This is a genomic window from Streptomyces sp. NPDC043812, assembly GCF_056436245.1.
In genome coordinates this window covers 57006-114676 of the sequence record NZ_JBWKCY010000011.1, presented here as the reverse complement: position 1 = coordinate 114676, position 57671 = coordinate 57006, and the positions used below count along the sequence as shown (strand labels likewise).

The window sequence follows — 57671 nt, the reverse complement described above, 5'->3', positions numbered from 1 at the left end:
ACGCGCGTGAGCAGTACCGGGACCTGCTGCTGCGTCACTCTGCTCTGCGCCTGTCCGCGGATGATCCCGAGGTGGCGGACGCGGAACGGCTGTCCCGGCTGGCGGGCCGGCTGATCGAAGACTTCGACGACTACGCGGGTGCGTTCCCGGCGGGTGACCCCACCCCGTCGTGGCGCCGGTTCGAGTCGGGCATGGACGAACTGCGCGACGGCGTCGAGGAGTGGGCGCTGAACGCGCGCCGCCGGGTGCAGGAGCGGCGGGCGGTGGGGGTACCGCCGTCACGGCCGGAGGACGGCTGAGCGGTTGTGGCTGTCCGGGTGGGTGCGATGGATCGGCTCTCACGCGGGAGGGTGAGCCTGGCGGCTCGGGGCCCGAACGGGGGTGTGGTGTGCGTAGCGTTGATCGGGTGGGGGTTGGTGGGGTGCGAGGCGGTACGGGGTGCTGGTGTACGCGGGAGCCGGCCGGTTGTACGCGGGGTGGGGCGTGACCGGGGGTAGGGCGGTGGCATTGGGTGTGGGCGCGGGTGCGCGGGAGGTGGTGTGCGGATGACGGTGGACGACGAGCAGCAGCAGGCGGAGCAGGGGCCCGGGTCGGGCATCTTGCATGTGTTCGGGCGGCAGTTGAAGCGGTTTCGGGAGTGCACGGAGTACGACCGGGCGGCGTTACACGCCGGGCTTGCAGGCCCATTCACCTTGATGGAAAGCAAGGATGGGCGGAGGATTGCTTACGCAGAGGTGCAGAGCGACAGTCGCCTGTACACAGACCGGAACAGAGTCAGGCAGTTGGAAGCCACGTACGGAGTCATCCGCGCACAGGCTCTGACTCCAACGGAGTCGCTGGCCCTGGTTGAAAGGTTGTTGGGAGACAGATGAGCGGGCGGAGTATGCAGGCGGACTTGGCGTGGTTCAAGAGCAGCTACAGCGCTGGTGACGGCGGTGATTGCGTCGAGGTCGCGGCGCGCCCCGACTCAGTGCACGTTCGGGACTCGAAGGACATCACGGTGCCGATGCTGACCTTGCAGCCGCAGGCGTGGACTGCCTTCGTCGGCTTCGCGGCTGTGAGCGGTGGCCTGTAGGTACATGGTCGGCTGGCGTGGGGCGGTTCCCGACAGCTTGGGAACCGCCCCACGGTGTTTACGTCAGATGTCCGCCGTGGCCGGCTCCGGCGGCGATCTCCGCGTCGAGCCGCGCCTGGAAATGCGCGTGCGCGGCCCGCATCTTCGACTCGGCCGTCGAGGACGACTCCGACGATTACGCCGACGACATCCCGGACTCCTTCGAGTCCCTGCTCCACGCCTGCAAGGCGGGTTCCCTGCGCGAGCTGCCGCTTCGCTGGCACTACCGCAGCCGCCACGAGAACCTGATCACCTTCAGCAACCGTGCGTTCTACCAGAACGGGATGGTCACATTCCCCGGAGCCCTCGATGAAGGTAACGACGTCGGCGTGGCCTTCCTCAAGTCCGACGGCGTCTACGACAGGGGAGGCCGTCGGGACAATCGGACCGAGGCCGAATTCGTGGCACAGCGCGTCCTCCATCACTTCGACACGCGGCCAGGCCGCACGCTCGGTGTCGTCGCGCTTTCCCAGGCCCAGGCATCCGCCATCGACCAGGCGGTGCAGCAGGCGAGGCTCATGCGTCCTGATCTCGACCACTGCTTCACCGAGGATCGCCTGGACGGCTTCTTCGTCAAGAACCTCGAATCCGTGCAAGGTGACGAGCGCGACGTGATGATCATGTCCGTAGGCTACGGGCCCGACGAACACGGCAAGCTCGGCCTGAACTTCGGCCCTGTCAACAAGTCCGGCGGCTGGCGACGCCTCAACGTCGCGGTCACCCGCGCCCGCTACCGCATGGAGGTCGTCGCCTCGTTCCGTGGCACGAGCCTTGCCGACAGCACCAACGAGAGCGTCCAGCACCTCAAGCGCTACCTGGAGTACGCCGAGAACGGCCCCGCCGTCCTCGCCCGCGACGTCGTCCAGACCGATGCCGAGCCCGACAGCCCCTTCGAGGAGTCCGTGCTGGAGGTCCTGCGCGGGTGGGGTTACACGGTGCAGCCCCAATTAGGGGTCGCCGGATACCGCATTGACATCGGCCTTCGTCACCCGGAGATGCCGGGAGCCTACGCGCTCGGCATCGAGTGCGACGGTGCGATGTACCACTCGTCCAAGACCGCGCGGGACCGGGACCGACTGCGTGAACAGGTCCTCGGCGGTCTCGGCTGGCGGCTGTACCGAATCTGGGGCACCGATTGGTACCGCGGCCGGGTCGGGGCCGAACTGCGCCTGCGCGAGGCGGTCGAGCAGGCTGTGGCCCAAGGGCCGCTCGCTGCTGCGCCCGCAGTGCATCGTGCCTCGTCTTCGGTGGACGGGCTGTCGCCGACGGCGCCGAGCTCTGCGGTGAGCGCGGCAGGTTCGGAGCACCGCGTGTCTGTTCTGGCCGTTCCCGTCCCGCGCCAGGAGCTTCCCGAGACCCGCGTCGAATACGAGCGGGTGCCAGTCGACACGGACGTCGAGCGCGAATGGAGTGCCGAATACCGGACTGCTTCGGTCGAAGTTGCCCCGCGCCACGAACTCCATACGCCCGAGGCGAGGCCGGCACTGCGCAAGGTGCTGGCCGAGATCATCGCGGCGGAAGGGCCGATCCATGAGGATCTGTTGGTACAGCGCACCCGAGAAGCGTGGGGGGTGGGCCGGGCCGGAAGCCGTATTCGGGACAACGTCCGAGAGGTGGCGCAGGCCCTGGAGCGGTCGGGGTCGATCTCTGCTGACGGTTCCTACTTCGACTCCGCTCAAAGGGGCGCGCTCAAGGGGGACACACCCCGGAAGGTGATGCATATCGCCCCGGCCGAGCGGTACTTGGCTCTGTGCGAGCTGGCTGCCGAGTGCCCGGGGATGTCCGAGGAAGAGTTGATCAAACAGGCCTGCGACTTCTTCGGCTGGCGGCGCGTGGGCAAGGACATCCGTGACTGCCTGGCGGCCGATATTGAGGAGCTCTACCTGCTCGGCAGACTGGAAGGGGGGCCGGGGCGGGTCGGCGCGGTGCGCTGACCGGGACGGTTACGGCCCCATGAGCCCGCCGATCCACCGTTGCGTGGGCGACCAAGCCGGCGCAACGCTCCGCGCGTAGGCAAGAGAGCCCGCGGAAGTCCACATGATCAGTTGGCCGCTCCCTGTTACGTTCGTTGGGCGCGGAGCGGCTCCCCAGTGTGCTTCTTTCTCACTTCTTCTTACGAATCAGCGTGCTAACTTCCCCGCCCCGCGCAATGTCCCGGAGCTCTCGTGACCAGGCCGGAAACGCCCACGCGTGGGCGCTGACCAGTGCCCCCAGCGCCGGCCGCCGTGGAGCGGGCCAGCAGGGCGAACGCCTCGGGGGTGAAGCCAGTGTCCAGCCGACGCGGACGTGCCACGGTCAGTCAGGAAGTCTGTCGCTTCGAGGTGTGCCAGGAGCCGCCGCGCGAGGCGTGCGTCGCGCGGGGTCGACCGCATCGTGAACCTGTGCGCGGTGACTGTGCGTGAACGAGTCTCGCGGATGTCGCGGTTGCTGGTTTCGTACGCTCAACACTGCTGGCGCAAAAGCACTTTGACCAGCACAGTCGCCTGGACTCCAGGCTGGTGTACGCGGGCACGCGGAGTGTGTTGGGAGCACGGCCGCGCAGTGCGTTTGAGGATCGCGGGGTGTTCGTCCGGGCGTGTCATGCGGTGAAACCCGTTGGCAGTTGGGAGTCGGCCCCGCATAGCGTCGGCCGCATGGCTGACGACTGCTTCGGGATTCCGCGGCTCGCCGCGATCTACGACCCACTCGACCCCGATCGCAGCGATCTCGACGCGTACGTGCGCATGGCTGAGGAGCTCGGAGCGCGACGGGTGCTCGACATCGGGTGCGGGACAGGTGTGTTCGCACTCCTGCTGGCCGACCGCGGGATCGAGGTCATCGGCGTCGATCCCGCCCGGGCTTCCCTCGATGTGGCCCGTGGCAAGCAGGGCAGCGAGCGGGTGCGCTGGATCTGCGGCGATGCGGCGACGCTCCCACCTCTGCAGGTCGACCTCGCGACAATGACGGCGAACGTCGCCCAGGCCATCGTCGATCCGCAGGCGTGGCAGGAGACCTTGCTCGGGGCCTGTTCGGCACTGCGGCCCGGCGGACACCTGGTGTTCGAGACCCGGGATCCGGCCAGGCGCGGCTGGGAGGAGTGGAACCGCGAGGACTCGTACGGCGTGCGGGAGATCCCGGACGTCGGCGCGGTGGAGAGCTGGGTCGAGCTGATCGAGGTGAGCGGCCCGCTGGTGACGTTCCGCTGGACCTACGTGTTCGCGGCGGACGGCCAGGTGCTGGCGTCGGATTCGACGCTCCGATTCCGCGAACGGGAAGAGATCGAGGCGGACCTGGCCGCACATGGTTACGTGGTGAAGGACGTTCGCGATGCACCGGACCGTCCGGGCCGGGAGTTCGTCTTCCTCGCCAAGCGCCCGGAGGCGTAGGCAGGAGCCTGGGACGCCGACAGCCATGCGGTCGGCGCCTTGATCAGGGTGCGGTCCCACTGGTTGGGACGGGGACGGGACGGGGTCGACGGCGTCTGCACGGGGCAGCGCTGTTCGGCACGCCGGACGATCCCTGGCATGTGGTCGCGTCCCCGGAGCGCTGGGCCGGTTGCCGGTAGGCGATCGTCGGACCACCCCGTGCGGGGCGGGTGCCGGCGGCCGTCCCCTCTGGTGGGTTCGCGTAGTCGCATGGCGATCCGACCGGTCCGTGACACAGGCTCGGGGCTGCTGTCGCGCCACAGGATCGCGGACTTGAATGCCGGTCCGACCGGACTGGGTGTACGCGATCCGCCACGTCCGCCCGATCGACCAGAGAGGGCGGCCCGGCTCGAAGGCATCGGCGCCGGCCCCTCGCGTGTTACCAACCGGTAAGGAATGATGGGGGACAACCATCCACGCGCTCGGGGCGGAGCAGGCAGTGACGACTTTCGAGGACCGGGCCACGGTGCACGCCTTCCGGGACGACGCCCTCGGCGAGCACGACGCCGTCGGGCTCGCCGAAGCGATCCGGCGGGGCGAGGTCGGCGCCGGCGAGGTCGCCCGGGACGCGGCGGCGCGGGTCAGGGCGGTGGAGGCGCGGCTCAACGCCGTTCAGGTGCATGTCGACGCTCCGGCGTACGGCTCCGGGGCGGGCGGCGCCTTCGCCGGGGTGCCGACCTTCGTCAAGGACAACACCGACTACCTGGGGCTGCCCACCGGGCACGGCAGCGCCGCGTTCGCGCCGAGGGCAGCGCGGCGGCATGCGCCGTTCGCCCGGCAGTTCCTGAGCACCGGCGTCACCGTGCTGGGCAAGACCCGGCTGCCCGAGTTCGGGTTCAGCCCGACCACGGAGTACGAGGACGCCGAGCCCGTCCGCAACCCGTGGCACACCGGCTACTCGTCGGGCGGTTCGTCGGGCGGCAGCGCAGCGCTCGTCGCGGCCGGAGCGGTGCCGATCGCGCACGCCAACGACGGTGGTGGCTCGATCCGGATCCCCGCCGCCTGCTGCGGACTCGTCGGGCTGAAGCCGACCCGTGGCCGGGTCGTGGCGAACGCGCAGGGCCGCCAACTGCCGCTCGACATCGTCTCCGACGGCGTGGTGAGCCGATCCGTGCGGGACACCGCCGCCTTCCTCGCCGCTGCTGAGACGCACTGGCGCAACCCGAAGCTGCCGCCCCTCGGCCTGGTCGAAGGCCCCTCGGAGCGACGGCTGCGCATCGGCGTCCTGCTGGACTCGCCGAACGGCGTCCGCTCCGACGCCGCCACCCGGGCGGCTGTCACGCAGACGGTGGCAACGCTCGAACGGCTCGGCCACACCGTGGAGCCGGTGGAGTTGACGATCGATCCCCGCTTCACCGAGGACTTCCTCACCTACTGGGGCATGTTGTCGTTCCTGATCGGCGTCACGGGGCGGACGCTCGGAGCGGAGTTCGACCGGCGCCGCATGGACGGCCTCAGCCGGGGACTGCGCGAGGCGTACGTGAAGAGCTGGCAGCGCACTCCGGGAGTGCTGCGGAGGCTGAAGCGTACGCGGGAGGCGTACGCGGCGGCGTTCCGCGGGCTCGACCTGATCCTTTCCCCCGTGCTCGCCCACACCACGCCGCAGATCGGCCACCTCAGCCCGGCCGTCCCCTACCCGACGCTGATCGAGCGGATCCTCGCGTACGTCGCGTTCACGCCGGTCAACAACGTCGTCGGGACGCCGTCGATCTCGGTGCCCGCCGCGCAGGCGACCGAGGACGGGCTGCCCATCGGCGTCATGTTCTCCGGCCGCCCCGGCGACGAACGCACCCTGCTGGAGGTCGCGTTCGCGCTGGAGGCCGACCGTCCCTTCCGGCGTATCCAGGACCTCTGACACCGGGAGAGTTCTCCGCGCCGTGGATAGGGGACGGGAGAGCCGGCGCGGTGCGCCGACCGGGACGGTGCCGGTCCTACGAGCCCGCCGACGCACCGTTGCGCGGGTGTACCGAGCCGACGCACCGTTCCGCGCGTAGCCAAGAGGGTGCCAAGGGAGGAGCCCGCTGAAAACCATATGATCAGCCGGCCCGTCCCCTGTTACGTTCGTTGTGCGCGGGGCGGCTCCCGAGTGTGCTTCCTTCTCACCTTCTTCTGATGAAACAGCGTGCTCACTTCCCGCCCCGCGCATCACCCGGTCGTTCGTCCCGGGAGGGGGAGAACAATCATGTCCGGCACCGCGGCCACGAGCCGTACCCATCCCGACGCCGCCCACTCGCGCAGCCTCGATGCTGTGCTTCTGTCGCGCCGCGGAAGCGTGTACCTGCCTGCCGCCGGGCCCGTGTCCGAGCCGGCCGGTGAGCGTGGCGCGGCTCTGATCGAAGCCGACCTCGCCGACCGTGGCTACCTGGTCGCCCCGCCGCTGCGTGCCGCGTTCGCCGCACTCGATGCCGGCGCGATGGGCGCCGTTGGCCGCGCCCTGCTCTCCGACATCGACCGTGCCCTCGGCGCCGACCGGCCGCACGAGCCTCTGCTGCGTGACTTCCCCGACAGCACTCCGCACGACACCTACGGGCACTATGTCGAGCGGGTGCTCAGCGTGCTCTTCCAGCGCCCCGAGCAGCCGTGCGTCCTCTGCGGCACCGTGGACTCCGTCGTGCCCGTGTCGCCGTGTGCCCACCTGGTGTGCGGCACATGCTTCGACGGCGCCGACTTCTCTGCGTGCCCGGTGTGCGAGCGGCGCATCGACCCCTCCGACCCCTTTCTGCGCCCCCAGCGTCCGCGTCGGCAGCTGTTCCGCCGCGCCGCGTCCCCCGAGCGCCTGCGGCTGCTGTCGTACGGCGGCGACTTCACGGGCCGTCAGGCGGACGCCGCCCGCGAACTCGCCGCACTGCTTGCCCGCACCGGCGCGCTCAGCCCTCAGGATGCCGACGACCTCGACGCCCTGCTCGCCGCCCGGCCCCACGACGACCTGGACCGTCTGCCGGACAGTGTGCCGGGCCGGGAGACGAAGGCGCGCCTGGTCTCGTGGCTGCTCGCGGACGACGCGGGCCTTCCGGCAGCACTGCCCGTCGCGGCCGGACTCGTCGACACGGCCACCGATGTGCTGCGCGTCCTCGCGCTGCGCTCCGGCGGCGACGCCGGGCTGGTCGCGATCCCGCGCTTCGCCCCTGTGTCCCGGCCGCTCCGCCGTGCCCTGCTGTCGCTCGTCGACGCACTCGACCCGGCCCAGGCCGCCCAGGACATGTGCCGCTATCGGCGGGCGTGGATCCACGCGGCCGAGCGACTGCACCCCTTCGAGCACGCGGACCGGTACCCGCGCGCGGCGCTCGCCTTCGCCGCGCTGCGCGGCACCCGCCTCGGTGACGACGCCCTGTCCGCCGCACTGCGCAAGGCCGCGGTGAACGTGGACGGCATCGACGTCAGTGGTGCGGCCGTCACCGCTCACAGCTGGAGCGGCCAGGTCGAGGCCGCGCTCACAGCCGGCGATGTCGCGGGCGCGCTCGTGCTGCTGGAGCGCCGGCCCGGCGAACTCGTGCGCCGCCTCGACCACTTGCTGCGCCTCGCCGGTGAGCACGCCGACGCGGTCGTCACCGCGCTGGAACGCACGATCGGCCGCGTGGCACCGGCTGTGCTGCTGTCCGCGCTCGGCGCCGTCCGCACCCGCTCCCGGGAGCGCGCGGTCCGCGTGTTCTTCCCCAAGGGGGCGGCGGCGAAGACCCACATGGCCGACGACGACCGGGCGGCGCTGCCGGAGACCGTCGTGCGTTCGGTCGTCGACGTCCTCACGGCGGAAGTGCTGCGCCGGGCAGGCCGGGCGGCCCCCGTGGAGGTCGCCGTGGTGGACTCCGCGCTGGACGGTGTCGTCGCCCCGTTCACCGAACGGACCGCGTCCCGGGCCCTGGTGACCCTGCCGCGCGGCAGTGAACTCGCCCTGCCGGACGGCAGAACGCTGCGCCTGTTCCTGCACTGGATGGAGAGCCCCACCTCCGGACGGACCGACCTCGACCTGTCGGCCGCCATGTTCGACGCGGACTGGGGGCGGCTGGGGGAGTGCGCGTACACCAGCCTGCGATACGCGGGCTCGGCCGCCGTGCACTCCGGGGACCTCCAGGACGCGCCGCCGCCGCTCGGTGCGAGCGAGTTCGTCGACCTCGACCTGGAACGGCTCGCCGCCACAGGGGTGCGCTACGTCGTCGCGGTCGTCTACTCCTACAACAATGTGCCGTTCGGTGATCTGGCGGAGGCCTTCGCCGGTCTGATGGTGCGGGACGCCCCTGGGAACGCCGGGCCGGTGTTCGACCCGCGCTCCGTCGAGCAGCGCTTCGACCTCACGGGCAGCAGCCGCGCCAGTGTGCCGTTGATCATCGACGTGCGGGACCGCACCATGCGCTGGCTCGACGTCGTCAAGGGCGTCACCGGCACGCACCACGCCGTATGGAGCGACGCGCACGGCCTGGCCACACTCGGCCACCGGCTCACCGACCTGTTCGCCTCGGGCGCGCGCGTCGGACTGGGCGAGCTCGCACTGTGGCAGGCAGCGGCCCGGGCCGCCACGGTTGTCGTGCGCCACACGGACGGTTCGCGGAGCACGTACAGGCGGCGGGACGGCGAGGGCGTGACCGCGTTCGCGGCCCGGATCGGCTCGCCCGACACCGAGACGGACGGCCGCGTGGCGACTCCTGGGCTTGCCTACCTGCTGCGGGGCGACCTCGAACTGCCCGACGGGAGTGAGGTGTTCGCCTTGTACCCGCTCGGTCTCGACGCATCGCGGGTACGGCTGCTCGCGGCGTCGGACACGGTCACGGCACTGGCGCCGTGATGTCCGCTCCGTCCGCCGACGGAGCGGACATCAGGCGCCTGTGACGCCGTCGATGCTCTCGCGCAGGAGATCCGCATGCCCGTTGTGGCGCGCGTACTCCTCGATCATGTGGATCAGGATCCAGCGGAGCGAGACCGTCTCGCTGCCCACCACGGCCGCATTCTCGGGGGCCAGCCTGCCAGGGGCGTCGAGGGGGGCTTCGGCGGTCAGTTCGCGGGCCCGCTCGATCTCCGACCGCCAGACCTTCAGCGCGTCGTCGATCCCTCGCCCGGGGACCAGCCCGTAACCGAACTGCTGGTCCTCCCCGTACACGAGCGGCACATCCAGCGCGGCGAACACCCTCTGGAACCAGTTCCGTTCCACCTCGGCCATGTGCTGGACCAGACCGAGAAGTGTCAACGACGAGGCCGGCACGGACGCCTGACGCAGCCGACTGTCGTCGAGCTCCGCGCACTTGAGAGCGAGCGTCGCGCGGTGGAAGTCCAGCCAGCTGTCCAGCATGGCGCGTTCATCGGCGTGGGGAGGCGGGACGGGCCGGCCGTCCGGTGTCGTCGTCATGCTCGACACCCTTCCCCGGGCCACGGACACGGACACACGGGGTCGGGCGGGAGCGGCTCGGCCGAGGAACCGGGGCAGGGCCGTGTCCCAGCACACGGGACCCGCGTCCTTCAGCAGCCCAGGGCGCCGGTCCCAGGGTCCGCAGGCGGTGCCGTCCGGGTGGCGGGTCGAGCCGTCGGCCCCGGCCACGTCTGCGGCGTGCGGACATGGCGCGGGTGATCCGGGCCGGCCCCTGCACCGTCGCGACCTGGGAGTACGCGGAGCCGTGGTCGTACGGTGGCCGCAGCAGTGGTGATCTTTCGGCCATCTTGCGGTGCTCGCGCCACCGTGATTGAAGCGTCAATCACGGAATTGGTGCAGACCACTCGACGCCGCGGGCTGCGGCGGCGCCGCGCTCCCCGATCGTCGGCTTTCGGTCACCACCATGGCAAGGACTCGTCGCCCGCCGAAGTCCCGGATATGGTCCCGCCGTTGAAGGCCCGAAGGGCCCGAGCTCCGCGTGAGCTCGTCATCGACCGTACGGGGGGCGAGGGGCACGACTGTTGCGCACACCGCCCGGTACCACCCGGGCCCGCGACAACCTTGCCTCCTCCGGCCCGGACGTATCACGGCGCTCCTCGGAGTCCAAGGTGAGCCACCTCCTCCGTCGTGCACTCTCCGGGAGATTCCATGAACTGTCGAAGACGCCTGTCCACGCTGGCCGCCGGTGTGCTCGCCACCGCCGTCGCCGCCGGCCTCATGCAGGCCCCGGCGGCCGCCTCGGCCCGGCCCGAGCCCCCGCCCGCAAAGGGTGTCGACGTGCCGCGTGACCGTTCGTCCGTGCCGTCCGGACAGCGGGACGCCGTGCTCGGCGAAGGGTGGCGGAGCTCGAAGGACCTGGCCTGGACGACGACGTCGGACGCCCAGGGCTTCCACATCCTGACGGCGAGCGAGAGCACCGGATACGCGTGGAGGACCACGGCCTCGCTGGCGGAGCCGGGCTTCGACGCCGACGCGTGGATAGGCAACGCGTGCGTCACGGCATCCGGGAAGCATGCCGTCGCCGTGTACGCGCCCCGGACGTTCACCAACAACCCCGAGCTGATGGCGCGCGGAGGGTTCACCGCGGTCGTCGACCTGACGTCGGGGAGTGTCCGCAAGCTCGATGTGACCGCCTCGCTCTCGTACTACAACCCGGGCTGCGGCGCGGGCGAGACAGCCGTGCTGACCCAGTCGGCGGGCGAGGACAAGAAGCACACGCGACTGATCACCGTGGACGCGGCCACCGGCAGGCTCGGTTCACCCGTGGTGACGCGCGGCCAGGTCACGTCCGCCGTGACGACGGAGCGCGGCGTCGTCGCTGCCTTCGGTTCGCAACTCGTGTCCGTCGACGACGCCGGTGCCAAGACCGTCCTCACCAAGACGTCGGGCACTCCGTACCGGATCACGCCGGACGCCGACGGCGGCGTCGTGTTCCTCGACCGCCAGGCACGCAAGAACAAGAAGACCGAGGCCGTCACCCAGGTCAAGCGCCTGACGGGGCGCGGCAAGCCCGCTGTCATCGGCCGGGGAAAGCTGTCCGCGGTCGGTCTGACACGTGCGACCGGCAAGGTGTTCCTCACCGGTGACGTCAGCGCGGACAAGCAGCTGCCGCGCGGTGTGGCACGGCTGGAGGGCTCGTCGAAGGACGCGATCGTCTCCACCGTCGGCAAGGCCGTCGTCGAACGCACCGTGTGGGCCGACGGCGTCGGTTCCCCGGACTACCTCCACCGCAACGAGGCCACCGAGGCCAGGCCGGTGAGCATCAGGACCACCGTCAAGGAAACCGGCAAGCACGCCGACTTCGTCGTGAAGCCGCTGGCGTCCACGTCCCGGGAGTGGGAGGAGGGCCGGACGCCCTCCCCGCGACTGACCGGGAAGAGCCCGGCCACCAAGCCCGGCAAGGCCCGCGCGTCGTCCGCCGCCTCCACGGCAGGGGCCGCGCACGTGTCCGCCGCCTCCACTGCGGCGGTCGCGGCGGCAGGCTCTCCGACAGAGGTGATCGAATCGGAGCGCACCTGCTCCGTGCCGCGCAACGACCCGCGCAACCAGGCCATGCAGCCCAAGCCACGGCAGGTCGAGTGGGCGGTCGACCAGACGGTCACCGGCTCCCTCAACACGCACATCTCGCGGCCGGCGAACTGGAAGAACCTCGGCATGCCCGCCTACAGCCCGCAGTCGCTGTTCCTGAATCCGGCGCTGGAAGGCGGCGGGCGGGTGCCCGCACAGATCCTGCTGGGCATCACGGCCCAGGAGTCGAACATGTGGCAGGCGGCGCGGAGTGCCGTCCCCGGTGTGACGGGCAACCCGCTGATCGGCAACTACTACGGGATCGACCTCTACGACGGCAACACCGCCAACGACTGGGACGTGAACTTCGCCGAGGCGGACTGCGGTTACGGCATCGCGCAGGTCACGGACCACATGCGGATGGCCGGCCGCGAGGACGGTCACGGCGGTGCGGCGTGGGACTACCAGAAGCAGCGTGCGGTCGCACTGGACTACACCGCCAACATCGCCGCGGGTCTGCAGATCCTGGTCGAGAAGTGGAATCAGACCAAGCGGGCCGGTGTCGTGGCGCACGACGGCGACCCGAAGCGGCTCGAGAACTGGTTCTTCGCCCTGTGGGCGTACAACTCCGGTTTCTACGAGAACGTCAACGGCAATGAACCGTGGGGTGTCGGCTGGGCCAACAATCCCGCCAACCCCGAGTGGGACGCAGGGCGTACCCCCTTCATGGAGGACCGGCTCGGCAACGAGGACGCCTCCGCGGCCGCGCGCCCGCAGCACTGGCCGTACCCCGAGAAGGTGCTCGGTTTCGCCGCGCACCCGCCGGCGTTCATCGAGTCGCCGGGCACCATGGTGGCGGCGTTCCGCGCCGCCTGGTGGAACGGCACCGACGGCGACGCGACGATCACCGGCAGCGCCAAGCAGAACCGTGCGCGCGTCAAGCCGCCGGAGGACCTGTTCTGCGGGCCGTACAACGAGTGCGACCCGGCGAAGATCTCCGACGATGCTTCCAACGACAGCAGCACCAGCGGGCCGTGCGGGCGCAGCGACTTCCACTGCTGGTGGCACCAGTCCGTCACATGGAAGGACGACTGCTCCTACTCGTGCGGCAACGAGTTCATGCGCTTCAACAGCTCGTACCCCGAGGAGGCCGATGGCACGGCCTACCCGCCGGTCTGCACCACGACCGGACTTCCTGCCGGAGCACGGATCGTGGACGACGTCCCCGGGGGCACACCCGTCGTGCGGCCGGGCTGCTCCAACTCGGGCTGGACGAACCAGGGATCGTTCTCCTTCGACTTCGGCCCCGGAGAAGCGGGTGCGGGAGGCGGCACGGTGTGGCCCGGCAAGGTGGACACCCATCAGATGGGTGCGGGGTTCGGCAGCCACTTCTACATGGGGAGCACCCGCAGCGGTGCCAAGGGGAGCCGCCTCGAGGCCACCGGCACCTGGCGGCTGAACTCCGCCCTCGGGAAGTGGGGCCGGGTCATCGTGCACATCCCCGATCACGGGGACACGACCCAGCAGGCGCACTACAAGATCTACTCGGGTTCGACCTTGGTGGGTGAGCGGTACATTCCGACCCGCCATCGGAAGAACACCTGGGTCAACCTGGGCGTCTTCGACTTCACGGGTACCGGCATTCCCGGCGTCTCGCTGTCCACCGTCACGGAGGAGGGCAACGGGGACGACAGGATCGCCTGGGACGCGGTGGCCTTCGTGCCGCTGGCCGCAAAGCCCAAGGAGTTCGTCGCCGTGCTGGGGGACTCGTACGCCTCCGGCGAGGGTGCCGGTTCCTACACCACGGTGAGCAACAACAACTACGGCGAGAGCACGTGGAATGCCTGTCGCCGCAGCAACAGCGCGTGGGCCCGCAAGGCGACCCTGCCCGGCTTCGGATCCACCATGGGTGCGCTGGCCGACAGCAACGACCCGAGCATGGACTTCCAGTTCGTGGCCTGCTCCGGGGCCAATTCATGGCAGTTGTCCGGTCAGCCCAACGAGTGGGGGTACGACGGGAACTTCCACGAGATACCTCAGAACCGGTCGGGTGTCCTCGACGACAACACCACAAAGGTCCTGCTCACCATCGGGGGCAACGACGCCAAGTTCCCCGCGGTCCTCCAGGCCTGCGTCACCACCGGATGCCCTGCCGAGGAGGAGATGCAGCAGGACATCGACGATGCCATGGCCGCTGTGAGAGGGACCATCACGGACATCGCTTTCAAGGCGAGCAATGCCAAGATCGTCCTTCTCGGCTATCCGCAACTGTTCAACGAGAGCGACGCCTTCTGCGTGAGCGGCGTGGGCGGACCCGGCATGATCCGTCTGAACGCGATGGCCCGCTACATGAAGGACAAGCAGTCCGCCATGGTGGCCGGTCTGCAGCAGAGCGGTGTGCGGGTGGTCTTCGAGTCGCCCGACGCGGACTTCGAGGGTCGGCGGGCATGCGACGATCCCGAAGGAATCCACAAGCTCGTGGTCGGGCAGCAGGGCGAGGGGGACTTCGACTGCCCCGGATCGTCGTTCTGCAGCAGCCGCGAGAGCTACCATCCGAGCACCGTCGGTACGACGGCCTACGCCGAAGCCCTCGTTCGCGCGCTGAACAAGCCGTGACCGGGGCTCCTTCCCCGACGAAGGGTGCGGATGTCTAGCCGTCAAGGCGGCACGAGCGCGCCGTGGGCGAAAGCCCTCGGTGCGCTCGTCGGCGCGCTGTTGCTGGGCGTGGTCACGCTGTTCGTCGTCCAGCAGATCACCCAATCACGTCGAGAGGCTGCGGCGTTCCGTGAGACCGAGGAGTACGCCGAACGTCATGCCGAGGCGATGACGGAGCAGTCGGCGACGCGGCTCAAGGACCGTCGTGCCGTGGAAAGCGTCCTGGAGCAGGCCGAAGCCACGGGCGGCGGGGGTGTTTCCCTGCTCTTCGCGTTCGTCAGAGAGGAGTCGACGGCGACCGAGGTCGTGCAGTTCACACAGCCGTACGAAGGCGCAGCCATGCTGATGGCCCCTGCCCTGAGCACGGCCGACCGCTGCTTCACCATTGTGTACGAGGCCGTTGGCACTCCCTCGGTGACCGCGGACGTGACGGCACACGGCAAGGACGTGTCCTGCCTCCGGGTCGCGGAAGAGCTCGGCGGTTAGGCCCTGTCCGCCCGGACATGAGCTGGACGGCCGCGCTCCCGGCCCGGCAGCCATGCCGCCGCCCCCGGTGCTGTGCGGTACCGGGGGCGGCGGGGGTGCCGTGGAGCAGCGTGCAGGCTCAGCCGATCAGTTGCTCGTACGCCGGCAGCGTCAGGAAGTCCTCGTAGTTCTCGTCCAGCGCCACCTTCAACAGCAGGTCGTGTGCCTGCTGCCAGTTGCCCGACGCGAACGCCTCCTCGCCCACTTCCTCGCGGATCGCGGCCAGTTCCTCCGCCGCGACCTTCTTCGCCAGCTCGGGCGTGGCCCGCTCGCCGTTCTCGAAGACCACGCCCGCGTTGATCCACTGCCAGATCTGGGAGCGGGAGATCTCCGCCGTCGCCGCGTCCTCCATCAGGTTGAAGATGGCGACCGCGCCCAGGCCCCGCAGCCACGCCTCGATGTAGCGGATGCCGACCTGGACGGCGCTCACCAGGCCCTGGTAGGTGGGCTGCGCGTCAAGGGAGTCGATGGCGATCAGGTCGCCCGCGGCCACCGCGACGTCCTCGCGCAGGCGCTCCTTCTGGTTCGGCCGGTCGCCCAGCACCGCGTCGAACGATGCCATCGCGATCGGGACCAGGTCCGGGTGCGCCACCCAGGAGCCGTCGAAGCCGTCGCCCGCTTCCCGGTCCTTGTCGGCCTTCACCTTCTCGAAGGCCACCTTGTTCACCTCGGCGTCGCGGCGCGAGGGGATGAACGCCGCCATGCCGCCGATCGCGTGGGCGCCGCGCTTGTGGCAGGTGCGGACCAGCAGTTCCGTGTACGCCCGCATGAACGGGGCCGTCATCGTGACCGCGTTGCGGTCCGGGAGGACGAACTTCTCGCCGCCGTCGCGGAAGTTCTTCACGATGGAGAACAGGTAGTCCCAGCGGCCGGCGTTCAGGCCCGAGGCGTGGTCGCGCAGCTCGTAGAGGATCTCCTCCATCTCGTACGCGGCGGTGATCGTCTCGATCAGGACGGTCGCGCGGACCGTGCCCTGCGGGACGCCGACGTGGTCCTGGGCGAAGACGAAGATGTCGTTCCACAGGCGGGCCTCGAGGTGGGACTCCGTCTTCGGGAGGTAGAAGTACGGGCCCTTGCCGAGATCCAGCAGTCGCTGTGCGTTGTGGAAGAAGTACAGGCCGAAGTCGACCAGGGCGCCGGGGACGGGCTTCCCGTCCACGGTCAGATGGCGTTCGGCGAGGTGCCAGCCGCGCGGGCGCATCACGACGGTCGCGAGCTCCTCGACGGGGCGCAGGGCGTACGACTTGCCCGACTTCGGGTCGGTGAAGTCGATGCGGCGTTCGTAGGCGTCGATCAGATTGAGCTGGCCGAGGACGACGTTCTCCCAGGTGGGGGCCGATGCGTCCTCGAAGTCGGCGAGCCAGACCTTCGCGCCCGAGTTGAGCGCGTTGATGGTCATCTTGCGGTCGGTGGGTCCGGTGATCTCCACACGGCGGTCGTTGAGGGCCGCGGGTGCCGGGGCGACCTTCCAGGAGTCGTCCGCGCGGATCGCGGCGGTCTCCGGGAGGAAGTCCAGCGTGGAGGTGCGGGCGATCTCGGCGCGGCGCTCGCCGCGGCGGGCGAGCAGCTCGTCACGCCGGGGCGTGAACCGCCGGTGCAGCTCGGCCACGAAGGCGAGCGCCGCGTCGGTCAGGACCTCTTCCTGCCGGGGCAGGGGCTCGGCTTCGACGATGGCCAGCGGGGACGGCGCTGGTGCGGACATGAGCTGTCACTTCCTTCAGCGAGCTTCACATGCTTCACGGGCAAATCGCACCCCGATGGCTCCGTGCGGCCGCCGGGACGCCCCTTGAACGGCACTCAGTGCCAAGGCTCCGAGGTACGGCCGAAGGCGCCACCGGATCCTCCGGGCGCTTCTGAACAGTGGATAGTAGTTATCGCATGGTGGAAGTTCAATGGTTTGTTGATATCGAGATTCTCCGGGTCGACAGAACGTGGCGCTCAGTGCCACGCCGTTCACCGAAGGTGTCGTAGATCCCCGGGTGTGTCGATGTCGTAGTCCTCGGCCACGTCCCCGCACTCGACGAGCGTGATCGCTTCCTCGTGCGCCTTCAGATACGCGCGCGCCCCGCGGTCCCCCGCCGCGGTCGCCGCCACGTCCGCCCAGCGGTCGGCCCCGAACAGGGCCGGATGCCCGCGCCTGCCGTCGTACGCCGCCGTCACCAGCGAGGCGCGCGAACGGCACGCCGCCCGTACCCGCGCCACCGCCTGCGCGCCGATGCCCGGCTGATCCACCAGCAGCACCAGGGCCGCGTCCGCGCCGGACGCGGCCAGGGACGCAAGCCCCACCCGCAGGGACGAGCCCATCCCCGTCTCCCACTCCGGGTTGTCGGTCACCTCACAGCCCGTCAGATCCGCCTCCTCGCGTACGAGAGAGGCCGACGCGCCCAGCACCACATGGACCGGTCCGCAGCCGCCGTCGCGCAACGTCCGCGCCGCGTACTCGACCAACGGGCGCCCGTGGTGGGGCAGCAGGGCCTTCGGGCGGCCGCCGAGCCGGCGCCCGCCGCCCGCGGCGAGCAACAGGCCCGCCACGACCGGCTCGTCGTCCGGGGCCGTGGGACGGGGTGATGGCATGGGGACTCCTTCGTTCATTTCGGGCACGATGCGCGGAGGCTGCAACCGCACGGGCTGTCACGGCCGTCCGACGTGGAGAGCACCGGGCGACCTTGGATAAGGTGCTCCTCCAATACTGAGGTTTGCCATGGGGGATCGAGAGTCGATGAGTGGGCGCGCACACCAGGGAACGGTTTTCCAGCCGCTGGGCGAGGACGACCCCAAGAACGTCGCCGGATACAAGCTCGCCGCCCGCCTCGGGGCCGGCGGCATGGGCAAGGTGTATCTGTCGTACACCCCCGGCGGCCGTGCGGTCGCCATCAAGGTGATCCGGCCCGACTTCGGCCAGGACGCGGAGTTCCGCCGCCGGTTCGCGCAGGAGGTGCAGGCGGCGCAGCGCGTGCAGGGTCTGTTCACGGCACCCGTCATCGACGCGGACGCCGAGGCCGAGCAGCCCTGGCTCGCCACCGCCTATGTGCCCGGCCCCTCCCTCGCCGACGCCGTGGCACAGCACGGCAAGCTGCCGGTGGAGACCGTGCTGCTGCTGGTCGCCGGTATCGCCGAGGCGCTGCAGATCATCCACGGCGCGGGCATCGTCCACCGCGACCTCAAGCCGGCCAACGTCCTGCTCGCCGCCGACGGGCCGCGCGTCATCGACTTCGGTATCGCCCGCGCCGCCGACGCCACCTCGCTCACCAGCAGCGGTGTCACCATCGGTACGCCGTCGTTCATGGCGCCCGAGCAGGCGGCCGGCAGCCATGTCACCGCGGCCACCGACATCTTCGCGCTCGGCCAGATCACGGCCTACGCCGCCACCGGGAAGGCGGCGTTCGGCGAGGGCACCTCACACGGCGTGCTCTACCGGATCGTGCACGAGGAGCCCGACCTCACCGAACTCCCGGAGGAACTGCGCGAGCTGGTGACCCGGTGCATGGTGAAGGAGCCGGAGAACCGGCCGTCCGTCGCCGACATCCTCGCCATCTGCCAGGCCGCCAACGGAGGAACGGTGCTGCGCCGGCCGGAGGAGTGGCTGCCGAGCGTCGTCGCCGCGGAGATCACCACCCGCAAGGCGGCGCCCGCGCCGCCCGCGACCCCGCCGGGCGGCCAGGCCCCCGTCGCCGCGCAGGCTCCCGCCCCCACCCACATGCCCACCGCGCACGCGGCGCCCTCGACCCCGCCGCCCGGATTCGGTCCGGCACCGCAGCCGCCCACGCAGCCGCAGGGGCAGACTCCTGCGCAACAGCCGTACACCGCGCCGCAGACGGGGCAGTCGTACGGCTACCCGCAGATCGCTGCCCAGGCGCCGGCGGCATACGGCTATCCGCAGACGGCCGCGCACGCGCAGCACGCCGGTCCGGCTCCGTACGGCACCGGTCCCGTGGCGCCCGTCGCGCCCGCCGCCCCGAAGAAGAAGACGGCCCGCAACCTCGCGATCGCCGTCGCCGCAACCCTCGTGATCGGCGCCGCGGCCGGCGGCGGGATGTACCTCGCCCTGTCCGGCGAAGACAAGGGCAAGGACAACCAGAGCCAGGGCCAGGACAAGAGCGGCTCCGACAAGCAGGGTTCGACCCCGAACGCGGACAGCACGCCCTCGGGTGACGGCGGCGACAGCGTGGACACGCCGCCCGACGAGGAAGCGCCCGACCCGACGCCCAAGGTGTACACCGGGCTCAATGTGGTGGGCAGCTATCACCTGACCCTCGACACCGAACCCCTCGCGCCGGTCGACGACGACACGCCCTCCGACATCTACTACAGCGACATCAGCGAGCACATCCGCACGGAGAACGGCCGGATGGTCCTGCTGCGCCCGGGCCAGACCGGTGACCTGGACACCTGCCGGACCGAGACACGCTACGCCACCACCGTGGAGCTGAAGGTCCTCTCCAAGGGAGCGAGGATCTGTGTGCTGACCGACGCCGGTCATGTCGGTGTGGCGACCTATCAGGGGAAGTCGCCGGAGACCGACCCCAGCCAGTTCATCACTCTCGACGTCACCGTGTGGCGCAATGCCATGGATCCCGCGCCTTCGTCCTAATCCCGTCCGCACGGTGGCGCACCGCGGGCCGGATGGCGTTTACTGGCGCGCACCCCGCGGTGGGTCCTCCCACCGCGGTGCGTCGGGCGGCACAAGGACGTGCGAGGGGCTGGGCTTTGTTGCGGAGCGTGGGGCAGACGCGGGTGACAGGGAGCGGCGAGGATCCGAGAGCGGCGGAGTTACGTGCTGCCGTCGCGCGGCTCCGTCGTGAACTGGCCGGACATCCTGTGGAGTTCAGCGACCGGGGGATCGCCGAGGACGAACTGGCGGTGCTGGCGGCGATGATCGCCGGGGGAGACCCGGAGATTCCGCGGATGCGGCGTTCCCTGCTGCTGATCGCGGGAGCGATCGGCTCGGTCAGCGCGCTGTCCCCCGCCCTGATGCAGGTGCGCACCGCGGTGGACCTCTTCGGCGACGCCCCGCCGAGGCGACCCGTCTGACGGCGCTGTCGAGTGACGGCCACTCAGAAATCCGGCCGGATAACGAACATCGGGTGATCCCAGTCGGACAAGAACTGGTCAAATACTTGTGAGGTAATTGTTGGCACTCCGTCAAATCTGATCCTGCGGTGGCACGCTCAAGAGCGATCACCCCCCACAGGACAAGTGATGGAGATCGTATGACCCCCCACAGCAACACCCGACGCGGCGCTGCCCTCGCGGCCGTCGCCGCCATGGTCGTCGTCGGCGTACAGGCCGGCACGGCAGGCGCTTCGTCGCCGGACCGCGCGGACGACCCCACCACCGCGCCCGCCTCCCCGAACCAGCGTGCGGCGGCCATCAAGTCGGCCCAGGCGAAGGCCGGTTCGGCGGCCGAGGCGCTCGGCCTCGGCGACAACGAGAAGCTCGTCGTCCGCGATGTCATCAAGGACGCCGACGGCACCGTGCACACCCGTTACGAACGCACCTTTGCCTCGCTGCCCGTCATCGGCGGCGACCTCGTCACGCACAAGGCCGCGAACGGCACACTCAAGAGCGTCGACAAGGCGAACGACCACCGCATATCCGTCGCGAGCACCGACGCGAAGCGCAAGGCCGCGGCCGGCGCGCGCAAGGTGATCTGGGCGGGCAGCGGCAAGCCCGTCCTGGCCTTCGAGAAGGTCACCAAGGGTGTGCAGAAGGACGGCACGCCCAGCGAACTGCACGTCGTCACCGACGCGAACACCGGCAAGGAGCTCGTCCGGTACGAAGGCATCGAGACCGGCACCGGCACCAGCCAGTACAGCGGTGAGGTCCCCCTCACCACCACCAAGAACGGCGCCGTCTTCGAACTGAACGACGGCGACCGCGGCGGCCACAAGACCTACGACCTGAACCAGGGCCAGAGCGGCACCGGGAAGCTGCTCACCGACGAGGACGACAAGTGGGGCAGCGGCTCCAACGACAACCGGCAGACCGCCGGTGTCGACGCCCACTACGGTGCCGCGGCGACCTGGGACTTCTACAAGAACGAGCTCGGCCGCAACGGCATCGCCGGTGACGGCAAGGCCGCCTACTCCCGGGTCCACTACGGCGACGCGTACGTCAACGCCTTCTGGGACGACGACTGCTTCTGCATGACGTACGGCGACGGCGAGGGCAACAAGAAGTCGCTCACCGAGATCGACGTCGCCGGCCACGAGATGACGCACGGCCTCACCTCCCACACCGCCGGCCTGATCTACAGCGGTGAGTCCGGCGGCCTCAACGAGGCGACCAGCGACATCCTCGGCACCTCCGTCGAGTTCTTCGCGAACAACAAGGAGGACGTCGGCGACTACCTCATCGGCGAAGAGATCGACATCAACGGCGACGGCACGCCCCTGCGTTACATGGACAAGCCGAGCAAGGACGGCAGCTCCCTGGACGCATGGAAGGAGGGCGCCGGAAACGTCGACGTCCACCACTCGTCCGGCATCGCCAACCACTTCTTCTACCTGCTGGCCGAGGGCAGCGGCAAGAAGACGATCAACGGTGTCGAGTACGACTCCCCGACCTCGGACGGCTCCACCGTCACCGGGATCGGCCGGGAGAAGGCGTACAAGATCTGGTACAAGGCGCTCAGCGCCTACATGACGTCGACGACCGACTACAAGGCAGCACGTGAGGCCACGCTGAAGGCGGTCGGCGACCTGTACGGCGCCGACGGCGCGGAGGCGAAGACCGTCGCCGCCGCCTGGTCCGCGGTGAATGTGAAGTAACAGCCGGAGGCGGGTGCCGGGGAGCGACCGACTCCCCGGCACCCGCTCGGCGTCCCCTGATCCGACATCCCGTCACCGAGGAAATCCGTCCAGCCCGTTGACAACGATGTCAGAAGCATGGTCGAGTCTCCGCGCCGGTCGAAGAACAGGAGAGGGACGCCCCATGCATCAGTTGTTCCGGAGAGTACGGGCACGCACGTCGCGGGCCGTCGTCGTCCCGCTGGCGGCGGCGCTGGTCTGGGGCGGCCTGCTCGCCCCCGCGCCCGCCGCACAGGCAGCAGCACCGGTCGCCGACGACCCCACCGCCCTCGTGAACCCGTTCGTCGGCACACAGAACTTCGGCAACACCTTCCCCGGCGCGAGCGCGCCCTTCGGCATGGTCCAGGTCAGCCCGGACACGGGCGGCCAGGGCGGCTACGACTATCAGCAGGACCGGATACACGGCTTCAGCCAGACCCACCTCTCAGGCGTCGGCTGTTCCGTCGCAGGAGAGCTGCCGCTGATGCCGACCACCGGAGCCGTCGACAGCGTCGACCCCGCGACGTACCGCTCCGCCTACTCCCACGACGACGAGCAGGCCGAACCCGGCTACTACCGCGTGGGCCTGACGTCGTACGGCATAGACGCGGAGCTGACCGCGACACCCCGCACCGGCTGGCAGCGCTACACGTTCCCCGCCACCGGCGAGGCCAACGTGCTGTTCAACACCGGCAAGGCGAACCAGCGGGTGTACGACTCCGAGGTGCACGTCGTCGGCGACCGGACCGTCGAGGGCCGGGTGGAGGCCGGCAACTTCTGCGCGGGCAAGGACCGGCACACCGTCCACTTCACCGCCACCTTCGACCGGCCGTTCGCCTCGCACGGCACCTGGCGCGGGGACACCCGTACTCCAGGCGGCCGGGACGCGGCGGGTGAGGGCGGCAACGGCGCCTGGGTGACATTCGACGCGGCCTCCGACCGGGACGTGGTCGTGAAGGTCGGCCTGTCGTACACCGGCATCGAGGGCGCCCGGAAGAACCTCGCGGCGGAGACGGCGGACTCCTACGACTTCGACGCCACCCGCGCCGCCCTGCACCGGACGTGGCAGCGCCAGCTCGGCAGCGTCGAGGTCGGCGGCGGCACTGCGGACCGCCAGCGTGCCTTCTACACCGCGCTCTACCACGCCCAGTTGCACCCGAACATCGCCGGCGACGTGGACGGCAGCTACGCGGGATTCGACGGCAGGACGCACACCGCGTCCGGTTTCACGCCGTACCAGAACCTCTCCCTCTGGGACACCTACCGGCCGCAGAACCAGCTTCTCCAGCTGCTGCAGCCGAAGGTGGCACGTGATGTGGCCCTGTCCGTCGTCGCCGCCGGACGGGACGGCGGATGGCTGCCGCGCTGGGCACTCGCCAACAGCGAGACCAACATCATGACCGGCGACCCGGTGACCCCGTTCCTCGTCGAGGCATGGTCCAAGGGGCTGCTCGCGGGCCACGAGGAGGAGGCGTACGCGCTGCTGCGGAAGAACGCGACCAGCACTCCGCCGGCGGACTCGCCCTACAACGGCCGCTCGGGTGTGGAGTTCTACAAGGAGCGCGGCTATCTCCCCTCCGGTCTCGAACCCGGCGAGGACTGCGCCGACAAGGGCGGCGACAACGACTGCAAGCACCCCGCGTCCGCGACCCTCGAATACGCGGCGGCCGACGCGTCCCTCGCGCTGATGGCCGGTGCGCTCGGCCGTCACGCCGACGCCCGGATGTTCGCGGCACGCGGCCAGTGGTACCGGAATCTGTGGGATCCGGCGATCGGCCAGTTCCGTCCGCGTACGGCCGAGGGGACGTGGCTGACCCCGTACGACCCCGTGGAGGCGGCGCACCAGTTCCACGAGGGCGGCGCCTACCAGTACCAGTGGCTGGTGCCACAGGACCCGGCGGGGCTCGTCGCACTGATGGGTGGCAGGAAGGCGACCGAGAAGCGTCTCGACGCGTTCTTCGTCCACGACAAACTGCTCACCGACCCGGCGGGCACGGCGCGCAAGGACTGGATCTCGGCGCCGTACGACTACTACGGCAAGCCCACCTACAACCCGAACAACGAGCCCGATCTGCACGCCCCGTACATGTATCTGTGGGCGGGGGCACCCGCGAAGACGGCTACCGTCGTGCGGGCGGCGATGACCCTGTTCACCAACGGCCCCGACGGGATGACGGGCAACGACGACCTCGGCACCATGTCCGCCTGGTACGTCTTCTCCTCGCTCGGTCTCTACCCGACCATGAGCGGCGGCGACTTCCTCGCCGTCTCCAGCCCCCAGTTCTCCTCGGCGGTCGTCAGGATCGGGGCGTACGGGAAGAAGCAGGGCGGCACGCTGACCATCGAGGCGCCCGGCGCGAGCGACACCGTGCGGTACATCCGCGGTGCCGAGTTCGACGGACGTGATCTGCGCAGGACCTGGCTGGACTGGGACGCGGTCGCCCACGGCGGCACGCTCACCCACGAGTTGGGCGACGAGCCGTCCGCCTGGGGCACCGGCAAGGACGCCGAGCCGCCGTCGGTGAACCGCACCGCCGCCGACGGCCGCCGCCATCTGGACGCCTCGCTGTCGGCCGGGTCCGATGTCGTCCCGGCGGGCGCGACGGCGCAGACCGCGCATCTCGCGCTGGACGTCCTCGGCCAGTCGCCGGGTGACCTGCGGGTGTCGGTGAAGGTGACCCCGCCCAAGGGATGGCAGGTGAAGCAGCCGTCCGCGGTCGCGCTGAAGTCCCGACGCCTTCCGGTGCAGCGCACGGTGCCGCTCACGGTGACCGTGCCCGCGGGGACGCCCACCGGCTCGTACGCGGTACGGGTCGAGGCCACGGCCGAGGGCGCGGGGAAGGTGGTGCGCGAGGCCACCGTCGAGGTGCGGGAGGCGGCCGAGTGCGCCACGCGGACGGGCACCCAGTGCGCCGTGGACCTCGCGAAGGCCGCGAACCATGACGGGACGGCGACGGTGACGGCGCCCGGCGAGGGCAACTTCGACGGCTCCGGATGGAGTTACGACGCCGGCCTGCTGCCGAAGCAGGGACCGGTCGACTGGGGCGGCGTGACCTACCAGGCGCCCGACGCGTCCGGCACGGCGGACAACTTCACCGAGGCACGCGGCCAGTCCCTGCTGCTGCCGTCCGGCACGCACTCCACGCTGCGCGTGGTGGGCGCCTCGCACAACGGCCCCGTGACGACCACGCTCACCGTCCGCTACACCGACGGCACCAGTTCCGCGCTGCCGGTCACCTTCGGTGACTGGGCCGGGTCCGCCCCGGCCGGCGCCGCCGTCGTGCTGGACATGGACCACCGGATCCGGCAGGGCCAGGGGACGGACGGCCCCGCGGTGCGGCTGTTCGGCATGACTGCCGAGCTGGACGGTACGAAGACGGTGCGCTCGATCGGTCTGCCGGACGACGCGCGGGTGGAGGTGTACGCGCTGACGCTGGCGTGAGCGTCAGCGGTTCGCAGGAAGGGCCGGGAACCGCATGCGCGGTTCCCGGCCCTTCCTGCGTGGGTGGTGTCAGCTTCCCGACGTGCCTGTGTTCGCGAGAGCCGTCGACAGTTCGCCGGCGACCTCCTGGAGGATCGGCACGATCTTGTCCGTGGCCGCCTCGGTGACGCGGCCGGCGGGGCCGGAGATCGAGATCGCCGCTGCGGTGGGGGAGTTGGGGACGGAGACAGCGAGGCAGCGCACACCGATCTCCTGTTCGTTGTCGTCCACCGCGTAGCCCGCGCGGCGGACCTTCTCGAGCGCCTCCAGGAAGCCCTCGGGTGTCGTGATCGTCTTCTCCGTCGCGGCCGGCATGCCGGTCCGGGCCAGCAGTGCCCGTACCTCGTCCGCCGGCGTGTAGGCGAGCAGTGCCTTGCCCACGCCCGTGGAGTGCGGCAGCACGCGCCGGCCGACCTCGGTGAACATGCGCATGGAGTGCTTGGACGGCACCTGCGCCACGTAGACGATCTCGTCGCCGTCCAGGAGTGCCATGTTCGCCGTCTCGCCGGTCTCCTCGACCAGGCGGGCGAGGTAGGGGCGGGCCCAGGTGCCGAGCAGCCGGGACGCGGATTCGCCCAGACGGATCAGGCGGGGGCCGAGCGCATAGCGGCGGTTGGCCTGCTGGCGCACATAGCCGCAGGCCACCAGCGTCCGCATCAGCCGGTGGATAGTCGGCAGCGGCAGCCCGCTGCTCGCGGACAGCTCGCTCAGCCCGACCTCGCCCCCGGCGTCGGCCATGCGTTCCAGCAGGTCGAAGGCGCGCTCCAGGGACTGCACGCCACCGCTGGAGGCGGGCTTGGCGGCGTCGGTGGTGCTGGCGTTGGACGTCGGCACGTCGGCGGTCCTTTCGGGCAGGCAGGGCAAGGCAGCAGCCTACCGGGCGTGTGCACCGGGGCATCGCTCCCGGCGAGGCGTCTTGGCCGGTCAGGGCCCGTTTGTCCGGGGTTTCACGGTCGTGGGGCGGGGACTCGTTGGGGGAAGCGACCCATGTGGTAGTGAAATTCTACTTCCACTTTGTGGAAACATCCAAGCAGGCCGCCGGCTCCGGCGGGGTCTTGACGGGCAACGATCGGAAGTGAAGACTTCTTCAACAGTTCGTTGAATTTCTGTTCGTGGAAGTGATCCGCGCAAGCGAGGGGAGCTGGTGTCCGACGTGGACGAGGACGTGATCGTGGGCGGGGAGGTCGCGGTGGACCTGGTACTGAGGTCGACCCGTGTCGTCACCCCGCAGGGGACGCGCGCCGCGACAGTCGCCGTGGGCGGCGGAAGGATCGCGGCCGTCGGGCCGTACGACGCCGAGGTCCCGGCCGGAGCGCGGCTGGAGGACCTCGGCGACGACGTCCTGCTCCCCGGACTCGTCGACACGCACGTCCATGTGAACGACCCCGGCCGCACCGAGTGGGAGGGCTTTTGGACCGCCACCCGCGCCGCGGCGGCCGGCGGCATCACCACCCTGCTCGACATGCCGCTCAACTCCCTCCCGCCCACCACCACGGTCGACCATCTGCGCACCAAGCAGGCCGTGGCCCGGCCCAAGGCGCACATCGACACCGGCTTCTGGGGCGGCGCGATCCCCTCCAACGTCAAGGATCTGCGCCCGCTGCACGACGCGGGCGTCTTCGGCTTCAAGTGCTTCCTCTCGCCGTCGGGCGTCGAGGAGTTCCCGGAGCTCGACCAGGAGCAGCTCGCCCGCTCCATGGCCGAGATCGCCGGGTTCGGCGGGCTGCTGATCGTCCACGCCGAGGACCCGCACCACCTGGCGTCGGCCCCCCAGCAGGCCGGCCCCAAGTACGCCGACTTCCTCGCCTCCCGGCCGCGCGACGCGGAGAACACCGCCATCGAGGGCCTGATCGCCCACGCCGAACGGCTGGCGGCGCGGGTGCACGTCCTGCATCTGTCGTCCAGCGACGCGCTGCCGCTGATCGCCGACGCGAAGCGGCGGGGCGTGGCCGTCACCGTCGAGTCCTGTCCCCATTTCCTCACGCTCACCGCGGAAGAAGTCCCGGACGGCGCCACCGAGTTCAAGTGCTGCCCGCCGATCCGGGAGGCGGCCAACCAGGACCTGCTGTGGCAGGGCCTCGCCGACGGCACCATCGACTGCATCGTCTCCGACCACTCCCCGTGCACCACCGACCTCAAGACCCCGGACTTCGCCTCCGCCTGGGGCGGTATCTCCTCGCTCCAGCTGGGCCTCCCCGCGATCTGGACCGAGGCCCGCAAGCGCGGCCACACCCTCGACGACGTCGTCCGCTGGATGTCCACGGCCCCCGCGAACCTCGCGGGCCTCGGCCGCAAGGGCGCCATCGAGGCGGGCCGTGACGCCGACTTCGCGGTCCTCGCCCCGGACGAGACCTTCACCGTCGACCCCGCCGAGCTGCATCACCGCAACCAGGTGACCGCCTACGCGGGCAAGACGCTGCACGGCGTCGTCAGATCGACGTGGCTGCGCGGCGAGCGGATCGTGGAGAACGGCAACCTGGCCGAGCCGACGGGCCGGCTGCTCGAAAGGAACAACTGAACCGTGTCTGCATCCTCCATCCCTTCCTTCACCGGTGACGCCCGCCCCTACGGCGGCGGCGACCCGTACGCGGACTACCGCACCGCCGACTTCCCGTTCACGCAGTACGCCGATCTCGCCGACCGCCGCCTCGGCGCGGGCGTCATCGCCGCCAACGACGAGTTCTTCGCCGAGCGCGAGAACCTGCTGAAGCCCGAACCCGCCGAGTTCGACCCGGAGCACTTCGGCCACAAGGGCAAGATCATGGACGGTTGGGAGACCCGCCGCCGCCGCGGTGTCTCGGCCGAGCAGCCGCACCCCACCGACGAGGACCACGACTGGGCGCTCGTACGCCTCGGCGCGCCCGGCGTCGTACGCGGCATCGTCGTCGACACCGCCCACTTCCGTGGCAACTACCCGCAGGCCGTGTCCGTCGAGGGCACCTCCGTCGCCGGATCCCCCTCGCCCGAGGAGCTGCTCTCCGGCGACGTGAAGTGGACGGTGCTCGTCCCGCGCACGGCCGTCGGCGGCCACGCCGCGAACGGCTTCGCGGTCGACACCGAGCAGCGCTTCACCCACCTCCGCGTCAACCAGCACCCCGACGGCGGCATCGCCCGCCTGCGCGTGTACGGAGAGGTCGCCCCCGACCCGCGGTGGCTCGCCGCGCTCGGCACCTTCGACCTTGTCGCGCTGGAGAACGGGGGACAGGTCGAGGACGCCTCCGACCGCTTCTACTCCCCGGCCACCAACACCGTGCAGCCCGGCCGCTCCCGCAAGATGGACGACGGCTGGGAGACCCGCCGCCGCCGCGACAAGGGCAACGACTGGATCCGCTACCAGCTCGTCGCGCAGTCCGAGATCCGCGCCGTCGAGATCGACACCGCCTACCTCAAGGGCAACAGCGCCGGGTGGGCGGCCCTGTCGGTGCGCGACGGCGAGGACGGCGAATGGCGCGAGGTGCTGCCGCGCACGCGTCTGCAGCCCGACACCAATCACCGCTTCGTGCTCGACGCCCCCGCGGTCGGCACGCATGTCCGCATCGACATCTACCCGGACGGCGGCATCTCGCGGCTGCGGCTGTTCGGCTCCCTGACCGAGCAGGGCGCGGGCCGGCTCACGGCACGCCACCAGGAACTCGGCGGCTGACGGGCCGTCGTCGAACGGGGAGGCACGACACCCTCCCTCCCGCGCGGGGCGCACCGGCCGACAGCAACGGTGCGCCCCACGCGCATGTCTCAGGCGGCGTGACCGCCGTCCACGGAGAACTCGGCGCCCGTGACGTAGGCGGCTTCGTCGCTCGCCAGATAGGCGACCATCGACGCGATCTCGTCCGGACCGGCGAAGCGGCCCAGCGCCGTGTCCGCCTTCTGCGGCTCCGCGTACGGGCCGTCCGCCGGGTTCATGTCCGTGTCGACCGGGCCGGGGTGGACGATGTTCGCCGTGATGCCGCGCGCGCCCAACTCCTTTGCCAGGGCTTTCGTCAGGCCGATGAGTGCCGACTTGCTCGTCGCGTAAAGGGTGCCGCCGGGGCCCGGCACCCGCTGCGTCATGCACGTGCCGATCGTGATGATCCGCGAGCCGCGTCCCATCCGCGCGGCGGCTGCCTGCGACGCGAGGAAGGCACCCCGTACGTTCACGCCGAGCGCCCGGTCGACATCGGCGACCGTGAAACTCTCCAGCGGCCCGAGGACGCCGACCCCCACGTTGTTGACGAGGACATCGAGCCCGCCCAGTGCGTCCACGGTGCGGGTCACCGCGTCGGCGGCCTCGGCCGGGTCGGCCGCGTCGGCACGCAGGGCCACCCCGCGCCGGCCCGCCGCCTCGATCCGCCGTACGACCTCCGCGGCCGCCTCCTTCCCCGCCACATAGGTGATCGCCACATCGGCGCCGTCGTGTGCCAGTCGCACCGCGGTCGCCGCGCCGATCCCGCGGCTGCCGCCGGTCACCAGAGCCACTTTGCCGTTCATCGGAGCCTCCGCCATCTCGTGAGTGGTTGCGTCTTCAATGACAGCGGGACGGGGAAGCGGATGCTGGCGGTGATCGGACGTGACGCTCGGCGCACCGATGAGTTCGGGGCGAAGGTGGAGTCAGAGCTGTGACATCCGATCGCAACGCGTGCACATGATGGAAGGCGCACCCCATGGCGAAGCTCAGCCTCACCCAGTTCCTGTCCCTCGACGGCGTCTACCAGGCGCCCGGCGGTCCGCAGGAGGACACCAGCGGAGGATTCGACCTCGGCGGCTGGTCCGTGCCGTACGGCGACGAGGACTTCGGGCGCTTCATGGACGAGGTCTTCCGCAGGCCCACCGCGTTCCTTCTGGGGCGCCGCACCTACGAGATCTTCGCCGGCTACTGGCCGAAGCAGACCGACCCCGCCGACCCCGTCGCCTCCAAGCTCAACGCCCTGCCGAAGTACGTGGCGTCGAGGACCCTCGACAAGGCCGACTGGAACGGCAGCACGATCATCGGCGGCGACGACCTGGTCAAGGAGGTCACCGAGCTGAAGGAGCGCACGGACGGCGAGATCCAGATGCACGGCAGCGGCGGCCTCGCCCGGACGCTGCTGGCGCACGACCTCATCGACACGCTCCACCTGATCACGTTCCCGGTGGTCCTCGGCAAGGGCATGCGCCTGTTCGACGGTGCGACGCCGACCGCGTTCAAGCTCACCGAAGCGAGGACCACCGGCACGGGCGCCGCCATCCACAGCTACGAACTCGCCGGCCGGCCCGAGTACGGCAGCTACGGCGACTGAGTTCCGTCCGGCGGATCGGTCCGCGGCACGGGGCTCGGGGCTCGCGGCTCGCGGCTCGGGAGAGAAACGTGTAGCTCACACGCGTTCTTCCCGGTACGGTGATCGCCCCCGTGTGCGAGCCGTCGAAGTCTCCACCAGCCCGTCGTCGTTGGAGACCAGGTGTCGTCGATCGCCGTACCCGCTCCCGCTGTCGCCCCACGCCGCGCATGGCTCACCGACCTGCCCGTGCTGCTCGTCGCCGTCGTGTGGGGCGCGAGCTATCTCGCCGCGAAGGGCATCACCACCGCGCACACCGTCGTCGCCGTGCTCGTCCTGCGCTTCGCGCTCGTCCTGCCGGTGCTCGTCGCCGTCGGCCACCGCAGGTTGCGCGCCCTGACCGTGGCGCAGTGGCGCGGAGCAGGGCTGCTCGGGCTCGTCCTGAGCGGGATCTTCCTGCTCGAGACGTACGGCGTCGTCCACACCTCCGCGACCAACGCCGGGCTCATCATCAGCCTCACCATGATCTTCACTCCGCTCGCCGAAGCGGCGGTGACCCGGCAGCGGCCTTCCCGGGCCTTCGTCGGCGCCGCCGCCCTCTCGGTCGCCGGAGTCGTTCTGCTGACCCAGGGCGGGGGTCTCACCACCCCCTCCCTCGGCGATCTGCTGATGCTGCTCGCCGCCTTCGCCCGTACCGCCCATATGCTGGCCATGGCACGCATGAAGGGCGTGCGCGGAGCGGACTCGCTGTCGCTGACGACCGTCCAACTGGGAGGCGCGGTCGTGGTGTTCGCCGCCCTCGCCGCCGTGCCCGGAGGCGGTGCGTCGCCCTGGGGCGTGGCCGTCGGCTTCGGCCCGCGGGAGTGGGCCGGGCTGCTGTTCCTCTCCGTGTTCTGCACGTTGTTCGCGTTCTTCGTGCAGATGTGGGCCGTCCGCCGCAGTTCGCCGTCCCGGGTCGGTCTGCTGCTCGGCACCGAGCCGCTGTGGGCGGCCGCTGCCGGCATCGCCATCGGCGGCGAACACCTCGCGGCCGCGGGCCTGGTGGGCGCGGGCCTCGTCCTCGCGGGCACCGCATGGGGGCGCCGCGCCGCCGACCGGGCCGACTGCTAGGTTCGACGGCCATGCGATCCCTCACCTACGACATGGAGTTCCGCCTCCGCGCCAAGCGAACTCAGACCTGGGGCTTCGGACTGCTGTCCGTGGCAGCCCTGTTGTGGGTGTGGTTCGCCGTGCTGCTGCTCCTGCCGTACACGCTCGAAGGCCGGTACGGGGACGGCACGGAGTGTGAAGCCCGGCTGTTCACGGAGTGGGGGACGTCCAACGAGGGCGGGGAGGGCATGACCTGCGCGTCGGAGCGCGACTGGCCCGAACTCCTCGCAGTGCTCGGCCTGTCGGTGCCCGTCGCGGTCGTCGGTACGGCCCTCTACACCAGCGGAAGCATCAGCAACCGGCTGAGCGAGCACGCCGCCGAGGTCGCCCGTCTCGACGCGGCGGCCGGCCGCGAACGCGGCTAGGCACTGTCCGGGCACCTCGCGCTAACGCTTTTCCTGCCGGTCCGCCGCCACCATCAGCACCACGCCCGTCACCGCCAGCACGATGCTCGCGTACATCTCGTAGCCGTCGAGGAAGTCCAGGCGCCGCACGATGCCCCACGGTTTGAACCAGCCGGTGAGTTCGTGCACCACGCCCGACACGCCCCAGACGAACAGCAGGAAGCCGGCGACCTCGCAGATCTTCTTCATGCCGGAAGCCTCGCGCGCCCCCGCACGCCGCCACATCGGCCGACGGCACACCGGTGCCCGCCGAAAGTCTGAGTCTGCGTGACTTCGGTAGCCGATACGGCCCAGCGGCACCGCCACGGCCCTGAGCTGCGTAGCTTTGCCGACATGACGCGTACGGAGTACCCATGGCTGCTTCCGTCGGCCATGGCCGACCCCCTCGATCCCGAACCGCAGGGCGACGGACGCCGGCCGAGGCCGCGCCGCACAGCGCGCGACTGGGTCGTCGACACCCTGTTTTTCGTACTCGCCGCGGGCATCGGGCTGGTCGCAGCGGAGACGAGCGAGCAGGCCGGCAACTCCGATGCCGTCCTCTTCGCCGACCAGGTCGTGGGTGCCGTGGCCTGCATCGCACTGTGGGCGCGCCGTCGCGCGCCGGTCGCTCTCGCCGTCGTTCTGCTGATCGTCAGCACCGTCGCCCCCGTTGCCGGCGGGGCGATGATCATCAGCCTGTTCAGCGTCGCCGTGCACCGGCCGTTCCGGCCCGTCGCCCTCGTCGGCATGCTCGCCGTGGTCAGTGTCGTCGTCCAGCCGGCCGTGCGTCCCGAGCCGGACATCTCGTTCCTGGCCTCGTTGATCACCGGCCTGGTCCTGGTGCTGCTGTTGCTCGGCTGGGGCATGCTGGTGCGCGCCCGCAGACAGCTCGTCGTGGCGCTGCGCGAACGCGCCCGCCGCGCGGAGGCCGAGGCCGCGCTGCGCGCCGAGCAGGCGCAGCGGCTCGCCCGTGAGGCCATCGCCCGCGAGATGCACGACGTGCTCGCGCATCGGCTCACGCTGTTGTCCGTGCACGCGGGCGCACTCGAGTTCCGGCCCGACGCGCCCCCGGCCGAGGTCGCCAGGGCGGCCGGTGTGATCCGCGACAGCGCCCATGAGGCGCTCCAGGACCTGCGCGAGATCATCGGCGTACTCCGGGCGCCCGGCGAGACCGAGGGCCCCGACCGTCCGCAGCCCACGCTGACGACGCTCGACGCGCTCGTCGCCGAGTCCCGGGAAGCGGGCATGAAAGTGGCGTTCGACAGCACGATCACCGATCCGGGCGCCGCGCCTGCCGCCACCGGCCGCACGGTCTACCGGATCGCCCAGGAGGGACTGACCAATGCCCGCAAGCACGCGCCGGGCACCGAGGTGACGGTCACCGTGCGCGGCGGCCCGGGCGACGGACTCACCGTGGAGGTCCTCAACCCGCCCCCGTCCGGCGAGTTCGAGAAGGTCCCCGGCTCGGGCCAGGGCCTGATCGGGCTCACGGAGCGGGCCACCCTGGCCGGCGGCCGCCTCGAGCACGGAACGACGGGCAACGGCGGCTTCTGCGTGGCGGCCTGGCTACCGTGGCCCTCATGACCATCCGACTGCTCGTCGTCGACGACGACCCCCTCGTGCGCGCCGGCCTCTCCTTCATGCTCGGCGGCGCAGGCGACATCGAGATCGTGGGCGAGGGGGCGGACGGCGCGGAAGTCGCGGCGCTCGTCGAACGCCATGCACCCGACGTCGTCCTCATGGACATCCGCATGCCGGTCGTGGACGGTCTCACCGCGACCGAGGAGCTGCGTGCGCGGACCGGGGCACCCGAAGTCGTCGTCCTGACCACCTTCCACGCCGACGAACAGGTGCTGCGCGCGCTGCGCGCCGGAGCGGCCGGATTCGTCCTGAAGGACACCCCGCCCGCGGAGATCGTGGAGGCGGTGCGCCGCGTGGCCGCGGGTGATCCCGTTCTGTCGCCGGCCGTCACCCGGCAGTTGATGGCGCGTGTCGCGGACAGCGGCCCGGACACACGGCGTTCGGCGGCCGCGCAGCGGCTGGGGACACTCGCCGAGCGGGAACGGGAGGTCGCCGTCGCCGTGGGCCGGGGCCGTTCCAACGCCGAGATCGCGTCGACCCTCTACATGAGCGTGCCGACGGTCAAGACCCACGTCTCCCGGATCCTGGCGAAACTGGGTCTCAACAACCGTGTCCAGATCGCGCTGTTGGCCCACGACGCCGGACTGCTCGATGAGGAAGCACCGCCGAAGGCCCCGTAGGCTGGGACGATGACGATCGTCGATCTGGCCGACTTCGGCAGCGACTTCACGGCCGACCCCCATCCGCACTACGCGCGGCTGCGTGAGGCCGGGCCCGTCCACCAGGTGCGCGGGGCGGACGGCGGCTGCTTCTGGCTGATCGTCGGCCACACCGAGGCACGGGCGGCGCTCGCCGATCCCCGGCTGTCCAAGTCGCCGAGCACGGTCGGTGCGATGATGCTCGACGAACAGGTCATCGGCCCGAACCTGCTGGTGCTCGATCCGCCAGACCACACCCGGCTGCGCCGGCTCGTCGCGCGGGAGTTCACCGGCCGCCGGGTCGAGGCGCTGCGGCCGAGGATCCAGCGGATCACCGACGACCTGCTGGACGAGATGCTCCGGGCGGGCCGTGGCGATCTGGTGGACGCGTTCGCGTTCCCGCTGCCGATCATCGTCATCTGCGAGCTGCTGGGCATCCCGTCCGCCGACCGCGACGCATTCCGCAAGTGGTCCAACGAGATCGTCGCGCCGACCGCTCCCGCGGCCGAGGCGGACGCGGTCCACCAGCTGTGCGCCTACCTCGACGAGCTCATCGAGGACAAACGGTGTGCGGGACCCGCGGACGACCTGCTGTCCGCCCTGCTGCAGACACGGGCCGACGACGACGATTGCCTGTCCGCCTCCGAACTGCGTGCACTCGCCTACCTCCTGCTCATCGCCGGGCACGAGACGACGGTCAACCTGATCTCCAACGGCGTGCGCGCCCTGCTCACGCACCCCGACCAACTGGCCGCGCTGCGCGCCGACTTCGGACTGCTCGACGGGGCGATCGAGGAAATGCTGCGCTACGAGGGCCCGGTCGAGAACGCGACCGTACGCTTCAGCGTCGCTCCCGTCCCCTGCGGAGACGCCGTCATCCCGCCCGGTGAGACGGTCCTCGTCGGCCTGGCGGCGGGTGACCGCGACCCGGCCCGCTACCCGGAGCCGGACCGCTTCGACATCCGCCGCGACACCCGCGGCCATCTCGCCTTCGGCCACGGCATCCACTTCTGCCTGGGCGCCCCGCTGGCCCGCATGGAGGCCCGCATCGCGATCCGCACCCTCCTGGAGCGCTGCCCCGGCCTGTCCCTCGATGCCCCCGAGTCCGGCTACGACTGGCTCCCTGGCCTCCTCATCCGCGGCGTCCGCCACCTCCCGGTGCGCTGGTAGCCCAGCGATGGCGGAGCGTGCGCGCTATGTGGTGCTGCGCAACGGTGCCTGGCAGCAGTACTACGGGCGCTGGGGCGCGCTCTCCTTCGGCCTCGACGTACTGGAGGGGCCGGACGCCTTCTGCCGGGTGGCCGAGGCGCAGGAGCCGGCCGGGCAGTCGGACTGGATGGACGACGTGCAGTGCGAGGCCGCCGCGGTCGTCGACCACGACACCCGCACACTGCTGCTGTTCACGTGGCACCTGGAGAGCTGGGACCAACGGCGGAGCATGCTCGACGCGTTGGCCGTGACCTGGCCCGGATGGCAGGTGGGATGGGCGTACGACGGGCTCGAGGACGTGGTCGCGTATGTGGGTGTGCAGCGGGAGAGCGTACGCAGCGAACTCGCCGTGAAGGGCGGTCATCTGCCGTTCTCGCCGGCCGACATGGATGAGGAGGAGTTCACGCTCGCGGTCAGCGTGACCTTCCGGAACGGTACGCACGTCCATCTCGTGGCGGGCGAGAACGTGTCGGACGTGCTGGGGCACGGTCCGGGCGTCGTGCGTCAGTTGCTGCCGGCCACGCGCGTGTCCGGGCGCGTGCCCCGGACCCCGTACGGAGGTGTCCACATCGACGTGCCGGCACGCCGGTTCGCGGCATGGACCCGCGGGAACTTCGTCGGCGGCGCGGCGCACGGCCGTCCGCCCGGCTGGCACGGCTGGGACTGGACCTGCTGGTACGACGACCTCGGCAGCCACGAGCGGGTGAGCGGCGGGGTGCTCGTCTTCCCCGAAGCCGATCCGGCCGCCGGGGCCCGTGTGTGGATCGAGCAGCTCGACGAACGCCTCGACAGCCCGCGGCGAAGCGCGCTCCGCCGCGTTCTCACCGCGCAGGAAGCATCACACGACGAAGTGGGAGGAACGCCGTGACTACCGAAGCCATCGTCGATCTCGCCGCGCTCGGGGAGGACTTCACCCGCGATCCCTATCCGGTCTACGCCGAGTTGCGTGCCCGTGGCCCCGTGCACCATGTGCGGCTGCCCGAAGGGCACAACGCCTGGCTGATCGTCGGCTACGAGCACGGGCGGGCCGCGCTCGCCGACGCCTCGTTGTCCAAGGAGTGGCGCAACGTCTCTCCCGATCTCGGCATTTCCCAGCTGTCCTCCGGGATCACCATGCTCACCGCGGACCCGCCGCTGCACAGCCGGTTGCGCAAGCTCGTGGCCCGCGAGTTCACCATGCGGCGGGTGGAACTGCTGACGCCGCGCGTGCAGCAGATCACCGACGAGCTGCTGGACCGCATGATTTCGGCCGGTTGTGGTGACCTGGTCGACGCTCTTGCCTTTCCGCTGCCGATATCCGTCATCGGCGAGCTCCTCGGCGTGCCGTTCCTCGCACAGGATTCCTTCCGCACGTGGTCCAACACCGCTCTCGCGTCGAGGGAGCGGGGCGAGAGGGAGGCCGCCGCCGCTCAGCTGACGCAGTATCTGATCCAGCTGCTCGCCGAGAAGCGCGAGCGGCCGGGCGACGACCTGATGAGCGCCCTGATCCACGCCACGGACGGTGGGGGCGACGGCGACCGGCTCACCGGCGACGAGCTGATCGGCATGGCCTGGCTGCTGCTGGTGGCCGGGCACGAGACCACCGTCAACCTGATCTCCAACGGCGTCCTCGCCCTGCTCACCCGCCCCGACCAACTGGCGGCACTGCGCGCCGACTTCGGCCTCCTCGACGGCGCCGTGGAGGAGATGCTGCGCTACGACGGTCCCGTTGAGACCCCCACGTACCGTTTCACCGTCGAGCCCTACGAGGTCGGTGGCACGGTCATCCCCGGCGGTGGGCAGCTCGTACTCGTGGCAATCGCCGACGCCGACCGGGATCCTGCCCGTTTCCCCGACCCCGACCGCTTCGACATCCGCCGCGACGCCCGCGGTCATCTGGCCTTCGGCCACGGCATCCACTACTGCCTGGGCGCCCCGCTGGCCCGCCTGGAGGCCCGTATCGCGATCCGGACGCTGCTGGAACGCTGCCCGGACCTGACGCTCGATGCGCATCCCGCCGCGCTGCCGTGGCGCGGCGGAATGCTGATCAGGGGCCCCGAGAGGCTTCCGGTGAAGTGGTGATGCTGCCGGGCGTGCCGGGCTCCTCAGTCCGCCGGGATCTCCTCCAGCCGTACCGGCCGGTGCTCCCTGCGTGAGAGCTCGCACGCCTCGGCGACCCGCAGCGCCGTCAGGGCCTCCCATCCGTCGCACGGGTTCTCCGCTTCGCCGGCCACGAGGCGGATGAACGTGTCCAGCTCCGCCTCGTACGCCGGGGCGAAGCGCTCCAGGAAGCCGGGCCACGGATTGTCCACCGGCGGCAGGCCCTTGGGCTCGGTGGAGCTGATCGGCGTACGGTCGTCCAGCCCCACGGCCACCTGGTCGAGCTCGCCGGCCAGTTCCATCCGCACGTCGTACCCGGCGCCGTTGCAGCGCGTCGCGGTCGCCGTGGCCAGCGTCCCGTCGTCCAGGGTGAGCAGTGCGGCCGCCGTGTCGACGTCGCCCGCGTCGCGGAACATCGAGGGCCCCGCGTCCGAACCGGTCGCGTACACCTCGACGATCTCGCGGCCCGTCACCCAGCGCAGGATGTCGAAGTCGTGCACGAGGCAGTCGCGGTAGAGGCCGCCCGACAGCGGCAGATAGTCCGCGGGCGGCGGCGCCGGGTCCGAGGTGATGGCGCGCACGGTGTGCAGCCGGCCCAGACGGCCGGAGCGCACCAGTTCGCGCGCCGCCGTGTACCCGGCGTCGAAGCGGCGCATGAAGCCGAGCTGCAGCTCGGTGCCCGCCTGTTCCACCGCGCGCAGGGCGCCGAGCGTGCCCGCGAGGTCCAGGGCGATCGGCTTCTCGCAGAACGCGGGGAGCCCGGCCCGCGCGGCGCGGGAGATCAGATCCGCGTGCGCGGCGGTCGCCGAGGCGATCACCACCGCGTCGACGCCCCAGGCGAAGACCTCGTTGGCGCTCGGTGCCGCGGTGGCACCGCAGCGGTCCGCGGTCCGTACGGCGCGGGCCGCGTCCGTGTCCGCCACGACCAGTGAACCCACCTCACGGTGGCGGCTCAGCACCCCCGCGTGGAAGCTGCCGATACGACCCGTCCCGATCAGTCCGATGCGCATGGCCCAAAGGTGGAGTCGACGCCGCCACCCTGTCAAGACTTTGTCCTGACAACCGAACCTCACGACTTCCCGTCAACATGGCGTGCGACTACGCTCCCCCACGTGCCCAATCAGCCCAGACACGAGACGGAACCGTCCCTGTCGCTCCCGTTGAGCGTGGACCGCACCAGTCCGGTCCCGCTCTACTTCCAGCTCGCGCAGCAGCTGGAATCGGCCATCGAGACGGGCGTGCTCACCCCGGGCAGTCTGCTCGGCAACGAAATAGAGCTCGCGGGCCGTCTCGGGCTGTCCCGCCCCACGGTCCGCCAGGCTATCCAGTCCCTGGTCGACAAGGGGCTGCTCGTGCGCAGGCGCGGCGTGGGAACCCAGGTCGTGCACAGCCAGGTCAAGCGCCCGCTGGAGCTCAGCAGCCTCTACGACGACCTGGAGGCGGCCGGCCAGCGCCCGGCGACCGTCGTGCTGGGCAATGTCGTCGAGCCCGCGAGCGCGGAGGTCGCCGCCGCACTCGGCATCGCGGAGGGCAGCGAGGTCCGGCTGATCGAGCGGCTGCGGTACGCCCACGGCGAGCCGATGGCACGGCTGCGCAACCATCTGCCCGCCGGTCTGCTGGAGTGCGAGACCGGGCGGTTGGAGACCACCGGCCTGTACCGGATGATGCGGTCCGCCGGGATCACCCTGCACAGCGCCCGCCAGTCGGTCGGCGCGCGCGCCGCCGCCGCCGACGAGGCCGAGCTGCTGGACGAGGCGGCCGGTGCGCCGCTGCTCACGATGGAACGCACCACGTTCGACGACACGGGACGGGCGGTGGAGTTCGGCTCGCACGTCTACCGGGCTTCGCGCTACGCCTTCGAGTTCCAGCTGCTGGTGCGCTCTTAGCCGTCCCGGCCGCTCGCCCCACAGGTCTCGCTTTTCACCCGCGTGACACCCACTCCGCGTAAGAATGTTCGGACAAAGTCTTGACGGGGTCGCGGGGCCGCCGTAGAAACTCACCCAGCCGCAACCGGGCGGCCGGGAGAGAAGGCGGACCCACCATGCGTACCACCCGCACGGCAGCAGCCCTGCTCGCCGCATGTGCCCTGGTCGTCGTCGCCGGATGCAGCAGTTCCGGCGGCAAGGAGGGCGACGAGCAGCCCTCCGCGGACGGCGGAGGCGGCGAGGCCGCCAAGACCCCCCGGATGAAGATCGCGATGGTCACCCACTCCGGTCAGGGCGACACCTTCTGGGACATCGTCCAGAGCGGCGCCAAGGTCGCCGCCCGCAAGGACAACGTCCAGTTCCTCTACGCGGCGAACCCGGAGGGCAAGGAGCAGGCCCAGCTGATCCAGACGTACATCGACCAGAAGGTCGACGGGATCGTGGTCACCCTTGCCAAGCCGGAGGCCGTGAGCGACGTCGTCAAGAAGGCCGTCGCCGCCGGCATCCCCGTCGTCACCGTCAACTCGGGCGCCGAGTTCTCCAAGGACCTCGGTGCCCTCGGCCATATCGGTCAGGACGAGTCGGTCGCCGGTGAGGCGGTCGGCGAGGAGCTGAACAAGCGCGGCAAGAAGAAGGCCCTCTGCGTCATCCACGAACAGGGCAACGTATCGCTCGAAGCCCGCTGCGCGGGCGTGAAGAAGACCTTCTCGGGCACCGTCGAGAACCTCAACGTCGAGGGCACCAACATGCCCGCCACCACCTCCTCCATCGAGGCGAAGCTGCAGAGCGCCGAGGACATCGACGCGGTCGTCACCCTCGGCGCCCCGTTCGCCGCCGCCTCGGTCAAGGCCAAGGGCGACGCGGGCTCCGACGCCGAGATCAACACCTTCGACCTCAACGCGGACGTGGTGAAGGCCCTCAAGGCCGGGCAGATCGGGTTCGCGGTCGACCAGCAGCCGTACCTCCAGGGCTATCTCGCCGTCGACGGACTGTGGCTCAACAAGGTCAACCGCAATGTCGTCGGCGGCGGCAAGCCGGTGCTGACCGGCCCCGCGCTCGTCACCGAGAAGGACGTCCCAGCCCTGGAGAAGCTCACCGCCGACGGCACACGATGACCCGCCGCGCGGCAGGTCCGCGGCGGGGTGCGGACCCTGCCGCGCACCCGCTGCCGACCCGGCGACCTGCCATGACCGATACTTGGGCGGCCGGGTCGGCACGACCAGGGACCCGGTCGCACGGGGAAGCACAGCGGGTACGGCAAGAAGGGCACGGCTTCGTGGCACGGGCAAGGACAGGGGTACGCGCCGTCGGCGCAGTGCTGGCAGCGGTACTCGGGGCCTCCGTCGTGGGGTGCAGCGCCACCGGCGGGAAGCGGGCCGAGGACGCCCGCAAGGCCGCCGAGGACACCCGGGGCAAGGCCGCGGTCACCACCCCGCGCTGGACGTTCGCCATGGTCACCCACTCGGGCGACGGCGACACGTTCTGGGACATCGTCCAGAAGGGCGCCAAGGAAGCCGCGGCCAAGGACAACATCAACTTCCTGTACGCGCACAACGACGAGGGCCAGCAGCAGGCCCAGCTCGTCGACTCGTACATCTCCAAGAAGGTCGACGCGCTGATCGTCACCCTTGCCAAGCCCGACGCGATGAAGGACGTCGTCGCCAAGGCGCGCAAGGCCGGCATCCCCGTGATCACGGTGAACTCCGGCTCCGAGCAGTCGAAGGCATTCGGCGCGCTCACCCACATCGGCCAGGACGAGTCCATCGCCGGTGAGGCCGTCGGTGACGAACTCGACGCGCGGGGGCGGAAGAAGGCCCTGTGCGTGCTGCACGAGCAGGGCAACGTCGGCCACGAGCAGCGCTGTGCCGGAGCGAAGAAGACCTTCGGCGGCCGGCTGCAGAATCTGTACGTCGACGGCACCAACATGCCCGACGTCCAGGCATCCATCGAGGCCAAGCTGCAGACCGACAGCTCCATCGACGCGGTCGTCACCCTCGGGGCCCCGTTCGCCGACGCCGCGGTCCAGGCGAAGAAGACCGCGGGCTCGAAGGCGGAGATCGACACCTTCGACCTCAACCCCAAGGTCGCGGCCGCCCTCCAGGACGGCACCCTCGGCTTCGCCGTCGACCAGCAGCCCTACCTCCAGGGCTACGAGGCCGTCGATCTGCTGTGGCTGTACAAGTACAACGCCGATGTCCTCGGCGGCGGCCGGCCGGTGCTGACCGGACCGCAGATCATCACCGAGAAGGACGCCGCCCAGCTCGCGGACTACACGGATCGGGGGACCCGATGAGTGCGACCGCACCACCCGCCACACCGGGGAAGGCCCCGGCAGGAACCGACGAAAGGCTGCTGCGCGCCTCTCCGCTGCGCAAGCTGATGGGCCGGCCGGAGCTCGGGTCGGTCGTCGGCGCCATCGCCGTCTTCGTCTTCTTCTCGGTCTTCGCCGACGCCTTCCTGAGGCCCTCCAGCCTCAACACCGTCCTGTACGCGGCATCGACGCTCGGCGTCATGGCCGTGCCGGTCGCGCTGCTGATGATCGGCGGCGAGTTCGACCTCTCGGCCGGTGTGATGGTGACCAGCTCGGCGCTGATCTCGTCGATGTTCAGCTACCAGATGACCGCCAACGTCTGGGTCGGCGTCGGTGTCTCGCTGCTGGTCACGCTCGCCATCGGCGCGTTCAACGGCTTGATGCTGACACGTACGAAACTGCCCAGCTTCATCATCACGCTCGGCACGTTCCTCATGCTGACCGGCCTGAACCTGGGTCTGACGAAACTGATCAGCGGCACGGTCTCGACGAAGTCCATCGCGGACATGGAGGGCTTCTCCTCCGCCAGGAACGTGTTCGCCGAGACTCCTCTGTTCGGTGACACGGTGGTGAAGTCCACGATCCTGTGGTGGATCGTGCTCGTCGCGCTCGCCACCTGGATCCTGCTGCGCACCCGCTTCGGCAACTGGATCTTCGCGGTCGGCGGCGGCGCGGACGCGGCCCGCGCGGTCGGTGTCCCGGTGAAGCGGACCAAGATCCTCCTCTACATGGGTGTCGCGTTCGCCGCATGGGTGTCCGGGCAGCACCTCCTGTTCTCGTTCGACGTGGTGCAGTCCGGCGAAGGCGTCGGCAACGAGCTCACGTACATCATCGCGGCCGTCATCGGCGGCTGTCTGATCACCGGCGGCTACGGCTCCGCGATCGGCTCCGCGGTCGGGGCCTTCATCTTCGGCATGACCAGCAAGGGCATCGTCTACGCGGAGTGGAACCCGGACTGGTTCAAGTTCTTCCTCGGAGCGATGCTCCTTCTGGCCACCCTGCTCAACGCATGGGTACGCAAGCGCGCGGAGGCGACCACATGAGTTCCCCGGCCGACACCGCCCTGGTCGAGCTCGACGACGTCAGCAAGTACTACGGCAACATCCGCGCGCTGGAAGGTGTGTCGCTGGAGGTCCACGCGGGAGAGATCACCTGCGTGCTCGGCGACAACGGCGCCGGCAAGTCCACCCTGATCAAGATCATCGCGGGTCTGCACCAGCACGACGGCGGCACGTTCTCGATCGAGGGCGAGGAGCTCACGCTCGGCTCCCCCCGCGAGGCCCTGGACCGCGGCATCGCCACGGTCTACCAGGACCTCGCCGTGGTCCCGCTGATGCCCGTGTGGCGCAACTTCTTCCTCGGCTCCGAGCCGACGAAGGGCACCGGTCCCTTCAAGCGGCTCGACGTCGACCTGATGCGCGAGACCACCCGCTCCGAGCTGCTGCGGATGGGCATCGACCTGCGCGACGTCGACCAGCCCATCGGCACCCTGTCCGGCGGCGAGCGCCAGTGCGTGGCGATCGCGCGCGCCGTGTACTTCGGCGCCAAGGTGCTGGTCCTGGACGAGCCGACCGCCGCACTCGGCGTGAAGCAGTCCGGTGTGGTCCTCAAATATGTGGCCGCGGCACGCGACGCCGGGCTCGGCGTGGTGCTGATCACCCACAACCCGCACCATGCCTATCTGGTCGGTGACCGCTTCATCCTGCTGAAGCGGGGCGTCATGTCGGCCGCCCATACGAGGGAATCGGTCACGCTCGACGAGCTCACCCGCCAGATGGCGGGCGGCAGCGAGCTCGAGGACCTGCGCCACGAACTGGAACGCGCCCCCGCGCCGACCCACCTCGGCGGCCATGACACGAAGGGCGGACCCGTCGAGGACCGGCCTTTCGGCTGAGCGCGGCGCAGGGTCCCGGCGTCCGCCCGCGGGGCATCGCCGGCCGGGCGGTGCGTCGCGGAGATGACCTAGCATCGAAGCCGGCGGGCGCCGCCCGCCCGGGTGATCCGGACCCGCCACCACGAACCCGCAGGGACGACTTGAGCACGTACCGCGACTTCACGCAGCGAGGCACCGCCCGTGCCACCGTCCTCAAGACCGTCGGCACCCGCGAGCGGCGCTCGCACCTCACCGCGCCCCGGGTCCCCACCGTCGGCATCGACATCGGCGGCACCAAGGTGATGGCCGGTGTCGTGGACGCCGACGGCGTGATCCTGGAGAAGGTTCGTACCGAGACCCCGGACAAGTCCAAGAGCCCCAAGGTCGTCGAGGACACCATCTGCGAGCTGGTGCTCGACCTCTCCGACCGCCACGACGTGCACGCGGTGGGCATCGGCGCCGCCGGCTGGGTCGACGCCGACCGGTCCAAGGTCCTGTTCGCCCCGCACTTGGCGTGGCGCAACGAACCGCTGCGCGACGCGCTCTCCGCCCGCCTCGCCGTCCCGGTCCTCGTCGACAACGACGCCAACACCGCCGCCTGGGCCGAGTGGCGCTTCGGCGCCGGACGTGGCGAGGACCACCTCGTCATGATCACCCTCGGCACCGGTATCGGCGGCGCCATCCTCGAGGACGGTCAGGTCAAACGTGGCAAGTACGGCGTCGCGGGTGAGTTCGGTCATATGCAGGTGGTGCCCGGCGGCCACCGCTGCCCCTGCGGAAATCGCGGCTGCTGGGAGCAGTACAGCTCCGGCAACGCGCTGGTGCGCGAGGCACGGGAACTCGCCGCGGCCGACTCCCCGGTCGCGTACAACATCATCGACCGGGTCGGCGGCAACGTCCGGGACATCACCGGCCCGCTGATCACCGAACTCGCCCGCGAGGGCGACGCGATGTGCGTCGAACTGCTTCAGGACATCGGTCAGTGGCTGGGCGTCGGCATCGCCAATCTCGCCGCCGCCCTCGACCCGTCCTGCTTCGTCATCGGCGGTGGCGTCAGCGCCGCCGACGATCTGCTCATCGGGCCCGCGAGGGATGCCTTCCGCCGTCACCTGACGGGCCGCGGCTACCGCCCCGAGGCGCGGATCGCCAAGGCCCAGCTCGGCCCCGAGGCCGGTATGGTCGGTGCGGCCGACCTGGCGCGCCTGGTCGCGCGCCGCTTCCGCCGGGCGAACCGTCGCCGGGTGGAGCGCCATGAACGCTACGAGCGCTATGCGCAGGCCCTGCGCAGTCCGAGCTCCGTCCGTAACACCCAGGAACCGCCGTCATGACGACCACGCTGACCCGACAGACCACGCCGCCGCCCGAGGGCCGCCGGCACATGCTGGTGCGCCGCTGGCTCACCGCGATCACCATCGTGCTGCTCGTCGGCATCCCGGCCGGCTATCTGCTGATCTCCGCGGAGCAGAGCCGCGACAGCGGCCGCGACAAGGAGGCCGAGTCCTCGGCCGACGGCCTGCGCGGCAAGTGGCCGTCGCTGATGAAGCGCCGCATCTTCGAGGTGCCGATCCCCGAGGGCTCCTGGCGGGTCGGCTACTACGAGACCAGCAACTGGAAGACCAGTCGGCTGTACGTGCAGTTCCGCACGTCCTCGGACGGGCTCGACGCCTTCCTGAAGGGCGTCGGGACCAGCCGCGGAGAGCTGAAGGACGGCAAGGTCGCCATCGCCGAACGCGACGCGGAGATCGTCGGCTGGAACTTCGGACTCGAGGGACGGGCCTGGGCGGGGACCACGCACGTGAACAAGGACCCGCGCCCCACGCAGCACATCACGGTCGACCTGACCGAGCCGACCAAGCCCTGGGTGTACGTCGTCTCCACGGCCACTCCGTAGACCGTCCACGGTTCACGCCCGGTCGCGGGCGGCAGCCACACGACCTCCACGGCGCCTTCACGGAACCCCGCTGCCGCGGGTCGGCACGGGCTCCGAGGAGGACCCCGTGACCGGAGCCGACCATTCCCCTCACTACCGTGGGTCGGGTGAGTGAGACGCAGACGCCCCCGAAGACCCTGCAGTACCGGATCGACGGTCCGGACGACGCCCCCGTGCTCATCCTCGGCCCCTCGCTGGGCACCACCTGGCACATGTGGGACCGGCAGATCACCGAGCTCTCCGTGCGGTGGCGCGTGATCCGCTTCGATCTGCCCGGTCACGGCGGCGCCCCCGCGCACCCCGCCGACTCCGTCGGCGAACTCGCCGAGCGTCTGCTCGCCACCCTCGACCAGCTCGGAGTCCAGCGCTTCGGCTATGCGGGCTGCTCCATCGGCGGCGCCATCGGTATCGAACTGGCCCTGCGCCATCCGCACCGGGTGGCCACGCTCGCGCTCGTCGCCGCCTCACCCCGGTTCGGCACCGCCGACGAGTTCCGCCAGCGCGGCGTCGTCGTGCGGACCAACGGACTCGACCCGATGGCCCGCAGCGCGCCGGAGCGCTGGTTCACGAGCGGCTTCGCCGCCGCGCAGCCGGCCATCGTCGAGTGGGCCGTCCAGATGGTCCGCACCACCGATCCCGGCTGCTACATCGCCGCGTGCGAGGCGCTCGCCGCCTTCGACGTCCGCACCGATCTGTCCCTGGTCGGCGTGCCGACCCTCGTGCTCGTCGGATCGGAGGACCAGGTCACCGGCCCCGCCGAGGCGCGCACGCTGGTGGCCGGGATACCGGACGCCCGGCTCGCGCTGGTGCCCGGCGCCTCCCACCTCGCCCCGGTCGAGCAGCCCGCCGCGGTCACCGACCTGCTCTCGCACCACTTCGCCACCGCCTGGCACGACACGCTCACGTCCGTGCCGGTGCCGATGGCCCCTCCCGTCTCCGCTCCCGTCTCACCCGTCGCCGAGATCGCCTCCGGCGCGGCCGAGCAGCCCATGGCGGAGCAGAACGGCCGGCCGGACACGTACGGCACCGGCATGAAGATCCGCCGGGAGGTGCTCGGCGACGCGCACGTGGACCGCGCGACGGCCGCAGCCGACGACTTCACCGGCGACTTCCAGGAGCTGATCACCCGCTACGCCTGGGGCGAGGTGTGGTCCCGCGAGGGCCTCGACAGACGCACCCGCAGCTGCGTCACCCTGACCGCCCTGGTCGCCGGCGGCCACCTCGATGAGCTCGCCGTCCACACGCGCGCAGCCCTGCGCAACGGGCTGACCCCGGCGGAGATCAAGGAAGTCTTCATCCACGCCGCGGTCTACTGCGGGGTGCCGGCCGTCAACTCCGCGTTCAAGGTCGCCCAGGCCGTGATCCAGGAGGAGACGACGCCCCGGGCGTAGGGCCTGTCCCCGGCCGATCGGGCCCCGGCGCGTAGCAGGATGGGGGCATGAGGATCGTCAAGAAGACCCATGCCTGTGTCCGGCTGGAGAAGGACGGGCGGGCGCTCGTCATCGACCCCGGCACGTTCAGCGAGGAGGACGCCGCGCACGGCGCCGACGTCCTTCTCGTCACCCACGAGCATCCCGACCACTTCGACGCCGGCCGGCTCCGTGCCGCGCTGGAGGCGAACCCGGCTGCCGTCCTGTGGACCCTGCGCAGCGTCGCCGACGAGCTCTCGGCGGCCTTCCCCGGCCGGGTGCGCACCGTGGGCAACGGCGACGCGTTCGAAGCCGCGGGGTTCGACGTGCAGGTGCACGGCGAGCTGCACGCCGTGATCCATCCGGACATCCCGCAGATCACGAACGTCGGTTTCCTCGTGGACGGTTCGGTCTTCCACCCCGGTGACGCCTTCACCGTTCCCGACCACCCGGTCGAGACGCTGATGCTGCCGGTGCACGCGCCGTGGAGCAAGATCTCCGAAGTCATCGACTACGTACGCGAGGTCGCGCCCCGGCAGGCCGTCGACGTCCACGACGCCTACCTCGCCGACCTCGCCCGGCCCATCTACGACCGGCAGATCGAGGCTCTCGGCGGCGCCGACCACGCCCGTCTCGCCCCCGGCGAGGCACGCGACCTGTGACTGTCGGACCTCCCCGTTAGGCTTGCGGACATGCGTATCGCCACGTGGAACGTCAACTCGATCACCGCCCGGCTGCCGCGGCTGCTGGCCTGGCTGGAGAGCAGCGGCACCGATGTGCTGTGCATCCAGGAGACCAAGTGCACCGAGGAGCAGTTCCCCGCCGAGGCCCTCCGGGAGCTCGGCTACGAGTCCGCGGTCAACGCCACGGGACGGTGGAACGGCGTGGCGCTGGTCTCCCGAGTGGGCCTCGACGACGTGGTCAGGGGCCTGCCCGGCGGCCCCGACTACGAGGGTGTCGAGGAGCCGCGGGCGATCTCCGCGACCTGCGGTCCCGCCCGCGTCTGGTCGGTCTACGTGCCCAACGGCCGGGAGGTCGCCCACGACCACTACGGCTACAAGCTGCGCTGGCTGGAGGCACTGTCCGCGGCGGTGGCCGAGGACGCCGCGGGTGAGCGTCCGTTCGCGGTCATGGGCGACTTCAACATCGCACCGACCGACGACGACGTGTGGGACCTGTCCGCGTTCGAGGGGCTGACGCATGTCACCCCGCCCGAGCGGGCGGCGCTGGAGGCGCTGCGCAAGCGCGGCCTGTCGGACGTGGTGCCCCGCCCGCTGAAGTACGACCACGCCTTCACGTACTGGGACTACCGCCAGCTGTGCTTCCCCAAGAACCGCGGCATGCGCATCGACCTGGTCTACGGCAACGAGACGTTCGCCAAGGCGGTCAAGGACAGTTACGTCGACCGGGAGGAGCGCAAGGGCAAGGGTGCGTCCGACCATGCACCCGTTGTTGTCGATCTGGACACGTAGCGTTTGTTGACGCGCGCCCAGTGGTGCGTGCGGCTACGGGGATGCGAGGCTGAGCAGTATGAACATCCCTTTCTTGGACAACTGGCTCAGGCGCCGTGAGGACGAACGGGAGCACGGGGCAACGGCCGCTGCGAAGGGGGACGACCCCGAGCGCGCGGCGGCCGTCACCGAGCTGCTGTCCGAGTGCGAGCTGCTGCGTGTCCGAGCGGGGCAGGCGGGGCTCGAACTGGATGATTCGCCAAGCTCGTTGACGGCCCTCGACCAGTTGCCGCCGCGCTGGCGCGACGACCCCGAGGAGCTGCCCTGGCTGGGTAACGACGCGGGGCTGTATCTGGGCACGGTCATCGTGCGATCCGTCCCCGGTGCGTCCTGGCACATCTGGCCGGGTGGCCATCCGGTGGTGCGGCTCGCCTCCGGCCGCGAGATCAGCGTCGTCGAGGCCGGGCTGGAATGGGCGGTCAACGGCGCGCCCGAACTCTCCCAGGTCTACGCGGAGGCCGCGGAGGCCTGACCCCGTCCCCGCCCGTGCGCCGGAAGGCCGACCCGCCACCGCACTCCGCCGACCGGCTGACTTCTCGATTTATACGGCTTATGTCGTGTTTACGTGTCGGGCGTGAAGTGCCTTTACCGGCTGGATAGTTTGCGCTGACTCGACACAGCGAAAAGGGGCAGGGCAGCGTATGGTCGTCGATCTGTTGATCGAGCTGCGGGATGTCAACCAACATGCGGGGTGGAGGAGTTCCTCTGTGCGGGCGCGCCCATCACGCCGGGATTCGACTACGATTTACCGTTCATCCCCAGGGGCGCTGCTGCCCGGGGCTCCCCCCGCACCCATCGGGGGGTAGGAGGAACCTCTGCGCCCGGGGTGCGGGGGATACCAGGGGGCAGCAGCTCATGGAGCACCACCTTCCCTGCCGGGTGGCAGGGGGCCCGGCGGCAGCCGGTGATCACTTCTCGCGCAGCGGGACCGACAGATACGACGGGTCGGCCGCGGGCGAGGAGAAGGTCAGCTGCGCGCCGGCCGGGTTGTGCTCGATGTAGAGCGGGTCGACGGTGTCGACGACCACGGCGAGACGGTGGCCGGCCGGGACGTCGTAGGCGGTGGAGAACAACTCCAGGTCTACGGCGAACGGCTGACCGGGCGTCCTGCCGTGGAAGGTGTACGGCGCGTTGCTGACCAGCTTGCCGAGGCCGAGCGGGCCCACGTCGTAGAGGTATGCGACGAGGGTGCCGCTCTCCTTGGTACTGGTCACCGTGGTGTGCAGCTTCGCGGTGCCGCGGACCTGTTGTTCCGAGCCGTGGCGCTCCGACTGCCACACGGCCGCGAAGGACCGTGGCAGCAACGGGATCGAGGCCATCGGCGGCAGCTTGGCGAACTGGTCCAGCAAGCTGGACAGGAAGATCACCCCACCGTTCGCCCCGGAATCGACATCGGCACGGATCTTCCTGTCGCCGCCCAGTGCGATCTTCCGCCGGTCCGTACCCACCGACTTCCAGTCGGGGTAGGTCTCGTACGCACCGGTGGAGCGGGACTTGAGGCGTACGGGGGCCTCGCGGTCCACCCCGTTGTCGACGCCCTTGAGGTGATGGTCGAACCAGCGCCGGGCACTGGTCCAGGTGTCGTTGGGCAGACCGAGCAGTCCGGTGCCCTCCGCGGTGGCATGGTCGCCCGGGCGGAACTCCAGGCGCTTGGGGCCGGTGAGCCGCTCGTAGAAGTCCGCGTACTGGTTGGGCGGGAACAGTGAGTCGCCCCAGGCGTTGCCGAGCATGACGGCCGCGCCGTTGGCGTTGATCTCGTCCACGCGGGTGACGGGGGAACGCTTGCGTCCCCAGTCGATCATCTCCTGCTCCCTCGCCAGGTTGGAGGTGAGGAAGTCGGACATGATCTGCTGGAGTTCGGGGCTGGGCCGCCCCGTGAGGTAGCCGGCGCCGCTGAGCAGCGCCGCGGCCTGCAGGTGCTGGGTGCGGCCGCTGTAGATGGAGTCGATGAGATCGGCCCAGCCGCTGAGGGCGGCCACGGCCTTGATCCGCTTGTCCTGGGCGGCCGCCAGCAGGCTGATCCCGGCGCCGTAGGAGACGCCGGCCATGCCGACCCGCCCGGGGTCGGCGGGGGTGTGGGCCAGCGCCCAGTCGATGACCTTGGAGGCGTCGGCGATGTCGGGTGGACCGGCGGTCTCGATCTCGCCGCCGGACTGCCAGAAGCCGCGTGAGTTGTAACTGACCACCACATAGCCGGAGTCGGCGAGAGCGGTGGCCTGGGCGAGGTACTCGACCTGGGGCATGGCCCAGCTCGTCGGCAGCACGATCACCGGGTAGGTCCGGCCGCTGCCCGCGTCCGGGGGTGTGACGACATTGGCCTTGAGGACGGTGCCGCCGTCGCCCTCGATGTCGACGAACCGCACGGCCGGCGCGGACTCTTCGGCGAGCTGGACCGGGGCGGCCAGGGCTGCAGGGGCAACGCCGGCTGCCGATCCGGCGAGCAGCGCGGCAGAGACGGTACCGATCGCGGTGGTGCGCAGAGCCTTGCGAAGAAGTCCCACGGGTCACTCCTGACTCGTCTGTCCCAACGAAGTGACCCGACGGTAACCGCGAGGCCCTACCGGAGGTAACTCCCCAGTAAGTTACGCCAGCGTAACAATTATTGGACGTGGTGTCAGTGGGAAGTGCACGAGTGGATCGCCCCGAGGACGGCCCCCCGCGGCCCCCGGGCGTGGGGCTTTCCCCCGCCCGCGGAGGCGGGCAGGATCGTCGGCCATGACGGTGCCCGATGTCTTCGACCCACGGATCTACGCCGAGGGACCGCCCCACGCGGCCTTCCGCGAACTGCGCGACCACCACCCGGTCGCCTGGCAGGACGAGTACGAGGTGCTCGGCTGGCCGTCAGGGCCCGGATTCTGGGCCGTCACGAGGCACGCCGACGTCGTCCGCGTACTCAAGGACGCCCGCGCCTTCTCGTCCCACCTCGGGGCCACCCAGATCCGCGACCCGACCCCGCGGACCTCCCGTTCATCCGGCGCATGATGCTCAATCAGGACCCTTCCCCTCGCTGCGCAGGGGAGGCCGCCACCGGCCACGGCCGTCTGCGACGGCTCGTGAGCCGTGCCTTCACCCCCGGCCGCATCGACCGCTTCACCGGCTCCGCACACACCCGCGCCCGCCAACTCCTCGCGGCAGCCGTCGAGTCGGGCGACACCTTCGATCTCGTCCGCACCGTCACCGACGACTACGCCCTGCTCAACCTGGCCGACCTGCTCGGCGTTCCCGAAACCGACCGCGCCCTGCTGCTGAAATGGACCGAACGAGTCATCGCCTACCAGGACCCCGACGAGCCGCCCGTCCTCGGGCCCGACGGCAGGCCCGTCAACCCGCGCTCACCGGCCATGCTGCAGGAGATGTTCGACTACGCCCAGCAGCTCGCCGCGCACAAACGCAGGCATCCCGCGGACGACGTCATGACCTCGCTCGCCACCGGTGAACTCCGCGACGCGGAACTGGAGATGTTCTTCTTCCTGCTCACCGTCGCCGGCAACGACACCGTCCGCAGCGCCGCCCCGGGCGGGTTCCTCGTCCTCGCGGAGCACCCGTCCGAGCAGCGCAGGCTGCGGACGGGCGAGGTGGACACCGGCACGGCCGTCGAGGAGCTGCTGCGCTACCACCCGCCCGTCCTCAGCTTCCGCCGCACCGCGACCGAGGACGTGACCGTCGCCGGGCAGCGGATCCGTGCCGGGGACAAGGTCGTCGTCCTCCATGCCTCGGCCAACCGCGACGAACGGGTCTTCACCGACCCGCAACGCCTCGACCTGACCCGGAACCCCAATCCCCACGTCTCCTTCGGGGACGGTCCGCACGTCTGCCTCGGCGCCCATTTCGCGCGGTTGCAACTGCGGGTGCTGCACGAGGAGGCCAGGAACCTGCTGCCACCGTTCGCTCTCGCAGGGCGGCCGCGCAGGCTCGTGTCGAACTTCATCAACGGCATCAAGTCCCTGCTGCTGGCCGAGGACCGCTGACGGGTCGGGTCAGGCCGACGTGCGGTGCGAACCGCGTGCCGCGGGCAGCGCCGCCTGCGCCGAGCGCGTCACATCGGCGACGAGTTCGACGACATCGGGGCCGTACGCCTGGGAGTTGACGACCTTCAGCAGCAGACAGAACGAACTGTTGCCGTGCTTGCGCGCGAGCTTCTCGTGGTGGCGGGCCAGATAGCGGGTGGCCGCCTGGTTCGTGATGGCGCGCTGGCCGCAGAAGAGGAACACGGGACGAGCTTCCTCGCCTGCCGACAGCCGGGCCAGCAGGACATACTCGGCCACGCCCGGCTCCATGCGGTAGCGCTCGGAGCCGACCTGGAACGCGCCCTGGTCCGGGCCCGGTTCGGCATCCGTGTTGATCTTCACACCCGGCAGCATGGAATGCAGATGCGCGGCCATCCGCCGATTGGACACCGGCCCGCCGACGCAGAACTCGGTACGCTCACCGAACCCCTGCTGGGCTATGTCGTGCCAGACGATCTGCGCATTGGCGCCGCAGTCCTTCACCAGTGCGGCCAGCTCCAGCAGCGCGAACACGTCGAAACGGTGGACGGACCCGTCGCGCCCGGCTTCCCGGTTGACGACAAGCACGCATTCGGAGTTCCCCGGCAGACCGAAGAACTCCTGCTTGCGGCGGAGTTTGCGCCGCCAGAGATACGTGCGGGTGAGCCAGCCGAGCGTGGCGCTGATCCCCGCTGCCACCACACCGAGCACGATGTTGCGAACGTCGTCAGTCATGGGCGCGCATGTTAGCGCTGTCCGCGGAATGTTGTTCGAGGCGGTCCTGACGTCCGGGCCGCACGAAAGTTACGCTGCGCTGACGCACGCCCACAGGAGGTACGGATGCGTCGACCCGTCGTACGGAATGTGTCGGTACTGGCCGTGGCCGTGGCCGCGGCCGTCGTCTCGGTCGGGGCCGCCGCCCCGCCGCCACACTCCCCGCCCGGCACGCCGCACACCCGACCGGCGACAGCACACGCCACGACCCCGGTGCACGCCAAGACCCCGGTCGCCGTCGGGCACGGCGGCGCCGTCGCCAGCGTCGACGCCGACGCGTCCGCCGCCGGGATCGAGGTCTTGCGAGGCGGCGGCAACGCGGTGGACGCGGCTGTGGCGACCGCCGCCGCTCTCGGCGTCACCGAGCCGTACTCCGCGGGTATCGGGGGCGGTGGCTATTTCGTCCACTACGACGCGAGGACCCGCACGGTCCGCACGATCGACGGCCGCGAGACCGCCCCGCGTTCCGCCGACGCCTCCCTGTTCCTGGAGAACGGCACGCCCATCCCGTTCGAGGAGGGCATGACGTCCGGCCTCGGCGTCGGGACGCCGGGCACGCCCGCGACATGGGAGACCGCGCTGGACGCCTGGGGGAGCCGGCCGCTGAAGCAGCTGCTGAAGCCCGCCGAGCGCCTGGCCGAGGACGGGTTCACCGTCGACGCCACGTTCCGCTCCCAGACCGCGGCCAACCAGGCACGCTTCGCCGACTTCCCCGCCACGGCCGAACTGTTCCTGCCCGGCGGGCAGTTGCCGGTCGTCGGGTCGGTCGTCAAGAACCCCGACCTCGCCCGCACCTACAAGGAACTCGGCCGCCACGGCGTCGGCGCCCTCTACAACGGCCCGATCGCCGACGACATCGTGCGCACCGTGCAGGACCCGCCCGTCGCCGAGGGTGCCACCAGGGTGGTGCGTCCGGGCGATCTGACCCGCCAGGACCTCCGGGCGTACGACACCGTCCGCCGCGAGCCGACGAGGGTGAACTACCGGGGGCTGGGCGTCTACGGCATGGCGCCGTCCTCGTCCGGTGGCACCAGCGTCGGCGAGGCCCTCAACATCCTTGAGCGCACCGACCTTTCCCGGGCCACACCGAAGCAGTATCTGCACCGCTTCATCGAGGCGAGCCGGATCGCGTTCGCGGACCGCGGACGGTGGGTCGGCGACCCGGCGTTCGAGGACGTGCCCGTCCGGGGGCTGCTGTCGCAGCGTTTCGCCGACTCGCGCGAGTGCCTGATCAAGGACGACGCCGTACTGACAAGTCCGCTCGCCCCCGGCGACCCGCGCCGGCCCGGGGCGTGCGGTGCGACCGGGCGGGCCGCGCCGACCACGTACGAGGGCGAGAACACCACACACCTGACGACCGCCGACCGGTGGGGCAACGTCGTCGCGTACACCCTGACGATCGAGTCCACGGGCGGCAGCGGGATCACCGTGCCCGGCCGGGGCTTCCTGCTCAACAACGAGCTCACCGACTTCTCGTTCGCACCGGCCGACCCCGCCGTCCACGACCCCAACCTGCCGGGGCCCGGAAAGCGGCCGCGGTCCTCCATCTCGCCGACGATCGTGCTCGATCGCCACGACCGGCCCGTGCTGGCACTCGGCTCACCCGGGGGCGCGACCATCATCACCACCGTGCTGCAGACCCTGACGGGGCACCTGGACCGGGGGCTGCCGCTCGTCGAGGCGATCGCCGCGCCGCGGGCGAGCCAGCGCAACCAGACGACGACGGAATTGGAACCGGCGCTGTGGAACAGCCGGCTGCGCACGTCACTGGAGGCGCTGGGCCATGCGTTCCGGCAGAACCCGGAGATCGGCGCGGCGACCGGTGTCCAGAGGCTGCCGGACGGGCGGTGGCTGGCAGCGGCCGAGAAGGTGCGCCGGGGAGGCGGTTCGGCGATGGTCGTGCGGCCCGGCAGCTGACCGCCGGGACCGGTGGGGGCGCGTCCGGCGCGCGTCCGTCCGGGCCGGCCGGCCGGGGTGTCCGGCCCCCGATCGGCCGGGGGCCGGTAACCCGTCCGGCGGTGCATCCGAGGCGCTTCGCGGATGTGCGGGTAGGGAGCGTTCCGACAGAAAGGCTCCTCCTGTGCGCATGCGAAACACCGCTCTGGCCGCGGCCACCGGTTCCCTCCTGCTCGCCGCCGCGGCATTTCCCGCCTTCGCCCAGCCCGCGACGCCGAACTCATCCGTGGCCCTGCGGGCCGGGGCCCGGACCGAAGGGAGCGTCCCGGCAGCCGATCTGCTGGCCGCGCTCGAGGGCTGCCGGCAGATCTCGAAGGGCAGGTACCGCTCGGACAGCGGCACCGCGGCGAACATCCCCGTCTGCGAGCAGAACGGCGCGGTGTACTGGAAGGCCGACCTGGACATCGACTGCGACGGCATCCGCACCGCGAAGTGCAACACCACGACCGACGGGTACTTCCAGCCGAACACCTCCTTCCAGGCGTCCGACGGGGAGCATCTGAACGCCGAGAAGCTTCCGTTCGTCGTGGTGCCGGGCCCGAGCCCCCTGTGGGACTACCGGCAGTCCGGCATCCGCGGAGGCACCGTGGCGGCGCTCGTCTACGGCGACCGTGTCGTGTACGGCGTCGTCGGTGACACCGGACCGACCGGGATCATCGGCGAGGCGTCGTATGCGGCGGCGGAGGCGCTCGGCATCGATCCGCACCCCACGAACGGCGGTACGGACTCGGGGGTCACGTACATCCTGTTCAAGAACACGCGGGTGTCGCCGATCGAGAGCCACTCTGCGGCCGTGGAGCTGGGCGACAGTCTGGCCCGGCAGTTCGCCGGCATTGCGCAGCCCGAGCCGAAGCCTGCGAAGGGGCCCGGGGCCGAGCCCAAGCCTGCGACGGGCCCCGGGGCCGCGCCGACGAAGGTCCCGACGAGCGAACGGAAGGCGAACCCGGAAGGGGATCCGGACCGCGAGCCGACGACGGACCGGGCCGCGGATCCTGAAGCCGAGCCGAAGCCGAAGCCGATGCCGGAAGCGGAAGCGGAAGCGGGGCCGCGGGCCGGGCAGCCGGACGGCAGCCATGGACAGGCGGGCTGAGACCTGCCGCAGGAACGCCTGGTCACGACCGATCAGGCAGGACGCCGTACGCTCGCGGCGGCAGTGCAACGACGCGGACCGGCCGGCGTAGGCCCGGTCCCCGCCCCGGAGAATGGAGCCGTGTGACCGAGGACATCGTCGCGTCCGTGGTACGGCAGTGGCTGGCGGTCGATCCGGGACTCGACACCGGGCCGATGGAGCTCATCGGCCGGATCAACCGCTGTGCCGCGCTCCTTCAGCAGGCGGAGGACGCCCCCCTGCGGGCCGCAGGGCTGACCCGCGCCGAGTTCGACCTGCTCGGCGCGGTGCGCCGGACCCAGCGGGAGCTCACCGCGGGGGAGCTGGCCCGTGAGACGTTCTCCTCGGGTACGGCGGTGACCAAGCGTCTGCGCTCGCTCCAGGAGCTGGGGCTGGTCGCGCGCCGCGACGACGACCGTGACCGCCGGGTCGCCCGCGTCGGCCTCACCGAGGAGGGGCGTGCCCTGGTCGACCGCCTGCTGCCGGAGCAGCTCGCCTACGAGCGCACGGTGCTGTCCGGACTCGACGAGGAGGCGCGGGGCAGGCTCAGCTCGCAGCTCAGTGAGCTGCTGGTGCAGCTGGAGGCGCGCATCGGCGCCGCTCACCGCTGAGTCAGAGCGCCGTCAGGATCCGGGGGCCGTCGTCCGTGATGGCGACCGTGTGTTCGGCGTGGGACGCGCGGCTGCCGTCCGCCGTGCGGATGGTCCAGCCGTCGCGGGCTGTGAAGTACTCGTCGCGCCCGCCCGCCACGACCATCGGCTCGATCGCGAGGACCATTCCGTGGCGCAGCGGCATGCCCCGGCCGGGCCGTCCCTCGTTCGGTACGCCCGGGTCCTCGTGCATGCGCCGGCCCACGCCGTGTCCGCCGAAGCCGTCCGGGATGCCGTAGCCCGCCGTGCGGCACACGCGTCCGACGGCGTGGGCGATGTCGCCGATGCGGTTGCCGACCACGGCCGCCGCGATGCCCGCTGCGAGGGCTTGCTCGGCGGTGCGGATGAGCCGTGTGTCGGCCGGGCGGGCGCGGCCCACCGTGAAGCTGACGGCCGCGTCGCCGACCCAGCCCGCGCGGATCGCGCCGCAGTCGACGCTGACCAGGTCGCCGTCGCGGAGCCGGTAGTCGCCCGGGATGCCGTGCACGATCGCGTCGTTGACCGATGTGCAGAGCACGGCCGGGAACGGGACCGGCGCCCAGTCGGGGTGATAGCCGAGGAACGGGGACCCGGCCCCGGCG

General features: G+C 70.7%; 45 protein-coding genes and 3 pseudogenes (2 of these 48 cut by a window edge). 38 read left to right on the top strand and 10 right to left on the bottom strand.

The genetic code is table 11. The features are described 5' to 3' along the window. The 7 genes and pseudogenes from AC067Z_RS18125 to AC067Z_RS18095 form a co-directional block, all read left to right on the top strand. Positions 1 to 299: the 3' portion of a hypothetical protein gene (locus AC067Z_RS18125; protein ID WP_478790519.1), read on the top strand. Its footprint begins 412 nt before the window's first position; 299 of the gene's 711 nt are visible here — the last part of the coding sequence; its start codon lies off the left edge, out of view; the stop codon is at positions 297 to 299. 366 nt (positions 300 to 665) lie between these two features. Further along, positions 666 to 872: pseudogene (locus AC067Z_RS18120) on the top strand (Scr1 family TA system antitoxin-like transcriptional regulator); the annotation flags it as partial. Next, the gene (locus AC067Z_RS18115; RefSeq protein ID WP_478790518.1) at positions 869 to 1075 is read left to right on the top strand and encodes a DUF397 domain-containing protein; all 207 of its coding nucleotides are present in this window, start codon (positions 869 to 871) and stop codon (positions 1073 to 1075) included. The pseudogene AC067Z_RS18120 and the gene AC067Z_RS18115, both read left to right, overlap by 4 nt. Positions 1076 to 1092: 17 nt before the next feature. After that, positions 1093 to 3048 (top strand): DUF3320 domain-containing protein, encoded by a 1956-nt coding sequence (locus tag AC067Z_RS18110; protein WP_478790517.1) that lies wholly within the window; start codon positions 1093 to 1095, stop codon positions 3046 to 3048. A 699-nt stretch (positions 3049 to 3747) separates the two neighbouring features. Beyond that, positions 3748 to 4479, top strand: coding sequence for a class I SAM-dependent methyltransferase (locus AC067Z_RS18105; RefSeq protein WP_478790516.1), 732 nt, complete (start codon positions 3748 to 3750; stop codon positions 4477 to 4479). A 478-nt stretch (positions 4480 to 4957) separates the two neighbouring features. After that, positions 4958 to 6373: an amidase gene (locus AC067Z_RS18100; protein WP_478790515.1), complete on the top strand. Its 1416-nt coding sequence runs from the start codon at positions 4958 to 4960 to the stop codon at positions 6371 to 6373. 327 nt (positions 6374 to 6700) lie between these two features. Further along, the gene (locus tag AC067Z_RS18095) at positions 6701 to 9295 is read left to right on the top strand and encodes an MXAN_6230/SCO0854 family RING domain-containing protein (protein ID WP_478790514.1); all 2595 of its coding nucleotides are present in this window, start codon (positions 6701 to 6703) and stop codon (positions 9293 to 9295) included. A 30-nt stretch (positions 9296 to 9325) separates the two neighbouring features. On the opposite strand, the gene AC067Z_RS18090 is transcribed toward AC067Z_RS18095, so the two are convergent. Further along, positions 9326 to 9853: a DinB family protein gene (locus AC067Z_RS18090; protein WP_478790513.1), complete on the bottom strand. Its 528-nt coding sequence runs from the start codon at positions 9851 to 9853 to the stop codon at positions 9326 to 9328. A 669-nt stretch (positions 9854 to 10522) separates the two neighbouring features. On the opposite strand from AC067Z_RS18090, the gene AC067Z_RS18085 reads away from it, so the two are divergent. Both AC067Z_RS18085 and AC067Z_RS18080 read left to right on the top strand, forming a co-directional pair. Beyond that, complete coding sequence (locus tag AC067Z_RS18085) at positions 10523 to 14497, top strand: SGNH/GDSL hydrolase family protein (RefSeq protein WP_478790512.1); 3975 nt, start codon at positions 10523 to 10525, stop codon at positions 14495 to 14497. A 30-nt stretch (positions 14498 to 14527) separates the two neighbouring features. Then, positions 14528 to 15022, top strand: coding sequence for a hypothetical protein (locus AC067Z_RS18080; RefSeq protein ID WP_478790511.1), 495 nt, complete (start codon positions 14528 to 14530; stop codon positions 15020 to 15022). Positions 15023 to 15140: 118 nt separating this feature from the next. Here the strand turns inward: AC067Z_RS18080 and aceB are convergent, their stop codons facing one another. Together aceB and AC067Z_RS18070 are read right to left on the bottom strand one after the other, a co-directional pair. Beyond that, positions 15141 to 16763, bottom strand: a complete 1623-nt coding sequence (gene aceB, locus AC067Z_RS18075) for a malate synthase A (protein WP_478790510.1) — start codon at positions 16761 to 16763, stop codon at positions 15141 to 15143. Between the two features lie 251 nt (positions 16764 to 17014). Beyond that, entirely contained in the window at positions 17015 to 17635 is a 621-nt protein-coding gene (locus AC067Z_RS18070) for a nucleotidyltransferase family protein (RefSeq protein WP_478790509.1), read from the bottom strand. 145 nt (positions 17636 to 17780) lie between these two features. Between AC067Z_RS18070 and AC067Z_RS18065 the strand changes: the two genes are divergently transcribed. From AC067Z_RS18065 to AC067Z_RS18050, 4 genes are all read left to right on the top strand, one after another. Further along, the gene (locus tag AC067Z_RS18065) at positions 17781 to 19652 is read left to right on the top strand and encodes a serine/threonine-protein kinase (protein ID WP_478790508.1); all 1872 of its coding nucleotides are present in this window, start codon (positions 17781 to 17783) and stop codon (positions 19650 to 19652) included. A gap of 119 nt (positions 19653 to 19771) precedes the next feature. Then, entirely contained in the window at positions 19772 to 20092 is a 321-nt protein-coding gene (locus tag AC067Z_RS18060; RefSeq protein WP_478790649.1) for a DUF5955 family protein, read from the top strand. 179 nt (positions 20093 to 20271) lie between these two features. Continuing rightward, the gene (locus AC067Z_RS18055) at positions 20272 to 21831 is read left to right on the top strand and encodes a M4 family metallopeptidase (protein ID WP_478790507.1); all 1560 of its coding nucleotides are present in this window, start codon (positions 20272 to 20274) and stop codon (positions 21829 to 21831) included. Between the two features lie 163 nt (positions 21832 to 21994). Beyond that, the gene (locus AC067Z_RS18050; RefSeq protein ID WP_478790506.1) at positions 21995 to 25291 is read left to right on the top strand and encodes a GH92 family glycosyl hydrolase; all 3297 of its coding nucleotides are present in this window, start codon (positions 21995 to 21997) and stop codon (positions 25289 to 25291) included. A gap of 69 nt (positions 25292 to 25360) precedes the next feature. Here AC067Z_RS18050 and AC067Z_RS18045 read toward each other — a convergent pair whose 3' ends face one another. Further along, positions 25361 to 26164: an IclR family transcriptional regulator gene (locus tag AC067Z_RS18045; RefSeq protein ID WP_478790505.1), complete on the bottom strand. Its 804-nt coding sequence runs from the start codon at positions 26162 to 26164 to the stop codon at positions 25361 to 25363. 319 nt (positions 26165 to 26483) lie between these two features. Here AC067Z_RS18045 and allB point away from each other — a divergent pair, with 319 nt between their 5' ends. Together allB and alc are read left to right on the top strand one after the other, a co-directional pair. Continuing rightward, on the top strand, positions 26484 to 27848 hold the full coding sequence (allB, locus tag AC067Z_RS18040) for an allantoinase AllB (RefSeq protein WP_478790648.1): 1365 nt from the start codon (positions 26484 to 26486) through the stop codon (positions 27846 to 27848). Positions 27849 to 27851: 3 nt separating this feature from the next. After that, a complete protein-coding gene (gene alc / locus AC067Z_RS18035; protein ID WP_478790504.1) occupies positions 27852 to 28973 on the top strand; it encodes an allantoicase in 1122 nt (373 codons plus the stop codon). A gap of 89 nt (positions 28974 to 29062) precedes the next feature. Here alc and AC067Z_RS18030 read toward each other — a convergent pair whose 3' ends face one another. Next, entirely contained in the window at positions 29063 to 29794 is a 732-nt protein-coding gene (locus AC067Z_RS18030) for an SDR family oxidoreductase (RefSeq protein ID WP_478790503.1), read from the bottom strand. 173 nt (positions 29795 to 29967) lie between these two features. On the opposite strand from AC067Z_RS18030, the gene AC067Z_RS18025 reads away from it, so the two are divergent. From AC067Z_RS18025 to AC067Z_RS18015, 3 genes are all read left to right on the top strand, one after another. Then, on the top strand, positions 29968 to 30582 hold the full coding sequence (locus AC067Z_RS18025; protein ID WP_478790502.1) for a dihydrofolate reductase family protein: 615 nt from the start codon (positions 29968 to 29970) through the stop codon (positions 30580 to 30582). A 159-nt stretch (positions 30583 to 30741) separates the two neighbouring features. Further along, positions 30742 to 31668: a DMT family transporter gene (locus AC067Z_RS18020; protein ID WP_478790501.1), complete on the top strand. Its 927-nt coding sequence runs from the start codon at positions 30742 to 30744 to the stop codon at positions 31666 to 31668. Between the two features lie 11 nt (positions 31669 to 31679). Then, on the top strand, positions 31680 to 32072 hold the full coding sequence (locus tag AC067Z_RS18015) for a hypothetical protein (RefSeq protein WP_478790500.1): 393 nt from the start codon (positions 31680 to 31682) through the stop codon (positions 32070 to 32072). 21 nt (positions 32073 to 32093) lie between these two features. Here the strand turns inward: AC067Z_RS18015 and AC067Z_RS18010 are convergent, their stop codons facing one another. Continuing rightward, positions 32094 to 32300, bottom strand: coding sequence for a hypothetical protein (locus tag AC067Z_RS18010; protein WP_478790499.1), 207 nt, complete (start codon positions 32298 to 32300; stop codon positions 32094 to 32096). Between the two features lie 144 nt (positions 32301 to 32444). Between AC067Z_RS18010 and AC067Z_RS18005 the strand changes: the two genes are divergently transcribed. The 5 genes from AC067Z_RS18005 to AC067Z_RS17985 are packed head-to-tail and all read left to right on the top strand — an operon-like array spanning position 32445 to position 37639. Beyond that, positions 32445 to 33674, top strand: a complete 1230-nt coding sequence (locus tag AC067Z_RS18005) for a sensor histidine kinase (protein WP_478790498.1) — start codon at positions 32445 to 32447, stop codon at positions 33672 to 33674. Beyond that, a complete protein-coding gene (locus tag AC067Z_RS18000) occupies positions 33671 to 34351 on the top strand; it encodes a response regulator transcription factor (RefSeq protein ID WP_478790497.1) in 681 nt (226 codons plus the stop codon). The genes AC067Z_RS18005 and AC067Z_RS18000 overlap by 4 nt, the downstream gene beginning before the upstream one ends. Before the next feature lie 9 nt (positions 34352 to 34360). Then, entirely contained in the window at positions 34361 to 35539 is a 1179-nt protein-coding gene (locus tag AC067Z_RS17995; RefSeq protein WP_478790496.1) for a cytochrome P450 family protein, read from the top strand. A 7-nt stretch (positions 35540 to 35546) separates the two neighbouring features. Further along, positions 35547 to 36446: a hypothetical protein gene (locus tag AC067Z_RS17990; RefSeq protein WP_478790495.1), complete on the top strand. Its 900-nt coding sequence runs from the start codon at positions 35547 to 35549 to the stop codon at positions 36444 to 36446. Next, the gene (locus AC067Z_RS17985; protein WP_478790494.1) at positions 36443 to 37639 is read left to right on the top strand and encodes a cytochrome P450 family protein; all 1197 of its coding nucleotides are present in this window, start codon (positions 36443 to 36445) and stop codon (positions 37637 to 37639) included. Before AC067Z_RS17990 ends, AC067Z_RS17985 begins: the two co-directional genes overlap by 4 nt. A gap of 23 nt (positions 37640 to 37662) precedes the next feature. Here AC067Z_RS17985 and AC067Z_RS17980 read toward each other — a convergent pair whose 3' ends face one another. Further along, positions 37663 to 38667: a Gfo/Idh/MocA family protein gene (locus AC067Z_RS17980; protein WP_478790493.1), complete on the bottom strand. Its 1005-nt coding sequence runs from the start codon at positions 38665 to 38667 to the stop codon at positions 37663 to 37665. Between the two features lie 156 nt (positions 38668 to 38823). Between AC067Z_RS17980 and AC067Z_RS17975 the strand changes: the two genes are divergently transcribed. From AC067Z_RS17975 to AC067Z_RS17925, 11 genes are all read left to right on the top strand, one after another. Then, complete coding sequence (locus AC067Z_RS17975) at positions 38824 to 39543, top strand: GntR family transcriptional regulator (protein WP_478790647.1); 720 nt, start codon at positions 38824 to 38826, stop codon at positions 39541 to 39543. A gap of 155 nt (positions 39544 to 39698) precedes the next feature. Further along, positions 39699 to 40697, top strand: a complete 999-nt coding sequence (locus AC067Z_RS17970; RefSeq protein ID WP_478790492.1) for a sugar ABC transporter substrate-binding protein — start codon at positions 39699 to 39701, stop codon at positions 40695 to 40697. Positions 40698 to 40858: 161 nt separating this feature from the next. After that, positions 40859 to 41875, top strand: coding sequence for a sugar ABC transporter substrate-binding protein (locus AC067Z_RS17965; protein WP_478790491.1), 1017 nt, complete (start codon positions 40859 to 40861; stop codon positions 41873 to 41875). Continuing rightward, positions 41872 to 42936 carry an ABC transporter permease gene (locus AC067Z_RS17960; protein WP_478790490.1) on the top strand — a complete coding sequence of 355 codons (1065 nt, stop codon included), beginning with the start codon at positions 41872 to 41874 and terminating at the stop codon, positions 42934 to 42936. The genes AC067Z_RS17965 and AC067Z_RS17960 overlap by 4 nt, the downstream gene beginning before the upstream one ends. Then, on the top strand, positions 42903 to 43787 hold the full coding sequence (locus AC067Z_RS17955; RefSeq protein ID WP_478790489.1) for an ATP-binding cassette domain-containing protein: 885 nt from the start codon (positions 42903 to 42905) through the stop codon (positions 43785 to 43787). The genes AC067Z_RS17960 and AC067Z_RS17955 overlap by 34 nt, the downstream gene beginning before the upstream one ends. A gap of 140 nt (positions 43788 to 43927) precedes the next feature. Beyond that, positions 43928 to 45094, top strand: a complete 1167-nt coding sequence (locus tag AC067Z_RS17950) for an ROK family glucokinase (protein ID WP_478790488.1) — start codon at positions 43928 to 43930, stop codon at positions 45092 to 45094. Beyond that, a complete protein-coding gene (locus tag AC067Z_RS17945) occupies positions 45091 to 45657 on the top strand; it encodes a hypothetical protein (protein WP_478790487.1) in 567 nt (188 codons plus the stop codon). Before AC067Z_RS17950 ends, AC067Z_RS17945 begins: the two co-directional genes overlap by 4 nt. 137 nt (positions 45658 to 45794) lie before the next feature. After that, on the top strand, positions 45795 to 47087 hold the full coding sequence (gene pcaDC, locus AC067Z_RS17940; protein WP_478790486.1) for a bifunctional 3-oxoadipate enol-lactonase/4-carboxymuconolactone decarboxylase PcaDC: 1293 nt from the start codon (positions 45795 to 45797) through the stop codon (positions 47085 to 47087). A gap of 47 nt (positions 47088 to 47134) precedes the next feature. After that, complete coding sequence (locus tag AC067Z_RS17935) at positions 47135 to 47767, top strand: MBL fold metallo-hydrolase (protein ID WP_478790485.1); 633 nt, start codon at positions 47135 to 47137, stop codon at positions 47765 to 47767. A 30-nt stretch (positions 47768 to 47797) separates the two neighbouring features. After that, positions 47798 to 48577, top strand: a complete 780-nt coding sequence (locus tag AC067Z_RS17930) for an exodeoxyribonuclease III (RefSeq protein WP_478790484.1) — start codon at positions 47798 to 47800, stop codon at positions 48575 to 48577. A gap of 58 nt (positions 48578 to 48635) precedes the next feature. After that, positions 48636 to 49088 carry a DUF6278 family protein gene (locus AC067Z_RS17925; RefSeq protein WP_478790483.1) on the top strand — a complete coding sequence of 151 codons (453 nt, stop codon included), beginning with the start codon at positions 48636 to 48638 and terminating at the stop codon, positions 49086 to 49088. Positions 49089 to 49524: 436 nt separating this feature from the next. Here AC067Z_RS17925 and AC067Z_RS17920 read toward each other — a convergent pair whose 3' ends face one another. Next, on the bottom strand, positions 49525 to 51117 hold the full coding sequence (locus AC067Z_RS17920) for a CocE/NonD family hydrolase (protein WP_478790482.1): 1593 nt from the start codon (positions 51115 to 51117) through the stop codon (positions 49525 to 49527). 214 nt (positions 51118 to 51331) lie between these two features. Here AC067Z_RS17920 and AC067Z_RS17915 point away from each other — a divergent pair. Beyond that, positions 51332 to 52584, top strand: a pseudogene (locus tag AC067Z_RS17915) (cytochrome P450). A 9-nt stretch (positions 52585 to 52593) separates the two neighbouring features. On the opposite strand, the gene AC067Z_RS17910 reads toward AC067Z_RS17915, so the two are convergent. Further along, positions 52594 to 53337, bottom strand: coding sequence for a hypothetical protein (locus tag AC067Z_RS17910; protein WP_478790481.1), 744 nt, complete (start codon positions 53335 to 53337; stop codon positions 52594 to 52596). Positions 53338 to 53442: 105 nt separating this feature from the next. On the opposite strand from AC067Z_RS17910, the gene ggt reads away from it, so the two are divergent. From ggt to AC067Z_RS17895, 3 genes and pseudogenes are all read left to right on the top strand, one after another. Next, positions 53443 to 55293: a gamma-glutamyltransferase gene (ggt, locus tag AC067Z_RS17905; protein ID WP_478790480.1), complete on the top strand. Its 1851-nt coding sequence runs from the start codon at positions 53443 to 53445 to the stop codon at positions 55291 to 55293. Positions 55294 to 55456: 163 nt separating this feature from the next. Continuing rightward, positions 55457 to 56158 (top strand): annotated as a pseudogene (locus AC067Z_RS17900) (glycoside hydrolase family 75 protein); the annotation flags it as partial. Positions 56159 to 56544: 386 nt separating this feature from the next. Further along, on the top strand, positions 56545 to 57051 hold the full coding sequence (locus AC067Z_RS17895; protein WP_478790479.1) for a MarR family winged helix-turn-helix transcriptional regulator: 507 nt from the start codon (positions 56545 to 56547) through the stop codon (positions 57049 to 57051). 1 nt (position 57052) lies between these two features. Here the strand turns inward: AC067Z_RS17895 and map are convergent, their stop codons facing one another. Next, a protein-coding gene (map, locus tag AC067Z_RS17890) for a type I methionyl aminopeptidase (protein ID WP_478790478.1) crosses the window boundary here: on the bottom strand, positions 57053 to 57671 show its 3' portion. It continues 149 nt past the right edge of the window; only the last 619 of its 768 coding nucleotides appear in the window; its start codon lies off the right edge, out of view — the gene reads right to left on this strand; its stop codon occupies positions 57053 to 57055.

Excerpts from the sequence above, each read along its gene's own strand:
- AC067Z_RS18115 (WP_478790518.1), top strand. The coding sequence starts at position 869 with ATGAGCGGGCGGAGTATGCAGGCGGACTTGGCGTGGTTCAAGAGCAGC.
- AC067Z_RS18105 (WP_478790516.1), top strand. The coding sequence starts at position 3,748 with ATGGCTGACGACTGCTTCGGGATTCCGCGGCTCGCCGCGATCTACGAC.
- AC067Z_RS18095 (WP_478790514.1), top strand. The coding sequence starts at position 6,701 with ATGTCCGGCACCGCGGCCACGAGCCGTACCCATCCCGACGCCGCCCAC.
- AC067Z_RS18090 (WP_478790513.1), bottom strand. The coding sequence starts at position 9,853 with ATGACGACGACACCGGACGGCCGGCCCGTCCCGCCTCCCCACGCCGAT.
- AC067Z_RS18085 (WP_478790512.1), top strand. The coding sequence starts at position 10,523 with ATGAACTGTCGAAGACGCCTGTCCACGCTGGCCGCCGGTGTGCTCGCC.
- AC067Z_RS18080 (WP_478790511.1), top strand. The coding sequence starts at position 14,528 with ATGTCTAGCCGTCAAGGCGGCACGAGCGCGCCGTGGGCGAAAGCCCTC.
- aceB (WP_478790510.1), bottom strand. The coding sequence starts at position 16,763 with ATGTCCGCACCAGCGCCGTCCCCGCTGGCCATCGTCGAAGCCGAGCCC.
- AC067Z_RS18070 (WP_478790509.1), bottom strand. The coding sequence starts at position 17,635 with ATGCCATCACCCCGTCCCACGGCCCCGGACGACGAGCCGGTCGTGGCG.
- AC067Z_RS18065 (WP_478790508.1), top strand. The coding sequence starts at position 17,781 with ATGAGTGGGCGCGCACACCAGGGAACGGTTTTCCAGCCGCTGGGCGAG.
- AC067Z_RS18055 (WP_478790507.1), top strand. The coding sequence starts at position 20,272 with ATGACCCCCCACAGCAACACCCGACGCGGCGCTGCCCTCGCGGCCGTC.
- AC067Z_RS18050 (WP_478790506.1), top strand. The coding sequence starts at position 21,995 with ATGCATCAGTTGTTCCGGAGAGTACGGGCACGCACGTCGCGGGCCGTC.
- AC067Z_RS18030 (WP_478790503.1), bottom strand. The coding sequence starts at position 29,794 with ATGAACGGCAAAGTGGCTCTGGTGACCGGCGGCAGCCGCGGGATCGGC.
- AC067Z_RS18025 (WP_478790502.1), top strand. The coding sequence starts at position 29,968 with ATGGCGAAGCTCAGCCTCACCCAGTTCCTGTCCCTCGACGGCGTCTAC.
- AC067Z_RS18015 (WP_478790500.1), top strand. The coding sequence starts at position 31,680 with ATGCGATCCCTCACCTACGACATGGAGTTCCGCCTCCGCGCCAAGCGA.
- AC067Z_RS18010 (WP_478790499.1), bottom strand. The coding sequence starts at position 32,300 with ATGAAGAAGATCTGCGAGGTCGCCGGCTTCCTGCTGTTCGTCTGGGGC.
- AC067Z_RS18005 (WP_478790498.1), top strand. The coding sequence starts at position 32,445 with ATGACGCGTACGGAGTACCCATGGCTGCTTCCGTCGGCCATGGCCGAC.
- AC067Z_RS18000 (WP_478790497.1), top strand. The coding sequence starts at position 33,671 with ATGACCATCCGACTGCTCGTCGTCGACGACGACCCCCTCGTGCGCGCC.
- AC067Z_RS17995 (WP_478790496.1), top strand. The coding sequence starts at position 34,361 with ATGACGATCGTCGATCTGGCCGACTTCGGCAGCGACTTCACGGCCGAC.
- AC067Z_RS17990 (WP_478790495.1), top strand. The coding sequence starts at position 35,547 with ATGGCGGAGCGTGCGCGCTATGTGGTGCTGCGCAACGGTGCCTGGCAG.
- AC067Z_RS17980 (WP_478790493.1), bottom strand. The coding sequence starts at position 38,667 with ATGCGCATCGGACTGATCGGGACGGGTCGTATCGGCAGCTTCCACGCG.
- AC067Z_RS17970 (WP_478790492.1), top strand. The coding sequence starts at position 39,699 with ATGCGTACCACCCGCACGGCAGCAGCCCTGCTCGCCGCATGTGCCCTG.
- AC067Z_RS17960 (WP_478790490.1), top strand. The coding sequence starts at position 41,872 with ATGAGTGCGACCGCACCACCCGCCACACCGGGGAAGGCCCCGGCAGGA.
- AC067Z_RS17955 (WP_478790489.1), top strand. The coding sequence starts at position 42,903 with ATGGGTACGCAAGCGCGCGGAGGCGACCACATGAGTTCCCCGGCCGAC.
- AC067Z_RS17945 (WP_478790487.1), top strand. The coding sequence starts at position 45,091 with ATGACGACCACGCTGACCCGACAGACCACGCCGCCGCCCGAGGGCCGC.
- AC067Z_RS17935 (WP_478790485.1), top strand. The coding sequence starts at position 47,135 with ATGAGGATCGTCAAGAAGACCCATGCCTGTGTCCGGCTGGAGAAGGAC.
- AC067Z_RS17930 (WP_478790484.1), top strand. The coding sequence starts at position 47,798 with ATGCGTATCGCCACGTGGAACGTCAACTCGATCACCGCCCGGCTGCCG.
- AC067Z_RS17925 (WP_478790483.1), top strand. The coding sequence starts at position 48,636 with ATGAACATCCCTTTCTTGGACAACTGGCTCAGGCGCCGTGAGGACGAA.
- AC067Z_RS17910 (WP_478790481.1), bottom strand. The coding sequence starts at position 53,337 with ATGACTGACGACGTTCGCAACATCGTGCTCGGTGTGGTGGCAGCGGGG.
- ggt (WP_478790480.1), top strand. The coding sequence starts at position 53,443 with ATGCGTCGACCCGTCGTACGGAATGTGTCGGTACTGGCCGTGGCCGTG.